Here is a 57,671-nt window from a genome sequence, read left to right on the forward strand (position 1 = left end):
TTAAGGGAGACATCAATCCCCCCATGTAAGCAAGTAAATTATGGTAAAGAGTAAGCATAGCAAGCAAAAGAAACTCTGAGAGGGACGAAGGTGATAATACACCACACGCTCGATAAGAACTTTTGCTGAGTGGATTAAGCCATAGAGGTTCGGGGTAGCTCCCCATAAAGAAACCGAATATACGTGCACTTGCATACCTTTACTCGTTTCCTTGCAATACTAGGGGAGTCCATATACGTCCCTCACTCTTGAGGATGACGGAGTGAGGTGTTGGAGTTTGTCCTTTAGTTATTCTTGAGTGTGAACGAGCTGCAGCTCACTATTCACCTTCTCGTTCCCGAGACTGGCGAAGGAGAGAAGAGGTAATCTCTGGCTTGAATCGCTGGTTTATTTCTTCGATGGTGAAGTGCAGGCTCTCTTTAGAGCCATCATTCCTTAGACTGACGAGGAGGGAGTTGGTAATCTCAGACTTGAATGGCTGGTTTATTTCTTCGATGGTGAAGTGCAGGATCTCTTTAGAGCCATCATTCCTAGACTGACGAAGGAGGGAGTTGGTAATCTCAGACTTGAATGGCTGATTCATTTCTTCGACGGTGAAGTACAGGAGTTCTTTATATCCGTCATTCCCTAGACTAACGAAGGAAGGAGTAGGGAATCTCTTTCAACCAACCGCTATCTGCTTGTAACAAAAAAGGATTGACGCAAACGCCAACCCTTTCAATAGTTTTAACCGAATCTCGAATCTACTTATAGATACACAACATGTTCAAGTAGCTGTCAGTTAAAGTCGACAACTCTTCATTGGTATCGACACGTTTCGCTTGGATAAATAGCGAGTAGCAGATGCCGTGGAACAGATTCGCAAGATGCTTAGGAGCGTGATCGTCACAAACTTCGCCGCGCTCAATCGCTTTACTAAACATGTTTTGTACCAACATTTGGTTAGTGCGGTTTGTCGTTACGAACAGTGGCCATACTTCGTCACGCGTCGATGCGCTCCATTCGAACCATACGTTCAACCAGTGGCTGTCTTGAGCTACTAGTGTCACCATTTCAGTCGCAATATTATGTAGGTTTTGTTTTGCATGAATATCTAGATCGATATTGTCTGAAAGGAAGTTTGAGAATTGACGGACAACATGATTAAGCACTTCATCAACCAGATCTTCACGAGTAGGGAAGTAGTTAAATACTGTTGCTACTGATACCTGAGCGATATCTGCAATGTCAGCGTGACCACCACGGCCAATGCCGCGACGAGAGAATACTTCAAGCGCGATTTCCATCAGCTGAAGTTTTCTTTTTAAAGGTGAAAGCCTAGTTCTAGGTCTCTTAGAGATTGAGTCCATTTTATTTTCCTTGCCAACGATTTTTTATATTAATGATTTTATTATTATTTAAGCAAAGATGAGTGTAATGGTGCATATGCGAATGGTCAATCCTTTGAGCTTATTTAATAGACAGTTACATCAAACTTGATACATAAAGCGTGATCCACATTGATGTGAAAGGAGGCGACTATCAGACAAAGCACAAGTGCACATTTCATTGATAATCTGACAGTTAATTGGAACCATAAGGTGGTGTGGGTATTTGAGCAGTGCTAGACTTACGCACAAATTGAGCGGCACCAATGGCAAAACTGTCTACACTTGTCGCAATCACCAAACAAAATGAGAGCAGTATGAAGCATACAGTTGAAGTCATGATCTCTGAGCAAGAAGTTCAGGATCGAGTAAACGAACTAGGCAAACAGATCACGGAACACTACCAAGGCAGTGAAGATCTGGTTTTAGTTGGCTTATTACGTGGATCGTTTGTCTTTATGGCGGATCTTGCTCGTGCTATTGATTTAACTCACCAAGTTGATTTCATGACCGCGTCTAGCTACGGCAACAGCATGGAAAGCTCACGTGATGTTCGTATTTTGAAAGACCTAGATGACGACATCCAAGGTAAAGACGTTCTGCTTGTTGAAGATATTATCGATACTGGTAACACACTGACTAAGGTAAAAGAGATCCTGAGCTTACGTGGTCCTAAATCTATCGAGATCTGTACGCTACTAGACAAGCCTTCACGACGTGAAGTTGAAGTGGACACTAAGTGGATTGGTTTTGAGATCCCAGATGAGTTCGTTGTTGGTGTTGGTATCGACTACGCTCAAAAATACCGTCACCTGCCATACATTGGCAAAGTTGTACCGCAAGAGTAATCACTACACTTGCCGACACAAGACATTAAAAAGCCCGCTTGATGCGGGCTTTTTGTATTTTGATAGAGATAATTAGCCTTGTTGGCTAAGAAGAGGCGTCGTTAAGATTTTGTTTAATGCCTCAATGTGGCTGCTCTCTAATGTGTCGATACTTGAGCAACGTACGCCAAGGTCTTGTAACTTGCCATCACCAATGCCATATACCACACCGTGGATCTCGACCTCTTGGCCGCGTTCCCATGCACTTTGCATAATGGTTGAGTTACCTAGGTTGTAAACCTGCTCTGCGACGTTAATCTCACAAAGCTTGTCACCCCACTGTTCACGTGGAAGCGCTTCGATCTCTTTACGATATTTTAGGTAGTTATCGCGAATGTGCAGTAACCAGTTGTTGATAAGGCCTAGTTTCGGATTATCAATTGCCGCATTAACACCGCCACAACCGTAGTGACCACAGACAATAATGTGTTTCACTTTAAGCACATCCACTGCGTACTGAACAACAGATAGACAGTTTAGGTCTGTATGAACCACTTGGTTGGCCACGTTTCGGTGAACAAACAGTTCTCCAGAATATAAGCCAGTAAGGCGCTCGGCTGGAACTCGGCTATCTGAACAACCTATCCATAGAAAACCTGGGCTTTGACCCTCTTCAAGCGTTGTAAAATACTCAGGTCTTTCAGAGCGAATTTCTTCAGACCATTTGGAATTGTTCTCAAAAAGCTGTTTTATTTCTGGCATCTTGCTTCTTACATCCCTCAATTAAGATGCTTCACTATACACAATGTTACAAATTCAATCTCGTAAAAACTGCGTCAAAATGTACTCATCTGACGTGTTCTAGTACGGAAAATCATAAACTTAGCTCACTATCAATGATCCGGTTATAAGACATGAATAATGTGATTGAATTAACACTTTCTGAACACTTGATACATTTGTTAAAGTGATAAGGTTTGTCATTTCATCATCAGGAAGGTGTGTTTTGTTTGGAAGTCGTTTTACGGATATCAATCTCAAAGGGGATATGTTTGGCGGTGTGACTACAGCCATCATCTCGTTACCTTTAGCATTGGCATTTGGTGTTGCTTCTGGCGCGGGAGCTGAAGCTGGCTTGTGGGGCGCCATTATGGTTGGCCTGTTTGCAGCATTGTTTGGCGGTTCGAGTAGTTTGATTTCTGAACCTACCGGCCCGATGACGGTTATCATGACTGCCGTAATGACGAGTATGGTTGCTAAATATCCTGAAACGGGTATGGCAATGACTTTTACTGTCGTGATGATGGCCGGTGCATTCCAAATATTACTTGGCACGTTAAAGCTTGGAAAATACGTTACTTTGATGCCATATAGCGTGATCTCCGGATTTATGTCGGGTATTGGCGTTATTCTGATTATCTTGCAGTTGTCCCCATTGTTAGGACATGCAGCCCCATCTGGTGGTGTAATGGGCACGCTCTCTGCTTTGCCTGATACGCTAGCAAACTTAAAAGTGAGTGAGCTATTTCTAGGTGCGCTGACACTCGGTATTCTGTTTGGCTTCTCGGCTAAGTATCGTAAATATGTACCGGCGCAACTGGTCGCGTTAGTGGCCGTCACTCTGTTGTCCGTTATCTTCTTCGATACTGATTCTATTCGTCGTATTGGTGAAATCCCAGCAGGTTTACCTTCTCTTGTTGTCCCAACTATCAGTGCTGAACAATTCACGACTATGGTTATCGATGCCTTGGTACTTGGTACATTAGGTTGTATTGATACGCTTTTGACCGCTGTTATTGGGGACTCATTGACTCGTAAAGAGCATGACTCTGATAAAGAGCTGCGTGGTCAAGGTATTGCAAATATGCTTTCGGGCTTGTTTGGTGCGTTGCCAGGTGCGGGTGCGACCATGGGTACCGTGACCAACATTCAGGTCGGCGCTCGCTCTCCACTGTCTGGTGTGATTCGAGCATTAGTATTGGCGTTAGTGGTTTTGGTCGCTGGTGGATTAACCGAGCCGATTCCTATGGCTGTGCTGGCGGGTATTGCGATGTATGTAGGCTTCAACATTCTCGATTGGAGTTTCATTCAGCGTGCGCACAAGGTCAGTTATGCGGGCATGGGCGTCATGTATGGTGTAATGCTGCTAACCGTATTTGTTGACTTGATCATCGCGGTTGGATTGGGTGTATTTATCTCGAACATTTTGATTATTGAAAGATTGAGCCGTGAGCAAGCCAGACAAGTTAAGGCGATCAGTGATGGTGATGATGAAGACGATATCCCATTGACCGACAGCGAACGTCAGTTACTGGATAATGCCAACGGCAAGGTTTTGTTCTTCTATCTATCAGGGCCGATGATCTTCAGTGTCTCAAAGGCGATTTCACGTCAGCACTCAAGTATTTCTGATTATGAAGCAATGATTTTAGACCTAACCGATGTACCTATGATTGATGTTACGGTTGGTCTTGCGCTAGAGAATGCAATCAAAGATGCGCTAGACGCTCAATGTGAGGTGTACTTGTTGTGTCCGAATGAGAACACTCGTCAACAGTTGGAGAAGTTCCACGTAATTGATTTAGTACCGGAATCGAACACATATCGCTTCAGATATGAAGCCTTGACGGCCGCAACAAGCTACGTTGATAGAGACAAGCACCAATTTGAATCGGTTTAATACTCTTATTAATTCACTGTGACTGAACAATAGTTATCAATGTTGGTCATGAATTTCTAATAACGGAAAATACCGCTAAGTTAATGTCTTAGCGGTATTTTTTTTCTGTGATATTCGATATAGGGCTCTATGCAGCCTTAGTTCTTTTAAGTTTTATAACGAAACCGTTAATCGATATTTGTATTCATCGTCATTCAACGATAGACTTGTTTGCAAAATGGCCGCGTACATTATCTTGAGCTAGTTCAACTGGTTCATTTCAGGTTTCGTTCTCTTCACCCTGTCCGGCTAACCACACTATTTATAGCAAATGGCAATCATCTCTATGTATGCATTAGAAATTGAGCAATTAAGAAAAAATTATGCGGGTGGCTTCGAGGCACTTAAAGGCATTAGTTTACAGGTAGCAAAAGGTGACTTTTACGCGCTTCTTGGTCCAAATGGTGCGGGCAAGTCCACCACCATTGGCGTTATCTCTTCGTTAGTAAATAAAACCTCTGGCAAGGTTAAGGTATTCGGCTACGACATTGATACCGATCTGGAGCTGGCAAAGCAAAACCTAGGCTTAGTTCCTCAAGAGTTTAACTTCAACCCGTTTGAAACGGTTGAGCAGATCGTTTTGCAGCAAGCTGGTTACTACGGTGTGCCTAAAGCTCTGGCAAAAGAGCGAGCGAAAAAGTACCTATCTCAACTTGATTTATGGGAAAAACGTAGCGAACGTGCGCGTAACTTGTCTGGTGGTATGAAGCGTCGTTTGATGATCGCGCGTGCATTGATGCATGAGCCACAGCTGCTGATTCTTGATGAGCCAACTGCAGGTGTCGATATTGAACTGCGCCGCTCGATGTGGGAATTCCTCAAAGAGATCAACGAGAAGCAGGGCATTACCATTATCTTGACCACGCACTACCTAGAAGAAGCGGAAATGTTGTGTCGCAACATCGGCATCATTAATCGTGGTGAGTTGATTGAGAACACCACCATGAAAGCGCTACTAGGTAAGTTGAGCGCCGAGACCTTTATTTTAGATCTTGAAGAGGGCGCGACTGAACCTAAGCTAGAAGGCGTGAATAACCAAGTCTTGGTGAATGGTTCTTTAGAGATCGAAATTGATAAGAACCTAGGTTTGAACACCATCTTTGCTCAGTTGAGTGAGCAGAATGTGAAAGTCCTCTCGATGCGTAACAAAGCTAACCGTCTAGAAGAACTGTTTGTAAGTATCGTGCGTGAGGGGAGTAAATAATATGTACAGCCTATATTGGACTGCTTTTCGCAGCTTGCTGACCAAAGAGATCAACCGTTTTACTCGTATTTGGGTGCAAACGCTGGTTCCACCTGCAATTACTATGACGCTCTACTTCATCATCTTCGGTAACCTGATTGGTGCGCGAATCGGTGAAATGAACGGCTTTAGCTACATGGAATACATAGTGCCGGGTCTGATCATGATGTCGGTAATCACTAACTCGTACTCGAATGTGGCTTCATCATTCTTTAGTGCTAAATTCCAAAAGAACATTGAAGAACTGCTGGTTGCGCCGGTGCCGAACTATGTGATTATTGCTGGTTTCGTGATGGGTGGCGTGGTGCGCGGCCTATTGGTCGGGACTATCGTGACCTTTGTTTCTCTGTTCTTCGTTGACCTTCAGGTTGATCACTGGGGCGTGATTATTGCGACCGTTTTCCTTACGTCGGTGGTATTTGCGTTAGGTGGCCTTATCAACGCGGTATTTGCACGCACGTTTGATGATATCTCAATTATCCCAACCTTCATTCTGACGCCGCTTACCTATCTTGGTGGTGTATTCTACTCGATTAGCCTGTTGCCTGAGTTTTGGCAGGGAGTGTCGAAGTTGAACCCTATCGTCTACATGGTGAATGCGTTTAGATATGGCTTCTTGGGTGTGTCTGACGTGGGTATTGTGACGTCGTTTGGCGTACTAGGTGTGTTTATCGTTGTGCTGTATGGTATTGCACATTACCTAGTGACTAAGGGCATAGGCTTACGCAGCTAACTCCGACGTCCCTGAATTGCAGATAAAGAAAAAGGTCGATATTACATCGACCTTTTTTATGTTCTGCGTTTGTGCTTTTGCTTTGCATTAAGAGCTTGTTTACGCAAAGAGAAGAAAGAGATTACTCAGCGGTTTCTTCTTTCACTTCTTCTTTGGTTTCCGTTACCAAGTCGAGAACTTGGTTGTCGATAAGACGCGTCTTACCTAGGAAAGCCGACATAAGAATCACAGCTTGAGTGGATTCTGAAGTGATGGCTTGCAGAGTCTTAGCATCACAGATGAAGATTTCATCTGGCTGTAGATCTGCTGCACGAAGCTGATCTGTCGCATCTTCAATCACTGATGCGTAGTCATCACGTCCACCGCGAATTGCACTGCTGATCCAACGCATAGTGCGTGCTAGAACCGGTGCACGTTGGCGCTCATCAATAGTGAGATTGCTATTGCGAGAGCTCATCGCTAAACCGTCCATTTCACGAACCGTCGCAACGCCTACAATTTCAATGTCTAACGCTAAGTCAGTTGTCATTTGGCGAATTACAGCAAGTTGCTGGAAGTCTTTCTCGCCGAAGCATGCAAAATCTGGCTGAACGATGTTAAACAGCTTAGTGACAATCGTCGCAACGCCACGGAAGTGACCCGGACGAGACGCACCTTCCAACATGTGAGATAACCCTGGTACTTCAACAAACGTCTGTTTGTCTAGACCATCTGGGTACATCACTTCTGGCGTTGGGGTAAATACCAGTTCAACGCCTTCGCCAGTTAGTTTGCTTAAATCAGCCTCTAACGTGCGAGGGTAGTTGTTCAGGTCATCAGCACGATCAAACTGCATCGGGTTAACAAAGATGCTTACCACGACGATGTCTGCCAGTTCACGAGCCTTCTTTACCAGAGTAAGGTGGCCTTCATGCAGGTTTCCCATAGTCGGTACAAAAGCAACCGTACGTCCATCACGCTTAAACTGTTTAATCTGCTCACGAAGAGCCGCTATTTCAGCAAAAGTTTGCATACTTACTCCTAAGCGATTGTATGAGCATCATCAGGGAAGCGTGCGCTCTCTACTTCTTCTTTGTATAGAGCCACTGCTTTGCGCATGTCACCTGTTTCTGCTAGGAAATTCTTAGAGAATTTCGGCATGTAGTTCGCAGAAATACCGAACATGTCATGCATAACCAAGATCTGACCATCGGTAACATTACCTGCACCAATACCAATAACTGGCACGTGACAAGCTTCTGTAATTCGTTTTGCCAATGAAGCTGGTACACATTCAAGTAGAACGATTTGAGCACCTGCGTTTTGTAGCGCTAGTGCGTCAGCAACCATTTTATCAGCTTGGTCGTCATCGCGACCTTGAACCTTGTAACCACCAAAGATGTTCACAGATTGTGGCGTTAAGCCTAAGTGTGCACATACCGGTACTGCGCGTTCTGTTAGCATCTTCACAGTATCAACCAACCAGCTTCCGCCTTCGATTTTTACCATGTTCGCGCCAGCACGCATCAAGGTAGCTGCGCTCTCACAAGCTTGCTCTGGAGTCGCGTAGCTCATGAAAGGCATATCAGCCATTAGAAGACAGTTAGGGCTACCAGCACGCACAGAGCGAGTGTGGTAAGCAATGTCTTCAACGCTTACTGGTAATGTGTCGTTATGGCCTTGTAGAACCATACCCAGTGAATCACCGACAAGCAGAACAGGCATCTCTTGGCTTTCGAATAGTTGAGCAAAGCTCGCATCGTAAGCTGTTGACGTCGCGAATTTACGGCCTTCACGTTTACACTTGATCAGGTCGTTAATGGTTACTTTTTTCATTGGTTTTCCTTAATGTGCCTGGCTATTGCTGCCAAACATTGAGCCCGTTTTTATCTACAATTTTCAATAGTTCTGTCAGCTCAGTCCCATCAGGGAGTTGTAAACTTGGTGCGATTTCAGCAAGCGGGTAGAGTACAAACTCTCGTTCTTTCATTCCGTAATGAGGAACGGTTAAGCGCTCTGAATCGATCACCTCATTGCCGTACAACACGATGTCGAGATCCAAGGTTCTTGGTCCCCAGCGTTCGTCTTTACGGACACGCCCTTGCTCTAACTCGATTTTTTGAGTGCAATCAAGCAGTTCAATAGGCGTTAATTCGGTTTTAATCGCGACTACCGCATTGATGTAGTCCGGTTGATTTTGCGGCCCCATTGGAGTGCTACTATATAGCTGAGAGGTCGCAATAAACGTTGATCGCGGTAGGCTTTTTAGCGTTTCGATAGCCAAATTTGCTTGGCTAACTGGGTCGGCAAGGTTGCTGCCGACCGCAATATAAGCAGTTATCATTCGGCTTGCTTACTCTTTTTGTTTCGGTAAGTCTTACGGCGACGATGACCTGACTTTGATGGTGCTGCTACGTCGTTAGCCATTGCTTGACGCATGTTGCGACCAGCTGTCTGATAACGCTCCCACCATTTAGCTAACTCTTTTGTCTCGCCACCTTCAATCTCGCCACGCATCTCTAAGAAGTCGTAACCAGCGCGGAACTTGTTGAGCTCCATTAGGCGAACGGCACGTTTACCGTTGCGGCGAGGTAGTCGCAGTTGCAGTTGCCAAACTTCACGAATGGTTGCTGTGTGGCGACGAGGGATAGCAATGGATTTTACTTGCTGATCAAGAATGATGTTACTTGCTTCCATGATCGCGTCGTAGTGTGCCATGCCTTGCTCGGCGACAAGCTTGTCTGCCAGCTTATTCATTGGGTACCAAAGAATCGCGGCAAACATGAATGCAGGGTTTACTCGTTTACCATCTTCGATACGAAGGTCGGTAGAGTCGAGCACCAAATCAAGCATTTGCTCAGTCGGTGAGTCGTAATCTTCAGTGAAGTACTCAGCTACCGCTGGGAACATCTGCTGGAATAGGTTGTATTCACGCATCAGATGGTAGGTCTCTAAGCCGTAGCCTGATTGAAGCAGTTTTAGAGATTCTTCGTAAAGACGTGCTGCTGGGATGTCTTTTAGAAGGTGCGCCAGGCCTTCAATTGGGTCGGCGGTGTCTTCTTCAATATCAAAATCCAGCTTCGCCGAGAAACGCATTGCACGCAGCATGCGTACAGGGTCTTCACGGTAGCGTGTCTCTGGGTCGCCAATTAGGCGGATAAGCTTATCTTCTAAATCTTCTACACCACCTGCGTAATCGTGGATGCTGTAGTCTGCAATGTTGTAGTACATCGCATTGATCGTGAAATCGCGACGCTCTGCATCTTCATCAACACTGCCGTACACGTTGTCGCGTAATAGCATGCCTTCTTTCGATTGTGCAGATACGTTTTTAGATGGCTCTTGATGGTGACCTCGGAAAGTTGCCACCTCAATGATGTCACGACCAAACATGATGTGTGCCAAGCGGAAACGACGGCCAATTAGGCGGCAGTTTCGGAAGAGGTTCTTGATCTGCTCTGGCGTAGCGTTGGTCGCAATATCGAAATCTTTTGGCTGAGAGCCAAGTAAGATATCACGGACACCACCACCGACTAAAAATGCGTCAAAACCCGCACCATTCAGGCGATATAGTACTTTTAGTGCGTTATCGCTGATCTGCTTACGTGAAATATTGTGCTCTTGGCGAGTATAAATATTCAGTGCTAGTTCGTGGAATCCGCGTTGTTCGCTTGGGGTATTGTCGTTTGTATTCATTAGTTTAGAACAAAGTAGGTATCGCCAACTTTGTTTTTCTCTTAGTCCAAAGTGGTAGTGCAGAGTTTAATTGCGGCTAATAATAGCTTAGCGCGAGCCATTTGAGAACATCGTCTGCTTAACCACAGTGGTTGGTTATGGCATTTTTGTGTGTCGTTTGTACTATTTGCCGTTTGTTTTGAGCTAATTGCAGTGTTGTTTTTGTAAACTATCAGGTAATTGAGCAACGTTCCATTGCTGGCAGCCCCATGCCAAAATCTCATCGATTGAAGCTTCACAAACGGCCTTAGGAACCTCAAAGCCTAAGAACTGCATGGCATTGAGCAGTGTTGGTTTGGGGTTATCGAGGTCAATAGCGGTGGCGTGGTTCTGCTTTGATAGTTTATTGCCAGACGCGTCGGTCGCTAACGGCAAGTGCAAGTAGCTCACTGTATTTTGTTTCAGTGTCTTATAAAGACTGATTTGGCGGCCCGTAGGTTCGATGAGATCAGCGCCTCTCACCACTTCCGTTACGCCTTGCTCGATATCATCAAGTACCACGGCCAAGTTATAAGCAAACAAGCCATCGCGGCGTTTGATGATGAAATCCTCTTCAGCCAATGCTTTAGGGATTTGAATGGTGCCATGGCGAACATCGTCGAATGACTCGACGGGGAAATCCATACATAAACGCACGGCTTGCTCGCCCGTATCAATTAACCCCGCCTGTCGACAATGGCCATTATAGAAACCACCCAAGGCTTTTATCTGTTTGCGCGTGCATTGGCAGTAGTAGGCTTGGTTGTCAGCCACCCATTGATCAATTTGCGCTTGGTATAGGTCGTGACGTTGGCTCTGATAAACGACTTTTCCATCCCAAAATAGGTGGTAAGCCTCAAGCGTCTTAAGAATCAGGTCTGCAGCGCCAGCCATCTCTCTTGGCGGATCTAGGTCTTCCATACGGACTAACCATTGTCCCTGATGAGATTTTGCTTGGAAGTAGCTGCCAAGAGCAGCAACCAGTGAGCCAAAATGAAGAGGACCTGACGGTGATGGTGCAAAGCGCCCGATATAATTCATATGTGAACAACCTAATCTAGAGGGTACCGCAGTAGCCGATTCTTAAGACGTTTAATGTGTTTATTGCATGCAGTGAGTATTGTTGCTGCTTAGTACTCGTTTTAACACTGCTCATTGCTATCTAAGGCATCTCGCTTAGGCAGCAAACAAAAAAGGGAGCCAAAGCTCCCTTTCTTTACATCCGCAAGTATTAACCTTGCATTTGTTTCTCTTTGATCTCTGCAAGTGTTTTACAGTCAATACAAAGGTCAGCAGTTGGACGAGCTTCAAGGCGACGAATGCCAATCTCGATACCGCAAGAATCACAGAAGCCGAAATCATCTTCTTCGATCTTGTCTAGTGTCTTCTCAATTTTCTTGATTAGACGACGCTCACGGTCACGGTTACGTAGCTCTAGGCTGAATTCTTCTTCTTGAGAAGCACGGTCAACTGGGTCTGGGAAATTCGCTGCTTCGTCCTGCATGTGGTGCACAGTACGATCAACTTCTTCCCTGAGCTGGTTGCGCCAAGCTGCTAAAATTTTTGTAAAATGTTCCGTTTGCTCAGGTGACATGTATTCTTCACCTGGCTTTTCTTGGTACGGTTCAACACCTGCGATGGCTAGGATGCCTAGCGCTTTTTTCTTAGATTCTGGCATACAGCATCTCCTATTTACACCTAGTCAACTGCAAAGCAGCTAATTTTAAGGCGGGTATCTATAGCAGAAAGAACGAATGGTGGCAAATACTCTTATTCAAACTTGCAATCAATGTGATTTGTTCAACATCTTTGTTCAGTTATTGATAAATTCAACAGATTGTTTTAGTTGTATTTGAGTACTGCTGAGCTCTGCTTTGTAGCAAAGCACTTCAACTCCAGCGTCTTGTGCTTGTTTTAGTAATAACGAATATTTGGCGTCTATATGGTGTGCCGCAGACACTTTTTCAATACCTGAATGTAAAACAGTGAATAAAAGTACGGCTCTATTTCCAGATACGACCATTTCTGTGAGTTCACGCAGATGTTTTTGGCCTCTGGTTGTCACCGCATCAGGGAAAAAACCTTGCCCCTCAGTTGAGGTATCTTGTTCATCGAGTAAGGTGACGCTTTTTACTTCGATATAGCAAGGCGGCTTTTCGTTATCTTCAAGCAGAATGTCAATTCGACTATTCTCGCTACCATACTTCACTTCGGTTCGTAACGCGTTATAACCTAAGAGTTCAACTATAGTCTTATTTTCAATTGCTTCCACTGCTAGCTGGTTTGCTCGCGCAGTATTTACACAAATCCGGTGACCTTTGTCCGTTTCTGAGATCTCCCAGCTGTTTGGGTACTTTCTTTTTGCATTATCGGAGGTTGAATACCACACAGTGTTACCCGGAGTCGCGCATCCTGTCATCGCTCCAGTGTTGGCACAGTGAATAGTACGCTCGCTGCCGTCGGGAAGTTTGATGTCAGTGAGGAAACGTTTGTAGCGTTTGATAAGAGTCGCTGACTCTAATGGTGGATTGAACTGCATATTACTTATTTAGACGGGTAGGTTTTTATGTACAATGTTGCCAACATTACACCACAAGGTTCTCCCATTGCCACAACTGCCCATAGAAGCTGTGATGCCAGATCTGCTCGCTGGCGTAGAAACACACACTCAACTAATTCTTAAAGCGGCTCCCGGTGCGGGTAAGTCAACATTCTTCCCTTTACAGTTAGTTAAGACCAAAGCCGTTCAAGGCAAAATTATCATGCTTGAACCAAGGCGGTTGGCTGCAAGAAATATTGCGGCTTACTTGGCGAGTCAATTGGGAGAGAAGGTGGGGGAGAGCATCGGTTTTAGAGTTCGTGGCGAATCTAAAACCAGCAGCGCAACTCGCTTAGAGATCGTTACCGAAGGTATCATGACCAGAATGATCCAAACTGACCCTGAACTGACTGGGGTCGATATGGTGATCTTCGATGAATTCCATGAGCGCAGCATTCATGCAGATACGGCACTGGCGTTTAGCTTGGAGATCCAAGAAGCGCTGCGTGATGATCTGAAAGTGATAGTGATGTCGGCCACCTTAGATCAGCAAGCTCTGCAATCCTTGTTGCCAGAGGCTAAGTATGTTGAGTCGCAAGGTCGCACTTTTCCGGTTGAATTCCGTTACCAGCCTCTGGATACTAATGATTACTTGGCGCCTAAAATGGCTAACGTGATTCGTTCTCTGATGGAGAAGGAGTCGGGGTCACTATTGGCGTTCCTACCAGGAGTGTCTGCAATAAAGCAGGTAGAAGCTCAATTAGAGAACTTAGTCAGTGACATTGATGTGTGCCCTCTGTACGGGCAGCTTAAATTTTCTCAGCAACAGAAGGCGATTGCACCATCGGAGAAAGGACGCCGCAAAGTGGTATTGGCTACCAATATCGCTGAAACCTCTTTGACTATCGAAGGTATTCGATTAGTGGTGGACTCAGGGCTTGAAAGAGTCGCTAAGTTTGATTTGAAAACTGGTATCACTAAGCTCGAGCAAGTCAAAATCTCACAATCTTCCGCTGAGCAGCGCGCGGGTCGTGCTGGGCGAATTGAAGAAGGGCTGTGTGTTCGTTTGTACAGCGAAACGCAGTTAATGCAGCAACCGGCTGTACCTGAACCGGAAATTCTCCATTCAGACCTCTCTTCGCTGGTGGCAGAGTTGACCCAGTGGGGCGCTGCAAATGCGGATGAACTGCAATGGCTTGATATTCCGCCACGTGCCTCTATAGAGCAAGCTAGACAATTGTTGCAAAGCCTTGAGCTATTAGATACCCATGGTCAGTTTACTTCGTTAGGTAAGCAAGCGCAGCGATTAGGTATTGAGCCGCGTATCGCCAGTATGCTGATCAAAGCGCAGCAGGGCAGCCAAGCCATGTTGAATGTTGCTATTGTTGCCGCTGCGTTGTTGGAAGAGCCAGAGCGCAATGTCTCGGATATTCAGCATTCGCTACATAGGCTAAAGCAGAGAAAGCACACGAAAAATAGCGTTGTGATGCAGCGAGCGAAAAACCTCGCTAGCAAACTGAATCATCACTTAGATTTGTCACAACTTGACGAATCATTGCTACCATTGGTGCTTTGTTTTGCATTCCCAGACCGAATTGCTCAAGCAAGAAGTGCCAATAGTAATGCTTTTCTGTTAGCGAACGGTCACGGTGCAGAGGTGCGTGATGATGATCCATTGGCAAACAATGATTATATCGTGGTGATTGATTTGATGCGTAGCACCGGGCGTGCTAGTCAGATCTTCTTAGCGACCCCCGTTGATATTACACAGTTAGAAGACGCGTTTCCTAAGCTTTTTGTTTGTTCCGATTATGCCGACTGGGATGAAAAACGTGGCAAATTAGTTGCCGAGCAGCGAGTTGCTTTGGGTAAGCTTGTTATCAGCACTAAGGCTTTACCTGAGCCGGACGCAAGTCAGATTAGCCAAGCGCTGTTGAATTACATCGCTCGATGTGGGCTGGACCTTTTACATTGGACGCCAGCGGCGAAGCAACTTGTTGAACGCGTGCGTTGCGCTCAGCTTTGGATGCCAGAACATGATTGGCCTGCGATGGATGACGCGAGCCTAGTAGAACATCTTGATACTTGGTTATCGCCGTATTTGAACGGCGTTAAATCTGCGAAAGGGCTGGCAAACGTTTCGATTGAGCAGGCACTGTCGGCGTATCTCGGTTGGCCTCTGAATCAAGAGATTGACCAGTGGCTGCCAACACATTATGTGATGCCGACAGGCAGTAAAAAAGCGATCCGATACCAGTATCAATCTGAACCCGTGATCTCGGTTCGAATGCAAGAGGTCTTTGGTGAACAAGACTCACCATTGATAGCCCAAGGGCGTAAAAAGGTTGTGCTTGAATTACTTTCTCCTGCACAGCGCCCATTACAAATTACTCAGGATTTAGCTGGCTTTTGGGCTGGCGTGTACAAAGAAGTGCAAAAAGAGATGAAAGGTCGTTACCCAAAACACCCTTGGCCTGATGACCCTGCTAACCATGTTGCAACCACTAAAACCAAACGACAGTTGAACCGATGATGACCAAAATGTTAACGCCAAAAAAGGCACCACCTAAAAAAGCGCCAGCAAAGAAGTCACCAGCGACCAAAGCGAAACCAAGAAAGCCGAGAGCGACGGCCAAGAAAGGCAAATCAAAAGCGAAAAAGGCGGGTAACAGAGGTTGGTTAAAGATCCTGTGGGGCATCGCGTGGAAAGCGGGCCTAGCACTGGCTGCATTGCTATTGTTTGTTGGTATCTATCTTGACTCTGTGGTGAAGCAGCGCTTTGAAGGCCAGCTGTTTGATTTACCAACGGTTGTTTATGCGCGTGTGTTGGATTTATCTCCAGGTACTCAGGTCAGCCTTGTTCAGGTGAAGAATGAATTGGATGTGCTGAATTATCGTAAGGTGAGCTCCCCTCGTCATCCTGGTGAATATTCATCTTCATCAACTAAAATTGAGATGATTCGTCGTCCGTTCGAGTTTGTCGACGGGCCGGAAGCTGATCGTCACGTGATGCTGCACTTCAATGGTAATGAGTTAACTCGTATTCAGTCGCTAGAGAAGAAAGGCGACATGGGGTATTTGCGTGTCGAACCTAAGATGTTGGGCATGCTTGAGAAAAGTAACGATGAACAACGTCTGTTCTTAAAACGTAACCAATTTCCAGAGGTGATGGTTGATGCCTTGCTCGCGACGGAAGATAGAAACTTCTATCAGCACGATGGTGTTTCACCTTTAGCGATTGCTCGTGCGATGGTGGTTAACGTCAAGGCTGGGCGCACTGTACAAGGTGGTAGTACGCTGACACAGCAGCTCGCGAAAAACCTGTTCCTATCTAGTGAACGTACGCTTTGGCGTAAGATTCGTGAGGCTTATATCGCGCTTATCTTGGATCATCGTTACAGCAAAGACCGTATTTTAGAGGCTTACTTAAACGAGGTTTATCTTGGTCAAAATGGCGGTGAAGCGATTCACGGCTTTGGTTTGGCTTCGCGCTTGTACTTCGGCCAACCGATTCAAGAACTGCGTATTGATCAGTTAGCCTTGCTGGTGGGCATGGTGAAAGGACCATCGTATTACAACCCGGTTCGCTACCCTGAGCGCGCTAAAACTCGACGCGATCTGGTTCTGCGCTTGTTGATGCAACAAGATATTTTGACCCCAAGACAATATGAAGAAGCAGCAAGCCGTGATTTGGATATCCAAGACAATCCGCGCATTGCCAGCCGTCAGCCTGCTTATTTCCAACAGGTCAATATCGAGCTGAAAAAGTATGTTGGTGATAGGTTCCAAGCTAAGAAAGGGATACGTGTCTTCACCTCTTTGGATCCGGTTTCGCAAGACAAGCTAGAGAAGTCGATTGCTCGCAAGGTGCCTGAACTATCGAAAACGGCAGGTGATAAATTAGAGGCTGCAGCGATCGCGGTAGATAGAAACACTGGTGAAATCCGTGCAATGGTCGGTGGTAAGCGTACTGGCTATGACGGCTTTAACCGTGCCTTGAATGCAAGCCGTCCTATCGGTTCTTTGGTGAAACCGGCGGTTTATTTAACCGCACTTGAGCAGCCAGAAAAGTACACGCTTGCGACGACTTTGATGGATACACCACTCAGCTTGAAAGGCCGTAAGGGCAGCGTATGGAGCCCGAGAAACTTCGACCGTAAGTTCCGCGGAGAAGTGCCTTTATATGTGGCACTGTCTAAGTCTTATAACGTACCAACTGTGCGTCTAGGGATGCAGTTAGGCATTGATAAGGTCTCCGATACCATAGGTACACTGGGTGTCGATAAAAATGAAATTCGTCCAGTACCATCGATGTTTTTGGGGGCGTTCTCTCTGACACCATTCCAAGTGTCTCAGATGTTCCAGACGATCACTAACTCTGGCCGTATCGCACCTTTGTCTGCGCTCCGCTCAGTGGTTGATAGTGACGGTGAGGTTTTATACCAATCAATCCCTCGAGTATCGCAGCGCGTTGATCAGCAAGCCGCTTGGCTAACCACTTACGCAATGAAACGTGGTGTATCGGAAGGGACGGGGCGATTCCTACAGAACCAGTTTGCATGGGCAGGGCTGGCCGGTAAAACAGGTACCAGTAATGACAGCCGCGATAGTTGGTTTGTGGGTGTTGATGGGCGCGAAGTAACAACCATCTGGCTTGGACGTGATGACAATAAACCGACAAAGCTTACTGGTTCTAGTGGTGCATTGCGTGTCTACGCTGATTACTTGAAGCAGAGAACGCCTGAGCAGCTACTACTGCCATGGCCAACCGGAATCGCAACCGCGAGCTTCACTCGTACGTCTGACGGTGCGTTGGAGTTTGACTGTGATGGCGCAGTTAAATTGCCGGTTTGGGATGAAAATGGAAACATTAAAAAGAGCTGTGAAAGTCAACCAAAACAGTGGCTAAAGAAGCTTTTTCAATGGTAAAGTCATAACAGAAAATAATGACAAGGACAGTTTAAATAATGATTTCTCGTTGGTTAGTGAGCAGCTTAGGTATGGTCGGTACTGTGATCAGTTTTCAACTGTTCGCAGCGACTGCGGCACAGGTTGATTCATCCGAGCATGTGGAACTTGAACAAGCTCATAAGAGGCCAACGGTTGCTGTTGTTTTAGCGGGCGGCGGTGCAAAAGGTGCTGCCCATATTGGCGTACTTAAAGCGCTCGAAGAGATGCAAATCCCGGTTGATTGCATTACCGGTACCAGTATGGGGTCATACGTTGGTGGTCTTTATGCGACAGGGATGAGCGCCGACGAGATTGAAAGCTTTATCTATACGGTGGATTGGAATCGCGGTTACCGTGATCGTGTAAACCGTAGCGATCGTCGTGTACGAGATAAAGAGTATGAAGACCGCTACCAACTGAATACCGATCTTGGTTTAGGTTGGGGAGAAATCAAAGCCAGAAAAGGCGTGGTACAAGGTCAGAATATGCTGCGTATTCTGCGTGAAACCACAGGTAACCTGTCACCACTCGACTCTTTCGATCATCTTGCTATCCCTTATCGCTCAGTGGCAACCGACATAATTGAACTTGAAGAAGTCGTGATTGACCATGGTCACCTTGTCGATGCCATGATGGCAAGTATGTCGGTACCTGGTGCTCTTCCGCCTTATGAAGTTGATGGGCGAATGCTAGTTGACGGTGGCGTAACCAACAATATGCCTGTTGATGTCGCAAGAGCGATGGGCGCAGATATCATCATTGCGGTTGATATCAGTACCAACTACAAAGGCAAAGAAGATTTTACGACCTTTTTAGCCGCAGCCGACCAGCTCTCCAATTATCTTGTCCAGCGTAGTACTCAGGAACAAGCTGAAACACTTACAGACAATGATGTATTACTCCAACCTGATGTTGGAGAAATGGAAACCACTGAATTCGATAAAATGCCATCAGCTTACGAAGCCGGTTACGAGTCTGCTAAGGAGCACTCTGCTGAACTTTCTAAGTTGTCACTCTCGAATGCTGATTACCAACACTATATCGAAGACAAACAAAAAGCTCGCAGGCAGCTGAAGCATGGTGATAAAACCGTGGTAGATAAAGTGGTCATTAATAACAATACCCATTACTCAGATAAGCTGCTCGAAAACCGTTTGAACCTTCATTCAGGCAAGGTTCTCAAAACCAGCGAAATCGAGGCAAAGGTGCAAGACCTTTATGCGTTGGATCGCTTTGAGTTGGTGACTTATGAATTCGAAAACGTTGATGGTGAAGATCAACTTACGGTGAATGTGGATGAAAAGTCTTGGGGGCCTAATTACCTCAACTTTCGATTCTTCCTTGAAGACGATTTCTCTACCGAGAGTCAATATTCACTCGGTGTTTCAGCGAACTTCACCGACATCAACTCGCATGGTGCTGAGTTGAGAACCAATATTGAAATGGGTACGGATAAGCGAATTGAAGCGGAACTTTACTCACCGTTCTTCTCAAGCCAGAAGTTATTTACCTCTGCTTCGATTGTTTACAGTAAAGAGAATCGAAACCTACCCGCAGGAATTGATGAGATTGAGGAGCCTACGTTAGACGTAACTCAAGATTATGTTCCGATGTCATACAGCGAATACATAGGTGAATTGGCGTTAGGTTATCAACCTACTTTGTGGCAAGAACTTAAGTTTGGTGTTCGCTATACCGATGGTGATGTAGAAGTGGCCTCGTTACCTTCACTGGGTGGTGGTAGTTACAATCGCGTAGGCGGTTTCATCAGTTATCGACTGGATACCTTAGACAACTTCAGTTTGCCAACCGAAGGTTACTTCGTTGATTTAGAGTACCTTGTCTCTCATGATGACTTTGAGAATAACAGTTCGATTGGAGATGAGGAGTTGGCCTCTGGAAGTGATACAGTCTATGAGTTTTCCGCCAATCTAATGGCTGCAAAAAGCTATGAAAAGCATACTTTAGTCGGAAAAGTCGATTACGGTATTGTTGAGAGCAAGAACTCAGTTTTTCCTATCGATCCGAAAGAGCTAGGCGGCTTCTTGAACCTATCTGGTATCCCGAGAAACAGCTTGATCGGTCAGAACTTAGCGTACACCAGTCTGATCTATCGCTATAAGTGGTTTGATAATGACTTCGGTCTCTTTGAGTCGCCGTTCTATATAGGCGCATCCATCGAACATGGTGGCGTTTGGTCGAACAATGAATTGAAGCTTAATGAAGCGCCGATGTACACCGCGGGCTCGGTTTTCGCGGGTGTTGATTCCCCAATTGGGCCAATCATCTTGGCTTATGGACGCACGGAAGATAACTTCGATTCGGTTTACTTGATTGTTGGTACGTCTTACAAATAATCATGCGTAGAGTCGTCATTTTAGTGCGTAAATAGGCAAAAATAGTGGGACTTTCGTCTTAACTTGCTATGTTGGTCAAAATGATAAGATTTTAATTTAACGTTAAATTTGCTATTCTACCGCCCACAGTTTGGCCTCTATGACGCCGCTCATCAATACAAATTGAATGACAAAAATGGCAATGGAGAGCCAAGTTTCCAAGGATGTTCACTTCTTTATTTTACTAACAATTATGAAGGTGAGAAGTGAACCGCAATGAGAGGAAAAAAGTCGTGCTTGAAGCCTACCGTAAACACGTCGAAGAACGTGCTGCCGAAGGAGTTGTTCCAAAACCACTAGATGCTGAGCAGGTAGCTGGCCTAGTTGAACTTCTGAAGAACCCACCTCAAGGTGAAGAAGAAACCATTCTTGACCTACTAGAAAACCGCATTCCACCAGGCGTAGATGAAGCTGCTTATGTAAAAGCGGGCTTCCTAACGGCTATCACTAAAGGTGAAGTAGCATCTCCACTAGTAAGCAAAGCAAAAGCTGCAGAATTGCTTGGTACTATGCAAGGTGGTTACAACATCGAATCTCTAGTATCTCTACTTGATGATGCTGAGATTGCTCCAATCGCTGTGAAAGCACTGTCTCACACTCTACTGATGTTTGATGCGTTCTACGACGTAGAAGAGAAAGCTAAAGCTGGTAACGAATCAGCGCAACAAGTCCTTCAATCTTGGGCTGATGCAGAATGGTTCACAGCGAAAGATAAAGTCGCTGAAAAGATCACTGTAAAAGTATTCAAAGTCACTGGTGAAACGAACACCGATGACCTATCTCCAGCACCTGATGCATGGTCTCGTCCAGATATTCCAGTACACGCAAAAGCGATGCTGAAGATGGAACGTGATGGCATCAACCCAGATCAACCAGGTACGGTTGGCCCAATCGCTCAAATCGAAGAACTGCAAAAAGACGGCATTCAGCTTGCTTACGTAGGTGATGTTGTTGGTACAGGTTCTTCTCGTAAGTCTGCGACGAACTCAGTACTTTGGTTCATGGGTGAAGATATCCCGTTCGTACCAAACAAGCGCACTGGCGGTGTTTGTCTTGGTGGTAAAATTGCTCCAATCTTCTACAACACGATGGAAGATTCAGGCGCACTTCCGATTGAATTAGACGTTCAAAACATGAACATGGGCGATGTTATCGATATTTTCCCATATGAAGGTGTTGTACGTAAAAACGGTGAAGAGATCTCTAGCTTCGAACTAAGCAAAGTATTGCTGGATGAAGTTCGTGCTGGTGGTCGTATCCCACTTATCATCGGTCGTGGTTTAACAGGTCGTGCTCGTGCTTCTCTTGGTCTAGAAGAAACAGACCTATTTGCTAAGCCTGTTGATCCATCTGCATCTGATAAAGGCTATACATTAGCTCAGAAGATGGTTGGTAAAGCATGTGGTGTTGAAGGCGTTCGCGCGGGTCAATACTGTGAGCCTAAGATGACGACAGTAGGTTCTCAAGATACTACTGGTCCTATGACGCGTGATGAGCTTAAAGACCTTGCTTGTCTTGGCTTCTCTGCTGACCTAGTGATGCAGTCTTTCTGTCACACATCGGCATACCCGAAACCAGTTGATGTTAATACGCACCATACGCTACCTGATTTCATCATGAACCGTGCCGGTGTTTCACTACGTCCTGGTGATGGTGTTATCCACTCATGGCTAAACCGTATGCTTCTTCCTGATACTGTAGGTACAGGTGGTGACTCGCATACTCGTTTCCCTCTAGGGATCTCATTCCCTGCGGGTTCTGGTCTGGTAGCATTCGCGGCAGCAACAGGTGTTATGCCTCTTGATATGCCTGAATCTATCTTGGTTCGCTTTAAAGGTGAAATGCAGCCAGGTATCACGCTACGTGACCTAGTACATGCAATCCCTCTATACGGCATCAAGCAAGGTCTACTAACCGTAGAGAAAGCAGGTAAGATCAACGAATTCTCTGGTCGAGTGCTAGAAATCGAAGGTGTCGAGCACCTATCTGTTGAGCAAGCGTTCGAACTTTCTGACGCTTCAGCTGAACGTTCAGCGGCAGGTTGTACAGTTAAGCTGTCTCAAGAGTCTATCGAAGAGTACCTGAACTCAAACATCGTTATGCTTAAGTGGATGATCGCTGAAGGCTACGGTGATGTACGTACTATCGAACGTCGTATTACGGCAATGGAAGAGTGGCTAGCGAACCCTGAGTTGCTGTCTGCCGATTCAGATGCTGAATACGCTCACGTTATCGAAATCGACCTTGCTGACATCGATCAGCCAATCCTATGTGCACCAAACGATCCAGATGATGCTCGTCTTCTTTCTGATGTTCAAGGCACAGAGATCCAAGAAGTGTTCATCGGTTCTTGTATGACCAACATTGGTCACTTCCGTGCTGCAGGTAAGATGCTTGAAGAGTTCAACGGCTCGCTAAGCACTCGTCTATGGGTGGCTCCGCCAACTAAGATGGATAAAGACCAGCTAACAGAAGAAGGCTACTACGGTATCTTCGGTCGTGCCGGGGTTCGTATCGAAACTCCGGGTTGTTCTCTATGTATGGGTAACCAAGCACGTGTTGCAGACCAGTCGACAGTAATGTCTACGTCTACTCGTAACTTCCCGAACCGTTTGGGTACAGGTGCTAACGTTTACCTAGCATCTGCTGAACTTTCTGCGGTTGGTGCGATTCTTGGTCGTATTCCAACTAAAGAAGAGTACCTAGAGTACGCGGATAAGATCAATGCAACGGCTGCAGATACATACCGTTACCTGAACTTCCATAAAATGGGTCAGTACACGGAAAAAGCCGATACAGTTATTTTCCAAGAACCAGCATAATCGCTGATTGACTAAGTAACTAATTAAACGCCTTCTATTCGTAGAAGGCGTTTTTTTATGTCTGAATACTGGGCTACGAGTGACTCGATCTATTGATCACTTCACTATATACTCTCGCCTCATTTTTAACCCTGTCTGCAGTTACTGCGTGGAGCCACTATGGAATTCGAATTTACAAGAAACACTCTGATGGGTGAGTACTACGTGAAATGCAGCATGGGACATGAAATCGTTGGCCGCTGGTTACAAGAAGAGATCGGTAAAGATAAGCAGAAATTAGATCATGTGATGGCGCTTATCGAGCAATCACGACAGGATCTGAGCAACGAAGTGACGTTACTTGGTAAAGAGATCAGTCTAGCGATCAATGAGGATGAAGTAACGATTCAAGAAAACGTGTTAGGTCATGAGCAAGAAATGGAAGAGGGCAGTGAGTTCGACTTTTACAACTGCGAGAGCCAAGCAAGCTGTGGAATTGACGACTTCGAGTTGCTAATCGAGCGCTGGGTTGAGTTTCTAGGGTACTAGCCGTTGTTATAACAGTGCTTAAGACTCCGTTGCCCAAAACTGGAGCAATAATAGAGTTACGCATTAAGATAGTGAAAAGGTCGCACCAAATTGGTGCGGCCTTTTTTTTATTAGTGCTTAATTATCTTCATCTTATTAAAAATCAACAAGTTAACTTTTTGGCACACAACTTGGATTGTAATAAGAGAATTAACGGAATTAGTGAAGAATTTAAGGAACGAATATGAAACTAATAAATGCCATTGTTAAGCCATTCAAATTAGATGACGTACGTGAAGCGCTGTCTGATGTGGGTATTGAAGGTATGACGGTCTCTGAAGTGAAAGGCTTTGGTCGTCAGAAAGGACACACTGAATTATACCGTGGTGCGGAATACCAAGTCGACTTCCTTCCAAAGGTGAAGCTAGAGATTGCTACTCAAGCTGAAAACGTTGACCGAGTTGTTGAAGCGATCAGCCAAGCAGCACACACAGGCAAAATCGGTGACGGTAAGATTTTTGTGTATGACCTAAGCCAAGCTGTACGAATCCGTACTGGTGAAATGGATGCAGAAGCACTTTAAAGAATTACAAGGACTGGAGACTTTAATATGGAACTTACAACAACAGTAACGGAACTACGTTACGCACTAGACACTTTTTTCTTCCTCATTTCAGGTGCGTTGGTAATGTGGATGGCAGCAGGCTTCGCAATGTTAGAAGCTGGCCTAGTTCGTTCAAAGAACACCACAGAGATTTTAACTAAGAATATCTGCTTGTACGCGATTGCATGTACTGCGTTCTTAGTCGTTGGTTACAACATTATGTATGTCGATAACGGCGAAGGCGGTTGGTTACCATCATTCGGTACTCTGATTGGTACTCAAGGTGAAGGCGCAGACCACTCTTTAGAATCAGACTTCTTCTTCCAGGTAGTATTCGTTGCAACCGCAATGTCTGTGGTATCAGGTGCAGTAGCTGAACGTATGAAGCTTTGGTCATTCCTAATCTTCTCTGTAGTACTAACTGCATTTATTTACCCAATGGAAGGTTACTGGACTTGGGGTGGTGGTTTCCTATCAGAAGCAGGCTTCAGTGATTTTGCAGGCTCAGGTATCGTACACATGGCGGGTGCAGCAGCAGCGTTAGCGGGTGTTCTATTACTTGGTGCTCGTAAAGGTAAATACGGTAAAAATGGTGAAATCTACCCAATTCCTGGTTCAAACATGCCACTTGCTACATTAGGTACGTTCATCCTTTGGTTTGGTTGGTTCGGTTTCAACGGCGGCTCTCAACTGATGGTTTCAGATTTTGAGAACGCAACAGCAGTGGGTCAAATCTTCCTTAACACCAACGCAGCAGCAGCAGCGGGTGCAATCGCAGCACTACTAGTATGTAAGACAACCTGGGGTAAAGCGGACCTAACCATGATTCTTAACGGTGCGTTGGCTGGCCTAGTAGCAATCACTGCAGACCCTCTATCACCATCACCTCTATTTGCAGTAGCAATTGGTTCGGTATCTGGCGCATTGGTTGTATTCAGCATCATCGCTCTAGATAAAGCTAAGATTGATGATCCAGTAGGTGCAATCTCAGTGCACGGTGTGTGTGGTTTCTTCGGTCTAATGGCTGTGCCACTAAGCAATGCAGACGCTACATTCGGTGCTCAACTATTCGGTGCAGCAGTAATCTTTGCTTGGGTATTCGGTGCGAGCCTGGCGGTATGGGCTGTACTTAAAGCAACAATCGGTATCCGTGTAAGTGAAGACGAAGAGCTAGAAGGTATGGACATGCACGATTGTGGTGTTGGTGCTTACCCAGAGTTTGTATCAGTAAAATAATCAATAGCATTTGTCTAACCTGAACGGGTTAGGCAGGACAAAGAAAACCCCATAGCCATTGGTTGTGGGGTTTTGTTATTAATGGTCGAGTAGTTTTGATTGATTTAGATAAACCGAGCTAGCCGGCAACTCTTCGCAAGAATAAGCGGTCACTTTGAAATAGATTGTTACAAAAGTGCGAGGCTGATGGCGCAGAGCGAACAATTTTTTTGTCGGATATCATTGTAATTGTGTTATTGATGAATATAATAACGCAACTGATATAGATTATCATTTCGATATAAAGGATTTTACCATGAAAAAACTGCTAACTCTTTCAGCTCTTGCGTGCAGCACTATCGCACCAGCAGCAATGGCTGCAGAAGAAGTAAACGTATACTCTTACCGCCAACCTTTCCTTGTTGAGCCAATGTTCGATGAGTTCACAAAGGAGACGGGTATTGAGGTAAATGTTAAGTTTGCTAAGAAAGGTTTGGCAGAAAAGCTAGCTCAAGAGGGTGAATACAGCCCTGCAGACGTGGTATTAACAGTTGATATCAGCCGTCTATCTGAGCTAACTGAAAAAGGCTTAGTTCAAGCGGTAAACAGCGACGTTCTAGAAAAGAACATCCCGGCTCAATACCAAGATACAGACAACGAGTGGTTTGCTCTAACAACACGTACTCGTAGCGTTTACTCTTCACGTGACCGCGTTGGCCGTCTAGGTGAAGACTTCACTTACGCTGATCTAGCGAAGCCTGAATTCAAAGGTAAAATCTGTACTCGTAGCGGTAAGCACCCATACAACGTTTCTCTAGTATCTTCTATGATTGCTCACAAAGGTGAAGCGGAAACTAAAGAGTGGTTAGAAGGCGTAAAAGCAAACCTAGCTCGTAAGCCTCAAGGTAACGACCGTGCACAAGTTAAAGCTATCAAAGAAGGTCTATGTGACGTTTCTCTTGGTAACAGCTACTACCTAGGTAAGATGGTTAACGATAAAGAGCAAAAAGCTTGGGCTGACGCTGTTTACATTAACTTCCCTAACCAAGAGACGACAGGCACTCACGTAAACATCTCTGGTATGGCAATGGCTAAGTACTCTCCAAACAAAGAGAACGCAGTTAAGCTAATGGAATTCCTATCTGGTAACACAGCACAAGGTATGTACGCAGAAGTAAACTACGAATACCCAGTTAAAGCTGATGTTAAACCTTCTGAGCTAGTAGCTTCTTGGGGAGAATTCAAAGCAGATACTATCTCTCTAGACCAAATTGCAGATCACCACGAAGCTGCAATCAAGCTTCTAGACGAAGTTAAATTCGACCTGTAATTATTAATATAGGCTTCGGCCAATATTAGATTTAACAACCTCAAGTTGCCGTTTTGGGTACTTGAGGTTGTTTTGTTTTTAGTTAAGTCACTTTTTGAAACAAAGCTCTCGTTTGATCTTGAGAGTTATTAGCACAGCTCCTTGAAGTCATTACCGTATATGGGTATAAATAACCCCCACCACTAAAAGGGCATGAGATGTATTTGCAACTGCATTTGTGTTTCATTAAGCCTCGTTGTAATTAGGCGATGAAAGAAAAGAATTATTTATGGAACACCAGTAGTGGTTTGATAGCTTTACTACTGGTTTTTCCTATCTTAGCGATATTCACCACCGCTGTGGGTGAAACAAATGAGCTGTTTTCTCATTTGATGTCCACAGTGATGCCGACTTACGCTTATAACACTGTCGTTTTAGTGATAGGAACCATGTTCTTGTCGCTGCTATTTGGTATCCCCTCAGCTTGGATCATGGCGATGTGTCGCTTGCCGGGTGAGAAAGTGTTGCAGTGGGCATTAGTTTTGCCACTCGCAATGCCAGCTTATATTGTTGGATACATCTTTACCGATTGGTTTGACTTCGCCGGGCCTGTGCAGATTCTGCTTCGCGACCTAACTGGCTGGGGGCCTGGGGAGTATTGGTTCCCGGACATTAGAACCTTGTCTGGCGCAATTATTGTTCTGTCACTTGTTCTATACCCTTATGTATACCTGTTGTGCCGTGCTGCATTCATGGAGCAGAACGTCTCTCTACTCCAATCCGCTAGATTATTGAAATGCTCACCTTGGGAAAGCTTCCGCCGCATCTCTTTGCCGCTTGTGCGCCCATCAATGGCTGTCGGTTTATCACTTGTTGCCATGGAAACTATCGGTGACTTCGGCACGGTCAGCTACTTTGCGGTGAACACCTTAACAACGGCGGTTTATGATACCTGGTTAGGCTACTCAAGCTTGACCGCGGCGGCGAAAATATCGGCAATCATGTTGGTTGTCGTGATTCTATTGTTAAGCTCGGAGCGATACAGTCGCCGTAAACAGAAGCTATTTCAAAATCAATTCAGTAGTAGTGAAGATTTTCGTTATGACCTGTCTGGTTGGAAAAAATGGCTAGCAATGTTTTGGTGTTGGGGGCTAGTCTGCGTCGCATTTTTGTTCCCGCTTGGTCAGTTAATTATTTATGCTTATAAATACTTCGGTCAAAGCTGGACTCCAGAATTTAGAGAATACGCGGTTAACAGCTTATATGTTTCTATTGTGGCTGCGATCATCGGTGTGATCATTGCTCTCATTGTGAACTTTAATCAGCGAGTAAGCCCAGGCAAGAGAAGTCAGGCATACACGCGTCTTGCTTCTATGGGTTATGCCGTACCTGGCACCGTGTTGGCAATTGGTGTGATGGTGCCGGTTTTGTTCATGGACCACTTAATTAATGATATTGCGAAAGTGATGGAGTGGGGACGTCCGGGGCTGATCTTCTCTGGCTCTATGTTCGCGCTTATTTTTGCGATGGTAGTGCGTTTTTCTGCGGTTGCTATCGGCAGTGTGGAAAGTAGCCTAAGTAAAGTGTCGCCGTCTTTGGATATGGCTTCAAAGACCATGGGTTGTAACACCAACCAGATGTTACGCCGAGTGCATTTGCCTCTGATTAAGCGTGGTGCTTTGATTGCAGGACTATTGGTGTTTCTCGAATCGATGAAAGAGTTGAATGCAGCGCTATTGCTGCGTCCGTTTAACTTTGAAACTCTAGCTACCTATGTTTATAACTATGCCTCAGACGAGCATCTAGAGCTGGCTGCGATGCCTGCTGTGTTACTTGTACTGGTGGGTCTAATCCCATTGATCATCGTCAACCGTTCTTTGGAGCAAAAAAACTAATGAGCTGTGCATTATCTATTAAAGATCTGACTTGTAAGTATGAGTCTCAAACGGTTCTCGAGTCACTTTCTCTTGAAGTTGAACATGGCGAGATCGTATGCCTACTTGGCGCTAGTGGCTGTGGTAAAACAACCTTACTAAAGGCGATTGCTGGATTACTTCCGTTGAGCCATGGGGTAATGAATCTTAACTGTCAGACTATTGATGATGGTAAGAATTGGCTACCACCAGAGCAACGTAACATCGGCATGATCTTCCAAGATTATGCATTGTTTCCGCACCTTACCGTAAATCAGAACGTGGCATTTGGACTGCGTGATATGTCTGAGCAAGACAAGAAAGCAAAAGTGAAAGAGATGCTAGAGCTGGTTCACCTTGATCAATATGGTGAGCGCTATCCTCATCAGTTGTCTGGTGGACAACAGCAACGTGTCGCTATTGCTCGCTCTTTGGCTTACAAGCCTGATTTATTGCTACTTGATGAACCGTTCTCGAACATTGATACCCAAGTTCGTCATGAGTTGATTTCTCAAATCCGCAAGATCTTTAAGAAGCAGGGCGTAACCGCTATTTTTGTTACTCACAGTCGTGAAGAAGCGTTTGCCTTTGCGGATAAAATGGCCGTAATGAACCATGGTGTGATTGAACAATATGGCTCAGCATCTGAGTTGTACTTCCACCCATCAAGCAAGTTTGTGGCTGATTTCTTAGGTGGTGGTAGTTACTTAAATGCTCAGCGTATCTCAGATAATGAATTCGAAACCAGCTTGGGCTTAGTGGAAGCAAAAGCGCAAACGGAGATTGATGTTGGCTCTGAGTGTGCGCTGTTACTACGACCTCAGCACATTGTCGCGAGCCATGATACAGACAGTAACTTGTCAGTATTGGAGCAGCAATTCATGGGTGACCATTGTCGCTATGTGATTGAAGCCAATGGGCAAAAGCTACTGGCGACTTCGTCGGAAGCGTTAGAAGTTGGTATGCCAGTGACCGTGAAAGTAGACACTAAAGGCGTACTGGCTTTTTAGGTGGTTTAGTGGCTCAGCTATAAAAAGGCCCAGTACTTTCACCAAAGTACTGGGCAAGAGTTCTTCACCTATAGGCTTTAACAAGGCAGTGGTTTGTTAAGTCCCATACAAAACTGCTGCACTCTATAAGCCCTATAGAGAGAGGAAGTCTTTCACTTTTTGAAGAACACGTTCTGCAGTCTCTTTATCTTCCATTTCAGCGAAGATTCGTAGTAAAGGCTCTGTTCCAGAGAAACGAGCAATAACCCAGCCGCCATTCTTAAAGTACACCTTGGCACCATCTTCATAGCTGACTTTTTCAATCTCATACTCAAACTCAGGCAGTTGCTTCTCTACGTAGATCTTGGTGTAGAGCGCTTCTTTTTCTGAAGGTTTGAATTTGCAGTCACCTTCAGCGGTGTAGGCATAGCCATATTTCGAGTAGATCTCATCAAGTAATTCAGACAATTTCTTGCCCGTTACACTGATCATCTCAACCAGTAGGCTAGATGCGAAGACACCATCTTTACCTTTGATGTGGCCGCGAATGGTTAAACCACCTGAACTTTCACCACCAATCAGAGAGTCGTCGGCTTCCATTTGCGAGCTGATATGCTTAAAGCCTACTGGAACCTCAAAGCTCTTCTCACCATGATCGGCCGCCACTTTATCGAGTAGATGAGTGGTTGCGATATTGCGAACTACCGATCCTTTCCAGCCTTTGTATTCCAACAAGTAGTAGTAAAGCAGCAGTAGCACTTCGTTTGGGTGAATGAAGCTACCTTTCTCATCGATAATACCTAAGCGGTCAGCATCGCCATCGGTACCAATACCGATGTCATACCCTTCAGCTGCAACTAAGTGCTTCAAGCGATAGAGCGTAGCTGCGCTTGGTGATGGCATTAATCCACCAAAATCTGGGTTTTTACCATCGTTGATCACGTCGACATCACAACGGCCATTGATCAGAACCGTTTGTAGGGCGTTCTTCGCTACACCAAACATTGGGTCAATCAGTACGCGCAGATTCGCTTTCTTGATTGACTCGATATCGATGAAGTTAATGATCGAATCAACAAAGTCGTTCATTGGGTTGATGATCTCGATCTCTTTGTCATTCAACGCTTGTTCGAAGTCGACGCGGATAACGTCTTCGTTGGTTAGAGTTGCGATTTGCTGTTCTATCTTCTCTGTGATGATCTCGTCAGCATCGCGACCACCTTCAATAAACACCTTGATTCCGTTGTAATCCGCTGGGTTGTGAGAAGCGGTAATACATGCCGAGTAGGTGCAGCCCATCTCTTTCGCTTGGAACATGACGATAGGGGTTGGAACAAACTTATCGATGAAGCTGACTTTGATGTTGTTAGCGGCTAAAACTTCAGCAAACCAACATGCAGCTTTATCGGAAAGGAAGCGACGGTCGTAACCGATCACAAATCCATTTTTGGCTGCATCTTCATTGTTGATGATGTTTGCCAGCGCTTGTGCGACAAGGCGAACGTTCTCTCTGGTGAACTCTTCACCAATGAAAGCGCGCCAGCCACCTGTACCAAATTTAATCATTAGAAAATCCTTTTAGTCTCTTTGCCTCAAACCCAATAGGCTTGAGGCAAGAGTGGTTGGTTAAGTTGCGTGACTAGCCTAGAACAACGACAACATCGTTCACGCTGCCTTCTGCTTGAACTGGGATTGCGCCTTCTACTGACTCACCGTTGATAGTGATAGAGGCAACCCCTTTGCTTACTGCATTCGGGTTCTGTACTGTGATGTTGTATGTCGCACCACGCCATTGACGAGTCACTTCAAACTCTGGCCAATCTGTTGGGATACAAGGATCTACGGTTAAGCCTTCAAAGCCTGTGCGAACACCAAGAATGAAGTTGGTTACCGCAAAGTATGCCCAACCAGAAGTACCGGTTAACCATGGGTGGTTTGCACGACCGTGGTCTTGGTGGTCTTTACCCATGATGAACTGCACGTACGAGTACGGTTCTGCGTAACGTGTTTCAATCATGTCGTTTTGGTTGTATGGGTTAAGTGCATCGTAGAATTTCATCGCACGGTCACCACGGCCAAGTTTCGCTTCTGCTACCCAAGCCCATGGGTTCGGGTGAGAGAAGATAGCGCCATTCTCTTTTACGCCTTGGTAAACGCGAGTGACGAAGCCGATATCATCGTTTGGTGTCGCGAACGATGGAGAGTTTAGGTGCAAGCCGTATTCAGAGAATAGGTTCTCGTCGACTGCATCCATCGCTTTCTCACCGCGCTCCTGAGAAACCGCACCAGATAGAACTGCTAGTGTATTTGACTCAAGGTGTACACGACCTTCAGCTTGTTGAGCGGTACCGATCTTGTCGCCATTTTTGGTTAGACCACGAATGTACCAACCGCCTTCATCATCCCAAAGGTGTGTTTCACACGCTTCACGAACGTTCGCTGCCATTTCTGTGTATTTCGCAACATCAGCGTCGTTATTGCGGAACTTAGCTAAGTCTAAGAATTCTTGTAGCGCCCAGAAGTGTAGGAATGACACCATTGACGATTCACCGCCACCAAGGTTCAAACAGTCATTCCAGTCAGCACGTAGGCCTTTACAGATCCCCGTTTGACCAACGTATTCTGCAGAGAAGTTCAGTGCCGCTTTCATGTGTTCGTAAATTGTTGCTTCACCACCGTCTGCGTAAGGAATCACTTCGTCAAAGAACTCGTGCTCGCCAGTTTCCATTACGTATTTGATGATGGTCGGAACGATCCATAGGTGATCATCAGAACATGTGTCTTCAATGCCGTGGATCTTGTCGTCATCTGACGGTGTTGGAACAACCGTTGGTGATTTTGATGGCTCAACGTCGGCTTTCTCTGGATCGAACCAGTCTGGATCGAACAAGTGTAGACCGTAGCCCGCTTTCACTTGGCCGCGAAGCAGGTCGATAATACGCTTCTTGGTCATTTGTGGGTTGGCATGAGGTACTGAAATAGCATCTTGCGCCGTATCACGGTAACCCAGACCAGTACGACCACCAACTTCGATGAATGAAGCAAAGCGTGACCAAACCACACAGGTTTCGGCTTGGTATAGTGTCCAGGTGTTGATCATGGTGTCTAAGCCTTCGTTTGGAGACTTAACTTGGAACTTGTTGCAACGCTCGTCCCAGTGATCCTTGATGCCTTGGAACGCTGCATCTACGTTTGCAGTGTCTTGGTACTTTTCACGTAGGCGCTCACCGTTGCCTTTGCCGATACCTAGTAAGTAAGCAAAGCGAACTTCTTCACCTGGTTGAATGGTAAATTGCTTATGCAGAGAACCACAGTGGTTGTAACAGGTTTGAGCGCTGTTCGAACACTTACCGTTTTCAACCGCAATTGGGTTAGCTTCATCGCGGTACATGCCAAGGAAGTTGTCACGTTGACCGTCGTAGCTGTCTGGTGAGAAGGTTGACGCTAAGTAGTAGAAGCCTTCAAAGTCGTTAGTGTTGTAGTACAGATCGTATTCCAACACACCTTCTTGGTAAGACGTGCCCGCAGAGTACAGAGACATCTGGTGGTTTTGGTTGTCTGATTGGATGTGGCTGAACGAGAACTCTACAAATGAGAATGTGCTGATAGTACGTGGTTTATCAGTGTTGTTCTTTAGCACAACGTCCCAAACTTCTGCATCTTCACCTTTAGGTACGAATAGCGTTTTGGTTGCGGTAATGCCGCTGTATTCACATTTGAACTTTGAGTATGACAGGCCGTGACGAACCTCGTAGTTCGCTTCATCTAGGCTCTTTGCCACTGGCTGCCAAGAGATAGACCAGTAATCACCAGTCTCATCATCACGCAGGTAAACATAGTGTCCTGGACGGTCAAAGGTGCCGTTTGGACGGAATTTAGTAACACGGTTGTATTCCGGAGAATTGTAGAACGAGTAACCGCCCGCATTGTGCGAAATTACAGTACAAAACTTTTCAGTACCTAGGTAGTTGGTCCAAGGTGCTGGTACATCAGGGCGAGTGATGACGTATTCGCGATTGTCGTTATCGAAATAGCCGTATTTCATTGTCATTTCCTTTTTAACAAACTGCATCTATGCAGCTAATTTTTAAATAGTGATGCTGAGTTTTGTTGGACTGAGCACCTTAATTTGAGTCAGCTATCACTCGGTATGAGCATGCTGTGGTTTTGTTTTATTCAGCTTTCCAAGGGTTGCGGTAATCAACATTGAGTCTGTCGAGTAGCGGCAAGTGAACTTTTAGGCGAGACAGGTAATCAAGCCAGTTTCGGTTGTTTTTGTGTGTCCAACATCCTTCAGCTAAAGCGCTAATTCTTGGGAATACCATGTAATCCATACGCTTTTGGTTGGTGACGATCTCACACCATAGAGCACACTGAATTCCGCGGATCCGCTTACGAATTGGGTCGGTGTCGGATATCTCAGCAAGCGCTTCGTAGGTATAAGCTTGTTCTAATGGGATAACGGCAGCCCAATCTACGCCCGGCTCTTCCGGGGAATAATCTTGGGTCATGTCGAGATAAGTAAATTGTGCGGGTTGCAGAACCACATCAAAGCCTTGGCGAGCACAGTTCACGGCGGCTTCTTCACTGAGCCACGAGTAGATGATGGTCTCTTTGCTCACCTTGTCGCCGTGTTGTGCCTCTTCCCAGCCCACCATGCGTTTGCCTAGCTGCTTAAGTTTGTTCTCGGCATAGCGGAACAGGTGGCCTTGTAGATCTTTGCTGTCTTGGTATTGATGTTCTTTCATCAGTGCTTGAGCAGCAGAGCTGTTGGTCCACACTCCAGGTGGCACTTCGTCTGCACCCATGTGAATCAATTCACTCGGGAAGAGTTCAGCGACTTCTTCAATAACGATATCTAAGAACTGATAAGTCCCCGATAAACCTGGGTTTAGTACATTGTCGTTGTAGTGCTGAATGCTTTTATATTGAGTGGTGTCCGCTTGCTCTACCAACATATCAGGCAGTGATTTGATCGCGGCGCGGCAGTGTCCTGGGATATCGATCTCTGGGATCACCGTGATGCTACGTTGCTCTGCGTATTCAATAACTTCGCGAATCTGTTGCTGTGTGTAGAAGCCGCCGTAGTTTTCCGCAATATGGGTATATTGCGGCTCCAATGCATAGTCAGGGCCTCGCCAAGCACCGATTTCAGTGAGTTGAGGTAGTCGCTTAATCTCGATTCTCCAACCTTCATCATCGGTTAGGTGCCAATGAAAAACGTTGAATTTGTAGTGCGCCAGTTGGTTGATTAAACGCTTCACTTGCTCCACAGAGTGGAAGTGACGTGCGCAGTCCAACATCATGCCTCGGTATTTGAAACGAGGTTGATCGGCGATTTTGCAACATGGCACAGAGAAGTGTTCAGCATCTTGTTGTTGAACCAATTGGATTAAGCTAGCGACGGCATGCGTAAAGCCTGATTGGCTGCCGGATTCTACGACCACTTGCTGAGTTGTGATCGTTAGCTTGTGCTCGGCTTCATCTAAAGTCGGATTACTACGCAGTAGAATGTCACCGTTTTCTTCTGGTGATAGTTCTGTTGAAACCGCTAGCTCAAACGTCGTCAGTAATTCTTGTTGTAGCCAAGCACTGGCTTTCTCTGCAAGGTGAGACTGAACTTCAACTTTGCACTCTTTGTTCAGTGCGAAGCCGCCTTGTTTCAACTCGAATTGATTCGGTTGGGGGATCAGTGCTACCTGTGCCGCATCCACTTCTGGGATTTGGCTGCGTTCACGATATGGTGAAGCCAGCACTATTGGTGATATTGCTACTGGTAGTACCGAGGTTTCGCCTTGATGATGTGTTTGGATAAAGGCGTCATTGAGACCATCAGAATAGAAACGGAATGGAGCGCTTTGAATACTGAATTCAAGGTAGTAATGGTTGTTCGCCTTTAACACGTTGGCACTTGGCTGGTAAGAACAAAAGCTTCCTACTTGAGTTAATTCACCTTGCGACAGACTCTCTGGAAGGATGAATCGGTCAAATGCAAAATGGAGTGACCAATCAGTTACGTCAAGATCACTTAAGTTGTGTACCGTAAGGCCAAATCGGCAGTTGTTTTTTTGTTCAGAAAGAACAGCTAAGTCGATGCGATAATTCATATAACTTCCCTGCTAAGCCTGTTGATACAAGTTGTGTTGTGGTTTTCCGGCAAACATCAATGCGCCTTCGATAGCATCAAATTGAGGTTCAACGATCCATTGTTGTACTGGTGGTGATAACCAGTTGAGAATGCGCTCTGCGATACTGCCCATCAGGCATACCTTGTCCGCGCCTTTGCGATGCAGTGCTAGTACAAACATTTCGATATCAGCGGCGGTTTGCTTGAGCATCTCGATAGCGAGCTCATCGCCTTCGTTAGCTAGTTGAAAAATTACTGGCGAGAATTGACCATAGTCTTTTGGAATAGCGCCTTTTGACCATTCGACGATGGCATCAACATCATTGCCAAAGTGGTTCATCACGTGTTGAGTCAGTGCTGTCTTGTTGCGAATGCCATCTTCTGCCAGCAGAACTTGTTGAATCAAGCGAAGACCCATCACCGCGCCGCCACCTTGGTCGGAAATTGGAAACTCACGGCCACCAACGACATGTTGCTCGCCATCTTGTAGGTAGATGCCGCATGAACCTGTTCCACCTATCATAATGGCGCCGTTTTGGCCATTGTGAGCTCCAATGCAAGCACCGTAAGCGTCGGTGTTGAGCGTCATACTGGCGAAAGGGTGTGGCTGAGCCATGAAGTTGAACCATGCTGACTTTTGCTCAGCACCAGCCAGTGCAAGGCCGACATGCATATTTGAAAAATGACTTGATTCGAGTTGCCCTTGTTGTGCTGCTTGAGTAATCGCATCAATAATTGAGCTCATCGCAACATCAACACCTAAAAGGATGTTAGCGCTGCCGCTTTTCGCTTCACCAATGAGTGTGCCTTGGTCATCGCGAATACGAGCACGACAAGACGTGCCGCCACCATCAATACCTACGTAGTAAAGCGTCATGATTATTGCTCCTTACGCTGTGCTAGGAAATTGAATTGCGCAGCGGTTGCCAATAGGAACCAAACACCGTGAGGGATCCATTGTTCGCCCCAGCGCCAGTTTTGAAGCATGTCATCTTTTTGTGCTGGTGGATTAAACGCAATGTCTTGATCATCTTCAAAGCCAGCGGTAATGCCGTTACAGATACCGCCTTTGGCATTGAAAAAGCCAAGCTGAGGTAAGTAGTCAGGGTTGTTATGACCGTGACCATCAAGCATGCACATGTGGTAAGGGTTAAGGCCCAAGATCCAGTTGAGGCTGTTCTGTGAAAGTTGGATTAAACGTTCTTGCAAGCCGTGATCTTTAATATGTGGTTGAACGAGGTAAGCCATGGTTGCAATGGAACCAAGACGTGCGTTTTCACCTTGCCACCAGTAGCCGGTTTCGTTCTTCTGAGCTACGAAGAAAGCATCGCGCTTATCACCATCAACATTTTTTACATACTGTCTTGGGTAGCCAAATGGGTTAGTGACTTTATCGGTGATGTTGATTTCGAACTGACATGCTTGTTCAACAACAATGCGAGCTTGTTCTTTGAGCTCCGTATCGGTTTCATTGTTGATGTACTCACACAAAGCAATTACTGGAAGGCCAGCTTCAGCTGCATGAAAGTATGGACGAGAGCCATCAGAGTTTGCTGACCAGAAGTGCTCAAATGAATCATCTGACTGTTGGCGAGAGATTAAACGAGTCGCCCAAGTTCTTGCTTCTGAAAGGTATTGTTCGTCTTGTGTTACTCGGTAAAGCTCATTGGCCGCGAGTAGGGCGCAATACTCATCGATGATGTTCTCTTCACCATCGTTTAGGTACTGTAAGTTGTATTCTTTTAGGTGCCAGTAACCTTTGGTCGCGGTATCAAGATAGGTTTGGCTTGAGTAGCTACCCGATATGTCTAGTTCAGACGCTGCGGCAAGTGCTGCAATAGCCACACCAGCACCTTGTCGGTAGCCGGCTTGCAAATCTGTTGATTTATGGCCTTCTTGAGTGGAGTACGCGCAGATGTCGCGTTGGTTGATATCTTTGCTCCACTTATCGAATACTGTCATGTAGAAGTATCCAGCCGCGTCTTGCATACGTACTAAGAAATCGGCACCGAATAGCGCTTCTTCCATTAGTCGTGTCATAGAGAATTTAGGGAAGTCTGGGTTGTTGCTGGTTAAGCGCACGCTTTTAAGCATGTTCCAAACTACCATTGGAATCTGTTGTGGGTTTAGGTAATTGCCATACGACAAGTGGCTAAAATACTTGCTTACATCGCCTGATGCGTCGTACCAACCACCATGAACATCAACGTATCGGTCGGTGCCAAGAATTTGGGCTTGACGATCTTTCTTATCAAAAATGCCGCCACAACGTTGTGACTTAAAGTAGTGAAGCACATCAGAAAAAGTGTGGCTCATTAGTAGGTTGTTACCAATCTCGAACACTTCAGAGCGAAGGCTGTCAAAGCGCAGGTAGTAACGTCCGCTCTCAGTGAATGCGCTGAAATCGATCGTGAAGAATTGCCCTTGATGCCAGTTTGCTACGCGACCCTGTTTTACAACGTCGAAGTTACCCACGGTAATGTGGTTGTCGGCACACACGAGCAATGCAGTGGTACTGGATAAACGCGCTTTCTTTGTCTGCAGAATAGCTTGCTTAGGAGCCGAAGATTCGTAGCCAATATGGTTGGTCAATAACAGCATCAATATTCTCCAAAGGTCCTAGTTTCTTGTGGCTAGGTACCTGAATTGTTTTGGATATAAGTAGTTAGGGTCCGCAGACCCTAACTCAGTCTTAATGTTTAGCTTTCGTGTAGGTAGCAACGAACGAAGTGGTTCTCTGCTAATTGAGTCACGCCAGGAAGTTGCTCTTTACACTTGTCCATCGCGTGAGTACAACGGCCAGCGAATGGACAGCCTACAGATGCTGGCGTCCAAAGCGGAATTTCACCTTTGTTGCCGGCCAGTTGGTCATGGATTGATTTCTTTGGATCTGGAACCGCTGAAACCAATAGTTGGGTGTAAGGGTGCTGAGGGTTAGCAATTACGTCATCGGTATCCCCCCACTCAACCATGTGACCCACATACATTACTGACAGGTCTTCAGCGATGTAACGCGCAGTGGCGATATCGTGGGTGATGTAAAGCAGAGACATTTGTTTCTCAAACTTCATTTCTTCCATCAAGTTCAGAACACCAGCACGAATCGAAACGTCGAGCATTGACGTCGGTTCATCGGCAAGAACGACTTCTGCACCTACCGCGATGTTACGTGCAAGGTTGACACGCTGACGTTGGCCACCAGACAGCTGGTGTGGATATTTTTTCGCTGTCTCTTTTGGTGGGATTAGGCCTACTTGCTCTAAAAGATCGTATACACGCTCTTCTAGCTCTCTCTTGTTGCCAGAAGTCACCTTCTTGTGGATCAACAGTGGTCGAGCAATATGGTGGAAGATGTTATGGGTTGGATTCAGAGAACCAAACGGGTCTTGCCATACCATTTGCACACCTTCACGGTAATGCATCAGATCTTTACGGCTTGAGATATCTTGAATATCACGGCCTTTGTACTCAATGGTACCGCCTGAAGGCGCGTACATTTTTGCGATCATTTTTGCTGTGGTTGATTTGCCTGAACCAGACTCACCAACGACGGCTAGGCCGCGGCTTTTGTACATTTTGAATGACACGTCGTTAATCGCACGCATCATTGGGGTTTGAATGGTGGTACTGCTTATTGGGAAGTCTTTTACAACGTTCTTACCTTCTACCAATAATTGACCGAAATCTTTGCTCATAATTGTCTCCAGAATCCTTATTCGCTTCGCTTGCTTTTTGGCGGTCGGAGCCGCCTTGTTCGTTATTCACGCTGAATCAGCGTGCAAGCTATAGCTTCCTTTGTACTATTGGGTCACCGTACAGGTGGCAGTTCGACAAGTGTCCCGGCTCGATAGAGCGCAGCTTGGTTGGCACCTTAGTACAGGTTTCATGTACACGGTCACAGCGAGCTTGGAAGCGACATCCTTCAGGAATCTCTAATAAGTTCAGAGGGTTGCCTGGAATGCCGGTTAGTTTTGTCTTTGGCCCTGTTAGTGGAGGGAAAGAACTACCCAGCCCTTTGGTGTAAGGGTGGTAAGGGTTTTCTAGAATATCTTGTGAGTTAGCGACCTCGATAAGCTCACCCGAGTACATGATGCCGATGCGGTCAGAGAACTCGACCATTAACGATAAGTCATGGGTGATAAACAGAATCGAGAAACCAAACTCTTCTTTTAGTGCATAGATCTTTTGTAGGATTTCGCGTTGTACAACCACATCGAGTGCTGTTGTTGGCTCATCCATGATGATCAGCTTTGGATTCAGTGCTAACGCGATAGCAATCACTAGACGTTGACGCATACCACCAGAGAATTGGTGAGGGTAATCACTCAAACGGCTCGGGTGAATGTCTACGATTTCCAGTAAGCCTTCAGCGCGCTTTTTAGCTTGCTCACGAGTCATGTTCGTGTGACGCATGATTACGTCACAGAACTGCTCTTCCATTGGTAATACTGGGTTGAGTGCGTTCATCGCACTCTGGAATACCATCGACATCTCACTCCAACGGAACGCTTGCATACGGTCATCACTGTATTCAAGAATGTTTTCACCATTGAAGATAACCTCACCACCACTGATGTAAGCTGGCGGCTTATGAAGACGCATTAGTGAGAAAGCAACGGTTGATTTACCACAACCCGATTCACCGGCTAGACCAAATACCTCACCAGGCGCGATATCGAAGCTAACGTTGTTACACGCACGCACATCGCCTGACTCTGTTATGTAATCCACGCATAAGTTGCGGATAGAAATTAGTGGTTCAGACATGATTATTTATCTCCGCTCCAAAGTGCATTTTGTGGTGGTAGTTCTGGTTCGCGTTCTTGTTTATCTTGAGCTGCAAGCTTCTTCCAACGCTTCATACCTTTGTGAGAACGCAGTTGCGGGTTAGCAATCTCATCGACAGCGAAGTTAAGCAGAGCAAGGCCTGTAACTAGCATTGTCAGTGCAATACAAGGAGCTAACAGTTCCCACCAAGCGCCAATCAGCATTGATGAAGAGGTTTGAACGTTGTAAAGCATGATGCCCCAGCTGATTGTGTTCGGGTCACCAAGACCTAGGAACGAGATTGTTGCTTCCATCATGATTGCGTACATTACTGAACCGATGAAACTTGCACCTACGATGGAGATAAGGTTTGGCAGAATCTCAACGAAGATGATGCGAATTGGAGACTCACCAAGTACTTCTGCTGCTTTAACAAACTCTTTTTCACGCAGTGCTAGAGTTTGGGAGCGAACAACACGGGCGCCCCAAGCCCAGGACATAAAGCCGATAACCAAGGTTATTGTGAGTGGCCCTGCCTCACCGATGAAAGCTGCTACCACGAACAGTAATGGGTATTGGGGGATAACCAGCATGATGTTCATCGCAGCGGTTAGTACGTCATCGACACGACCACCGAAGTAACCTGCCGAAACACCGATAATTGTTGCTAGTAAACATACTGTTAGACCTGCACCGAAGCCTACTGCCAGTGATACGCGTGCGCCGTATACCACTTGTGACCAAACATCACGGCCCATACGAGTCGTACCTAATACGTGGTCCGCTTTTTTAGACATAATCAGTGTGCGACGGTCGTCTGCAAGGTTTTGTGCCACCCAGCCGTTCGGGTTAGTTTGTGCCGATTTAACAACAAAGCCAGGGTACTCGTGTGGGTTACCTGTGCGCTTGTCTGGTGCATGTTTGGTGATCAATGGAGCTGCAAGAGCGCCAAGAACAAAGATGCTTAGGATGATGACGCCTGTTAGGGCCATCGGGTTACGCCAAATGAGTTTTAGAAAGTCTTTCATGATTATTTACCACCCTTACGAAGACGAGGGTCAAGAACTACGTAAAGCATGTCTGCCACCAAGTTAAAGAACAGCATGAATAGCGTCATGATAAGTAGCTGACCTTGCAGTACTTGGTAGTCTCGAGCGTTGATTGCGTTGAAAAGTACGCTGCCAAGACCTGGGTAGTTGAAGATGATTTCGATAATTAGCTGACCACCGATTGCCATACCTAGCGACATAGAAAGTGCGGTCACGCTCGGTAGCATTGCGTTACGTGCTGCGTAGTTGAATACCACTCGGTTTTCGCTCAGGCCTTTGCCTTTCGCCATAGTGATGTAGTCTTCAGCAAGTAGGTTGATCATGTTGTTACGCATGTTGACTAGGAAGCCACCAATTTGAACAACTGAAGCACAGAAAAGTGGTAAGAAAGCGTGGTAAGCAACATCTTTGATGAATGCCCAGCTTGTCCAATCAGGCACAGTACCAGCGGTGTAAGCGTAACCCGTTGGGAACCACTTCAAGCCGATTGCAAAGGTAAATAGTGCAATCATCGCGATAACGACTTGAGGAACGGCTTGTAGAATCAGCATTCCTGGCGTTACAAAAGCATCGTATTTGCTGCCACGTTTCCACGCCGCGAAAATACCTAGGATAGAACCGATAGAGAAAGAAAGAATTACAGCGGTACCTGCTAAGAAAAGCGACCAGCCGAATGCCCCACCCAACAATGAATTTACAGAAAGAGGGTAGAATTGAATTGATGTACCAAGCTCCCAGCTAAGGATGTTCTTCATGTACGCTGCGTATTGAACTAGTAAGCCGCCATCAACGAAACCTAATAGCTCTTTCATTGCAGCAATACGTTCTGGAGTAACTTGCACAGAAGCGTTCGCAAACATCATGGTAACTGGATCACCAGGCATTGCTCTTGGAATAATAAAGTTTAACGTCGCTGCAACTAATAGCGCGACAAAATAAAATGACAAACGTCTTAAAAAATAACCCATAACTCACACCTTACTCACCCAGATTGTTTCCCTGTTTCTGGATTCAGGTCGCTCCTAGCGAAATTTGGAACGAAAAATCCCCTGACGACGAGCGCCATACTTTCAATTGAGAGTCTGGGGATTTTTATAAGCGGCGTAAGAGATTACGCCGCAAGGATTGAACGAATACTTATTTGACTGGTTTTAGGTCCAGTACATGAAGTAAACGCTCTGGAATACCAGCCCAAATTTGTGGGCGGCCTTTTGGATTTTCTTCGTTCCACCAACCAGTGAAGCGAGTTGTGTTGTATTGGTACATGTAAGCACCAGACATCACAGGGATTGTCACTTGGTCTGCAGCGATGATTTGCTGGATACCGTGTGCAATGTCTAGCTGTTCGTTCTTGTCAGCTGTTTTGTAGAAGCTGTTTAGAAGACCATCTAGTTTGTCGTTTTTGTAGAAGTGCATGGCAAAACGAGGCATACCGTCACCAGATTGTAGTGATGAGTTGTAAGCACTGTTCCAGTACGTGTATGGATCCGCACCGTGGAAGTAGTTTGTGTATGCTACGTCGTATGTACCCTCCAGCATTGCTTGGTTGTATACAGAGAAGTCTGGCGTACGAGCTTTTGCTTTGATGCCCACTTCGTTTAGCTGCTCTACCGCTAGTTGAACTGTGTTGTTGAAGTCAGTCCAGCCGTTTGGCGACTGGATCATTAGTTCGAAAGACTTACCAGATGGAGTATCAACAAAACCATCGTTGTTTACATCTTGGAAGCCTGCGTCAGCAAGAAGCTTCTTCGCGCCTTCAGCGTTGTAAGTATTAAAGCCTTTGTACTTGTTGTGAGTCTTTTCATCAGACCAAGCTTCGAATGCGTAGCCAAGGCCGGATGCGAAGTCGTTCACTGTACCGCCACCGTAGAATGCGATGTCGATGATAGTTTGACGGTCAAGCGCCATGGAGAAGGCACGACGAAATTCAACGTTGCTTAACGCTTCATGCTTTGCAGCATCTGGATGCTTGAAGTTTACAACGAAAGCTTGTGTACCTGCTGGCGGGTACCAGTAGTGATGTTTAGGGCTGGCTGCCGCGTATGTACGGTCGATATCTGGAACGAAAGAAGACGTCCAGTCCATTTCACTGTTTACGATTTTACCTAGGAATTGGTCGTTATTCGCAATTTGTGGAACACGCAGACAGTCAACATCTAGGTTGTCTGCATCCCAGTAATTAGGGTTTGCACACTGGATATATAGTTGCGCAGTAAATGTATCAATTTCTGTAAATGGACCAGAACCTACCGGATTTTCATTGGTAAACGTTGATGGATCTTTAACGTCTTTCCAGATGTGCTTTGGTACTACAGGTACTTTAGCAATCTCGTAAGGCGCATTCGAGTTGGCTTCTGCTAGTGTGAATTTAACTTGATAGTCGTTAAGTTTTTCTACGGAAGTTACCCAAGAGTTGATACCAGATTGGTCAAGTTCTGGTCTCTCTTTTACAAGGTTGAAAGAAAAAACAACATCATCAGCAGAAAAAGTTTCTCCATCAGACCACTTAACAGCCTTACGAATGTCGAAAACAACACTCGTCAGATCATCTGACATTTTGAAGTTTTCAGCGAGACGGAACACTGGAGTGTTACCGTGCATTTCGTTAAATACAACTAATGGTTCGTAGAGGAAATCCCAAGTTGTATGTAAATGAGTTGCGCCTAAATACGGGTTAAAGTTACGTACAAAGGTAGTGAACTCCTTAGGGTGAATAGTCAGTTCGCTGCGTTCTGCAGCTGTTGCTACTGATGCAAAACCTGTTGTAGCAGTTGCAATAATTGCTGTTGCTAGGGCTGTTTTTTTTATATTGGCAAGCATAGCTGTTCCTTACTATTTGCTTTCATTTCACTAATGGATTGAATGTTATCTATCGCTAATTGGTTAGTAGATACACACTCTGGTTAAAGGCCTACCTCTTCTTCTTCGTTGCTCCAGATTCATCGCTGTTTCTGAGAAGTGGTAAGAGTGGCCTGTAGGCCTTTGGCAGGAGTAAGAAAACACCTTATCGATGAATTAATCAAACTCGTTTCCCGTCAAAAACGTTAAAAATAGATAACCTCACGTCATTAACGTCAAAATAGGGCGCTCTGGTGGTTTTTCGTCCGTAATTGTTAAGGTGATGTGACTCGCAACTAGTTAGTTGTTGAACATTGCGTGTGAGTGGTTACTTACATTTTGTGTTTTTAAATATGGTGGTTGTTTCTAATTTAATCTAATTGTAGATCTTGGTCACTTACTAATTTCACGTTAAATTTTCCGAGAAAATTAAATCTGCCGTTCTGTTGTGACTCGCTTCTCAAACTGCAACAAATAGTCAGGTTACGGTTAGAATCGGTGGAGAATAGAGCGAAAATCGGTAGCTGATGCCGATACTCATTACGTCGAAATAGCATGATATTTCTCTTGTTTAAAGCTGTAAAAGAAGTGGGAGTGAACGGCTCTAATTGTGCTTTTTACGACTATTATACGTACAAAAAAGCCCACGTAAGGTGGGCTAATAGAGTGATGTTAGTTCAGGGTTAACTGGTCAGTAACTTCTGTAGTTTGTCTCTGAGCATCTCAATGTGCGTTCTCTCTGGTGTCTGTTCTTTACAGTGTTCGAGAATGAACTCGATAGAGCTTAGTACTGTTCGCCAGCGAGGTGTTTTAGGCAGCGTTTCTACACGTAGGTATTTGTCTAACGTTCGCGTTTGTAGTGTGCTTCTGTCTAGATAAACGCGCCATAAGCCACTCTTCTCTGCGAACGCAAACTTGGTTTCTCCGGTAACCGATTCCCAGTATAGGATGGCGTTGCTCATCGCGTCGACTAAGACTTCACGCATTAACTCTTGCTTGTTTTTACCTTCTCCTGTGGCTTTATCTGCTAAGCGTGTAAACTCTCCGCCTAGTTCTTTCAGCTGCTGAAGCTTGTCCTTATCACCTTCAAAGGCATAGCTAGAAAGCGCTTCAACAGCCGTCTCAAGGTTATTGATACGGTTTGAGTTAACGCCACCGCCAACATTGAATATGTACATGGTGTCTAGCCCTGAGCCTTCAGGTAACTTGAGGATGTCACTCGGTATGCGCTGACGAGTGTCATCTATATAGATGTCGATATCGCCACAGTAGTGTGCTTGTTCCACTCTCAGGTATTTAGGCGCGATGATTTCGTCGGCCATTGAGCGCTTAAGTTGCTCTTGTCCGCGCCTAAAGAGTTTAGCTGCCGCTTCGTTGGCAAAGCGAATACGTTGGTCATCACGAATGCAGATGATGGCCTCTGGTGCAGATTCTAGCTGCTCGAGTAAACGTCCTTGAGTTTCTAGCAAGTTAGCTTCAACCATCGCTCTGTGCTTGAGCTCTAGTTGTAGTTGGTCGTTCTCAAGGCGTCTCTGCTCAGCTTTACTTGCTGATAGATGTGCTGTGATTCGAGCTGATAGCTCTTGTTTGTTGAATGGCTTAGACAAATAGTCATTAGCGCCAGCTTCGAAGCCGCGTACACGGTCTTCTGCTTGGTTGAGCGCGGTCAGCATTATGATCGGTAGTTGCGCATGGTCATATTGCTTACGCAGTGTTTCACACACTTGATAGCCGCTCATGCCCGGCATCATGATATCGAGGAGCAATAGTTCTGGCTTCTCTTTTTCAATCAACTCGATGGTTTCAGGGCCATCGCAGGCTGTACGTACTCGATAGCCTTCTAGTTTCAAGAAGCTGTCTAGTACACGAAGGTTAACGGGTTCATCATCCGCGATAACCAGCAGTGGACCATCAGGGTTCTCATTGATGACGCTGTTTTCTTGCTGTGTGTTATCAATCAAGTCAGGCGCTTTGAAGTGTGAGTAGCTACCTGATTCGTTGTAGTTTTTAAGTTCTTCTTCTGTCGCCAGAGGCAGAGTAAAACTGAACGTAGTACCTAGCATTGGCTGGCTACTTACGTATAGCGAACCACCCATTAATTCAATTAACTGGCGACTGATCGATAAGCCAAGGCCTGCACCTTGGCGATAGTTACTGGCGTCTTGGCCTGCTTGAATCAGGGGTTCGAAGATATGTTCAAGATACTCTGCTGGTATGCCTTGACCAGTATCGACCACTTGCACACGAATGTTGTCGTCGATTACGCTCGCAGAGATAACGATTTTACCTTCTGATGTGTACTTGATGGCATTGCCGACCAAGTTATACATCACCTGCTCAAGGCGCTGAGGATCGGACGATACTAGCCCTAAATCACTCGGCACTTGGTTAATAATACGAATCGGTTTATTGCCCAACAGGTGATGAGATAGCTCAAGCACCAAGCTGGTGGCAGCAGACAGATCAACCGCAGATTTCTTAATGTCCAAGCTACCGTAACGCATCTTGTGATAATCAAGCAGATCATCAACCAAGGTTGCTAGTCGCTGACCACTGTTGATGATGATATCCAACTGGTATTTCTGGTTCGCCGGAATAGGGCCATTCGCACCCGATGTCAATGCTTCAGCAATACCAACCATACCATGCAGTGGTGTTCTCAATTCGTGTGAGGTGGTTGCTAAGAATTCATCTTTGAGTTTGTTGGCGAGCTGCAACTCATCATTTTGTTTCTGAATGGTCTTAAGGTTGTCCTCAAGTTCATCATTTTGATTTTTGATCAGCTGCATCTTGTCACGAATTGAACGTTGCATTCGCTCAAAGCTGACAGCCAAGCGACCGATTTCGTCTTTGCGCTCTGTATTGATCATGGTTTCATCAAGGTCACCGGCAGAGACTTTCTCGGCTGCCCATGTCAGTTTAAGCAGCGGGGAGGTGATGAAGTTTGATAAATAGTGCGATGCAACCACCACTAGAATGATGGCGGTGAGCATGACGATAACGAAGATCTTTTCTAGCTGGTGAATACGTGCGAAGGCTTCTTTTTCTGGAAGCTCAACGACCAAAGCCCAAGTGGCGTACTTAAGCTCAATAGGTGTATAGGCCGCAATGATGGCTTGATTCTGGGTGTTATCGAATGTGCCAACAGCGGTTTCGCCTGCTAGTGCTTTGTCCACTACATCTAGGCTTAGATTTATAGATTTTTTCGAATGAGCGAGGCTACGAGGTAAGTGGTCACTACCAACGAGCAAAGTTTGAATGTTTGAGCTCTTGTTTAGATCGGCAATCAGCTTAGTGATGCCGTTGATTGGCAGCCTAAACATCGCGTAACTGTGTAAGTAACCTTGCTGCACGATAGGTGCGCCTAACCATGCCGTCTGTTTACCGTTCTCGTCCTTAAAGTCAGAGACAATAACTGGTGTGTAATCTTCATTTGACTTGCGTCGGTCTGTGACGTCTTTAGCCAGGCGCTTGAAAGTAACACCTAGGTTTGAGTCCTTGTACTTACCAGTCAGCAAGTTAGTGCCGTAATCGTCATTTTTGAAGACGGAGTAAGCAACGTTACCGTTGATATCAACCAATAAAATATCGTCAAAATCGGAGCGCTTAAGCAACTCTAGATAGGCGTTATGATAGCGCTTATGCAGTAGGCGATAACGTTCACTACCAATATAGCTGCTCGATTCTGGAAGAATGGATGTTTTGATCTGATCACCAGAACCTTGGATATAACGTTGCTGAGCATTGTTGCGAGCTTCGTCAATATCCAAGCCTAGGCGTTGGAAGGCATTGATTAAGCCATAGAAGCGTCCGCCACTGGCATTGGCTAGTTCTGAGCGAACAAAGCCCATCACTTGGGATTCTTGAGCCTGTAGGTAGTCGACAATCTGTTGTTGCTTAGTATCACGAACAGAAACAAGGTGCGAAGTACTTTGTTCCTGAAGATCCTGACTGTGCGATTGGAGGAAAAATATCGCGATAAGTGTCACTGGAGTAATACTAAGGACAAGAAATGCCAGCATTAGGGTGTTTTGAAGGCGCTTAAACTTCTGCTTACGATAAAATCTAAACATAAATTGGGTACTACTTTCCTTTGATGTACTGCTAAAAGGGGCGAAAACAAGTACAGAGAATAGAATTAATGGTTTCCAATTTAACGAAATTAACGAGTTTTTTTACTTTGACAAGTAAGTGGTATTTAAAGCGTGTGCAAAAGCTCACTTTTATAGACTTTTGACAAAAATATGAACAGACAGCGCAGATAATGACCCTGCGCTGTGCTAGATAGGCTACTTGTTTGCGTGGTAGATCGCGAATTTGGTGGTCTTATTTAGAGTCGCGCATTTTCCAAATGCTTGCTCAATAATTGGGATGTATTTTAAGAAGCTGTTGGCAACAATGATCAGCTCACCAGAACGGTTTAAATACTGTGGAGCCTGCGCCAGAAGGGTTTCTGTTGCACTGTAGCTCGTATCCAAGCCCGAGTGGAATGGTGGGTTGCTGATAATGAATTGATAGTCTTGCGCTGTATCAGAGTAGACATCAGAAGCGAAAACTTTGCCCGTTAAGCCGTTCGCTTCCAAAGTTGCTTGGCTAGACGCTACTGCAAACGCACTGATGTCGCACATCTCAAGTTCAATATCAGGATTGCGAGAGGCCATTACTGCACCGAGTACACCGGCACCGCAACCGAAGTCCAACACTTTGCCCTTCAACGTTGGTAATGTATCTAGCAGAAGCTGGCTACCGACATCAAATTCACCATGGCTAAATACACCTGGCAGGCTTTTTACGGTAAGTGACTGCTCACCAATGTTCACCGTGTAAGTTTTAAACCAGTCTTGCAGGTTAAAAGCGGCTGGTTGCTCAAAGCATTGACCCCAGTAGAAAGAGCAACGACGCGCTGAATCGTATTTTACGACCTTACCGTAAGCGGCAAACATCTTCTCAATGCTTTTCACGCCAGAGCGGTTCTCACCAACCACAACAATCTCAGTATCTTTGCCTAGTTTGGCAAACAGCATCGCCAGCAAAAACTCAGCTTCAGCTTTTGCTTTTGGCCAGTACAGCATCACTAAGTCAGCTTTGGTCTCTTCGGTAAACTCAGCACCGTAAAAACGTTGAATAGCGCTGTAGCCTTCAAGCTGACGGTAGTAGCTGTAGTTTGAAGTAAATACAGAAACAGACTCACAGTGTTTTGCTAACTCAACAGGAAATAAGTCTTCAGCCTCACCGGCAACTAAAACATGTTTGCCTTCAAAGTAGGCAAGTTGGCGCTCAGCAATCTGGCTTGGGGCAATATAAGCTGACATAGGACACTCTATTGAATTGTTAGCAAAAAATGAGGGCGGATTTTCGCATAATCCGCCCAAAGCTTGAAGTGTTTAATACTCGTTCGGCAAGTAAGTGATTGAAGAGCGGTTTAACTCTTGTCTTGCTGATTTAAAAAGTCCTTAAACTCTTCATCGTAGATGTTAAATAGAACAATGGTAATCGCAAAAATCAGCGGGCCGTAGATAAGACCAATCAGTCCGAATAGTTGGATACCACCCAGTAGCGAGAAGAAAATCATCAGGGTGTTCATACCCGCACTGCCTTGCATTAACAGTGGTCGTAGTAGGTTATCTATCGAACCAACAATTGCCACGCAGTAAACCGTTAGGAAGATAGCCCAAGTCGTGTCACCGGTTAAGAACAAGTAAGCCGCCGCTGGGATCCAGATTAGCGCAGTACCGACCACCGGGATGAAAGAGGCAAAGCCCATCATGGTGCCCCAGAACAGTCCTGGGAAGCCAGCAATCCACATACCGAAACCACCAGCTATACCTTGTGCGATTGCAGTTAGGAATGATCCCATCACTGCTGACTTCGATACTTGCTCAATCTCAGCGAGAAGTTTGTCTTCTTGGCTGCGAGACAGAGGAAGAATGTGGCGAACCACACTGATGATTTTGTCATGGTCTCTAAGTAGGAAGAACAGAACGAACAGCATCAAGAAGAAGTCCATCAAGAAGTTGGTCGCATCACCAAGGATCTTCGCACTAATGCCGACAAGCTTAGAGCCAAAGCTTGTCGCGAACTCACCAACTTTCTGTGCGATAGCTTTCGGTTCAATGTTATCGAAAGGCAGGTAGTTATTAATTAAAGATAGCGCTTTAACCACGATAGGGTGCTCAAACAGGGTTTGAATACCGCCATGGGTTACCCATTGATAGGTGTTTTGAGAAAATAGAGAGCCTTGTTGCACGATCGCTGCAAACACCGCCAATAGAGGGATAACGATAATAAAAGTTAGAATCACACACGAAAGCAATGAGACTAGGTTTGCTTTATTTGGGATCTTCTTTTCAAGCCACTCATGGATAGGAAACATCAACAGTGAAATGATGAAGGCCATCACGATTGAATTAACGTATGGTTCTATAAGTAAGTAACAAGCATAAGCTGCAACGAGCAGCGCAATGATGATTACCCAGTGACTGGAATTGATTTTAATTTTTTCTGACACGGTAATGGTCTCTATATTTGCGTTCTGAGTTTATAATGGCTGCAAAACAGAGAGTTAGCAATGAGGAGTTTTGATTATGGGATGCTGTAATAAAGATAAGAAATGCCAAGATGAAGAGCAGCAAACGAAAAAAGAGCTCCCTTGGTTCAGAATGTTCCTTGGTACGCTGATGCTGTTGGTTTTCCTGTTCTGGGAACGTTAAGCGCTTTGCCGACATTGGATGACGGATGTGAAAGGGAGGTTCCCTTAAAAAAGCTGAGTGCCATCCATTAAAAAGGGCTGCGTTAATGCAGCCCTAAATTCAATCAGTTAGCGGCTTATCAGCGCTTATGATTATTTACTTTCTGCAGCAATAATCGCAAGAGAGCGGTCAGCGGCTTCTAGTGTCGCATCAATCTCTTTTGAACCGTGAGCAAGCGATGTGAAGCTCGCTTCGAATGCTGAAGGCGCAAGGTACACACCGTGATCTAGCATCAGGTGGAAGAAGCGCTTGAAGCGTTCTACATCACACTTAGTTACATCTTCGTAGCAAGTTACTGTTTCTTGCTCAGTGAAGAAGAAGCCAAACATGCCACCAACTTGGTGTACTAGCATTGGGATGCCGTGCTTGTCAGCAAGTTGCTTGAAGCCATTCGCTAGCTGCTTAGTTTTTGATGCTAGACGCTTCTCGTTGCCTTCTTCACGTAGAAGGTTCAGACATGCATAGCCTGCAGCCATTGCTACTGGGTTACCAGAAAGAGTACCCGCTTGGTAAACTGGGCCTGTTGGTGCGATGTATTGCATCACGTCTTTACGACCACCAAAAGCACCGACTGGCATACCGCCACCGATAACTTTACCAAGACACGTTAGGTCTGGCTTGATGTTGTAGTAAGCCTGCGCACAGCCTTCAGCCACACGGAAACCTGTCATCACTTCATCAAAGATCAGTAGCGCGCCTTCTTGGTCACAGATCTCACGTAGACCTTCGTGGAAGCCTTCTACTGGTGGGATACAGTTCATGTTGCCCGCTACAGGTTCAACGATGATACAAGCGATCTCACCTTTGTTTGCTTCAAACAGCTCACGTACAGAGTCTAGGTTGTTGAATGTCGCCGTTAGTGTGTGCTTAGCGAAGTCTGCTGGTACGCCTGGAGAGCTTGGCTGACCTAGAGTCAAAGCGCCAGAACCTGCTTTTACAAGTAGGCTGTCTGCGTGGCCATGGTAGCAGCCTTCAAACTTAAGAATTTTGTCACGACCAGTAAAGCCACGAGCAAGGCGAATCGCGCTCATGGTTGCTTCAGTACCTGAGCTAACCATACGTAGCTGTTCCATTGAAGGAACCATCTCAGACACAAGCTCAGCCATTTTGATTTCAGTTTCAGTTGGAGCACCGAAGCTAAGACCACGTTGAGCCGCTTCAATTACTGCATCACGGATAACCGCGTGGTTGTGACCAAGGATCATTGGACCCCAAGAGCCAACGTAATCGATATATGCTTTACCATCAGCATCAAAAATAAGTGGGCCATCAGCGCGTTCAACGAAGATTGGAGAACCACCTACGCCATTGAATGCACGAACTGGAGAGTTTACGCCACCAGGAATAGTTTGCTGTGCTTTTTCGTACAGCTCTGCTGATTTGGTCATTGATATATCCTCTTTTGACTGTCGGACCAATTGGCAGGCATTGTACCTATCCATAATCCAACTAGGAATGGTTTCGCTGATATAATCGCCCGAATCTGATTGTTTTGTGTGGTTGCACATTCATTTTGTTTTTATTTGATGAGTTTTTAGCAGGAAAAACGGCGATCAGGTGGTGAATACTTGAACGTTTCAGTCAGGTATTGGATAATCAGCAGAATATAAGAAAACACTCAACAACTATGGTCTCGAATTAGATTTGTATCATGTTGTTTTTGACACAGGTAAGAGAGGTTGTCGTGAGCGAAGCAAATATCCCATTGTCTTTTTCTGATGCAGCAGCTACCCGCGTACAAACGCTGATTGCTGAAGAAGAAAACCCAGAACTAAAACTGCGTGTATACATTACAGGTGGTGGTTGTAGTGGTTTCCAATACGGCTTCACATTCGATGAAAAAGTAAATGATGGCGACACTACGATTGTAAATAGCGGTGTAACACTGGTTGTTGACCCAATGAGCCTACAATACCTAATGGGTGGCGTGGTTGACTACACAGAAGGCCTAGAGGGTGCACGTTTCTTCGTAAACAACCCTAATGCCACAACAACATGTGGTTGTGGCGCATCATTTAGCGTATAGCAATAAAGAAAAAGCTTTCTCTGAAAGCTATATTCGAAACACCGTAAACGCCGGACTTATGTTCGGCGTTTTTGTTTTTTATCCCCTTCATTTTTACTTCCTTTAGTACACGGCATATTTTTTTAAACTGTCGATAACGTCCTCAACTTTATTTCTCCTGTCCTGTTAATATTACTTATTTGTATCAGTACATCTCTTGTGACGCTGTTGCGTCAATTAATGCACCTAATGCGCCAGAAAAGGATTTGCTATGCCCACTCTATTTTCTAACTCGCCACTTTTTCAGAAACTTAAGCAGCCGTGGTTGGTCTCTCTGACTTTAGTCATACTGCTTTCTCTCTGGCTTGGCTTAGGAGTGGGGCAAGCTGAAGAGTCGCCTGAGAAAAAAGCGACTGAGATTCCATTGGCAAAGGTTTCTTACCAAACATTTACCTCATCACCCACCTTTAAGACCATTGATTTATACGGTCGAACAGCGCCAGATCGACATGCGCGATTAGGCGCAGAGGTTGCAGGCAAGGTCGTCAGGCTCAACGTTGCTAAGGGTGATACTGTAAAAGCAGGACAAGCCATTGCTCAGATCGATAAAGGCGACTTGGAAATACAGTTAGAGCGGGCATCGGCTCTGTATCGCCTCAAACAGAAAGAATTTAAAGCGGCGCAGTCACTGAAGAAAAGAGGGCTACAAGGGGAAATTGCTTACACTACCGCTGAGGCATCTTTAACTGAAGCGAAAGCCATGATGCGTAATGCGGAGTTGGCATTAAAGAATACTGTTATTACCTCACCTTTCTCGGGTGTGGTTCAAGACTTGATGGTCGAGCTTGGTGATTTCGTTGGCGTTGGCGACCCCGTTGCTGGTGTGATTGACCTTGACCCTCTGGTGATTAAAGCGGATGTCAGTGAGCGTCATATTCAGCACCTGTTAGCCAATCAAGATGCATTGGTTCGTCTACTTGGCAGAGAGGAAGTAGAAGGGCGATTACGTTATGTGTCTCGAATCTCTTCAGCTTCTACTAATACCTTCCCAATCGAAATTGAAATCGATAACTCTGATGGCTTACTGCCCGCAGGTGTCAGTGCTGAAGTAAAACTCAATCTAGAAACAAGAGATGCTATCAAGGTGACACCTGCGATGTTGGCTTTGGATGAGGCGGGTAACCTTGGGGTTAAAACTCTGGTGTCAGTTGATGATGCGCCAAGCGTTAAGTTTGTCGGCATACAGCTAGTGAAGGCTGAGCAAGATGGAGTTTGGCTCACGGGCTTAGGTCAACAGGTCGATATTATTACCGTCGGACAAGGCTTTGTACGTGATGGTGATTCGGTGATTGCGGTTGAGCAAGGTGCTGAACTCTCAAATACAGTGGCTGAGTAGGAGATAACTGATGTATTCAATTATTGATGCAGCCTTGTCTCGTGCTCGCACCATGCTTTCTCTGTTGGCGCTTATTTTGGTTGCAGGTGTTATTACCTATATCACGATACCTAAGGAGTCGAGCCCCGATATTACCATCCCGATTATCTATGTTTCAGTTGGGCATCAAGGGATCTCACCAACCGATGCTGAGCGTCTGTTAGTTCGACCTATAGAACAAGAGCTTAGATCCATTGAAGGCGTAAAAGAGATGAATTCAACCGCCGCAGAAGGCCATGCTTCTGTGGTGTTGGAGTTTAATGTCGGAGTTGACCTTACCAAAGCGATGGCCGATGTGCGTGACGCCGTTGATCTTGCTAAGCCAAAACTGCCAGAAGACAGCGATGAGCCGACGGTTAATGAGGTCACGCTCGCCTCTGAGCAACCTGTTCTGTCTGTGGTGTTATTCGGTACTGTTCCTGAACGCACCATAGTGCAAATTGCTCGAGAGCTTGGAGATAAATTAGAGAGCTATCGCCAAATATTAGAGGTCGATATTGCCGGTGACAGAGAAGATATCGTTGAAATTATTGTTGATCCTCTATTGATGGAGAGCTACAGCCTAGATCAAGCTGATATCTACAATCTGATCGCATTGAATAATCGAGTGGTTGCTGCGGGTTTTGTTGATACGGGCTATGGTCGTTTCTCGGTCAAAGTCCCTTCGGTGTTTAACTCCTTAAAGGATGTGCTTGAGTTACCTATCAAAGTGGATGGCAAACAGGTCGTTACTTTTGGTGATGTAGCTACAGTTCGTCGAGCGTTTCGAGATCCGGAGAGCTTTGCGCGTTTAGATGGGAAATCTGCGGTGGTCTTGGATATCAAGAAGCGAGCGGGTGAGAACATCATTGAAACCGTAGACCTGGTGAAAGCGGTAATGGCTGGGGCTCAGCAGCAAGCTGAGTGGCCAAACAATCTGTTGGTTAAATACACTTGGGATGAATCGAAAGATGTGAAGATTATGCTCAATGATCTTCAAAACAACATCTTATCCGCCATCATTCTAGTGGTGATCGTAATCATCGCGATTCTTGGCGTGCGTACTGCTTTGTTAGTCGGCATCTCAATTCCTGGCTCATTCCTCACTGGGTTATTGGTTCTCTCAGTATTTGGGTTAACCGTTAACATTGTAGTGCTGTTCTCTTTGATTATGGCGGTGGGGATGTTGGTCGACGGCGCGATTGTGGTGACTGAATTTGCCGACAGGAGAATGCAAGAGGGAGAAGGACGTAAAGATGCCTATCGAGATGCCGCTAAGCGGATGGCGTGGCCGATTACAGCGTCAACGGCCACCACTTTAGCAGCGTTTGCTCCGTTGCTGTTCTGGCCGGATGTGACGGGCGAATTCATGAAGTATCTCCCGTTAACTCTGATCGCGACTTTAACAGCTTCATTGATTATGGCACTGCTGTTCGTGCCTGTATTAGGTGGCTTGATTGGTAAGCCTCAATACGTATCCCCTCAGAACCAAGCTCGAATGGTCGCCCTGCATAATGGTGATTTTACTCAAGCGACTGGCTTCACCAAGGCGTATTACCACACACTTTCTTTAGCGATTAAGCATCCATTTAAAATTCTGTTTAGTGCGATACTACTCGCGGTTGCAGTCGGCTTTACTTACTCAAAAGCAGGCTTAGGAGCCGAGTTTTTCCCTGAGGTTGATCCGCCATTCTTTAACGTTAAAGTGCGCTCACATGGTGATCTTTCGATTCAAGAAAAAGATGACATCATGCGTGATCTTGAGCAAGTGATGCTGAATCATGAAGAGTTCGACAGCGTTTATACGCGTACCGGTGGTGACGACCAGATTGGTTTGATCTCGATTACGCCTGTCGACTGGCAATATCGCCGTAGCGTGAAAGCGATCATTGAAGAATTAAAGCAAAAAACCGATCAATACGCTGGTGTCGAGATCGAATACAAGTTCCCCGATGCAGGGCCTCCGGTTGAAAATGACTTGGTGATCGAGCTCTCAGCTAAAACACCGGAGCAGCTTAATCTGGCAGCAAAAATCGTAAGAAGCTGGGCGGATGGTAATCAAACACTGACCAATATCAGCGATACAGCAAGTAAAGATGGTATCGATTGGAAAGTGGATATCCGCCGTGCTGATGCCGCGCGTTTTGCCGCTGATGCTACCGTGGTGGGGAATACAGTTCAATTCGTTACCAACGGTCTCAAGATTGGGGATTACCTGCCTGATGACTCAGCAGAAGAAGTCGATATCTTGGTGCGTTATCCGAATGATAAAAGGGATATCGGACGCTTCGACCAGCTCAGAGTCAAAACGCCAGCAGGCCTGGTTCCGATAACCAATTTTGCTCAGATCGTTCCAGACCACAAGCAAGACACTATCAAACGCCTTGATGGTAAGCGAGTCGTCAACATCATGGCAGATATGGAAGAAGGGTATAACCTTGCTTTAGAACTGCCAAAGATCGAGCAGGCGTTAAGTGAGCTAGGGCTTCCAGATAGCGTAGATTTTCGTATTCGTGGTCAAAATGAAGAACAGGAGAACTCGTCAGCCTTTTTGCAAAGTGCATTCTTAGTAGCACTAGCGGTGATGGCTTTGATTCTTATCACTCAGTTCAACAGCTTCTATCAAGCCTTCTTAATTCTAAGTGCAGTCTTGTTCTCTACGGTTGGCGTATTCGTTGGTCTACTGATCTTCCAACGCCCGTTTGGCATTGTGATGTCGGGGATTGGGGTAATAGCGCTCGCCGGCATAGTCGTGAACAACAACATCGTGTTGATTGATACTTATAATCAGCTCATCAAAAGAGGCATGGACAAGCGAGATGCGATTCTAAGAACCGGTGTTCAGCGTTTAAGGCCAGTAATGCTCACGACGGTTACGACTATCTTAGGTTTAATG

42 protein-coding genes (1 of these 42 running past the window's edge) are annotated in these 57,671 nt (G+C 45.7%); 18 read left to right on the top strand and 24 right to left on the bottom strand.

Going from position 1 to position 57,671, the window contains the following annotated elements; genetic code table 11:
* Positions 1–319: 319 nt before the first annotated feature.
* Positions 320–583 carry a hypothetical protein gene (locus tag JC606_RS00845; RefSeq protein ID WP_198777606.1) on the bottom strand — a complete coding sequence of 88 codons (264 nt, stop codon included), beginning with the start codon at positions 581–583 and terminating at the stop codon, positions 320–322.
* A gap of 160 nt (positions 584–743) precedes the next feature.
* The gene (locus tag JC606_RS00850) at positions 744–1,349 is read right to left on the bottom strand and encodes a LuxR/HapR/OpaR family quorum-sensing transcriptional regulator (protein WP_198777607.1); all 606 of its coding nucleotides are present in this window, start codon (positions 1,347–1,349) and stop codon (positions 744–746) included.
* A 335-nt stretch (positions 1,350–1,684) separates the two neighbouring features.
* Here JC606_RS00850 and hpt point away from each other — a divergent pair, with 335 nt between their 5' ends.
* Positions 1,685–2,215: a hypoxanthine phosphoribosyltransferase gene (gene hpt, locus JC606_RS00855; RefSeq protein ID WP_061032638.1), complete on the top strand. Its 531-nt coding sequence runs from the start codon at positions 1,685–1,687 to the stop codon at positions 2,213–2,215.
* Positions 2,216–2,287: 72 nt separating this feature from the next.
* Here the strand turns inward: hpt and can are convergent, their stop codons facing one another.
* Positions 2,288–2,956: a carbonate dehydratase gene (gene can, locus JC606_RS00860; RefSeq protein ID WP_004738177.1), complete on the bottom strand. Its 669-nt coding sequence runs from the start codon at positions 2,954–2,956 to the stop codon at positions 2,288–2,290.
* A gap of 286 nt (positions 2,957–3,242) precedes the next feature.
* On the opposite strand from can, the gene JC606_RS00865 reads away from it, so the two are divergent.
* The 3 genes from JC606_RS00865 to JC606_RS00875 all read left to right on the top strand — a co-directional run bounded on the left by JC606_RS00865 (position 3,243) and on the right by JC606_RS00875 (position 6,889).
* Positions 3,243–4,874 carry a SulP family inorganic anion transporter gene (locus tag JC606_RS00865; protein ID WP_198777646.1) on the top strand — a complete coding sequence of 544 codons (1,632 nt, stop codon included), beginning with the start codon at positions 3,243–3,245 and terminating at the stop codon, positions 4,872–4,874.
* Positions 4,875–5,199: 325 nt separating this feature from the next.
* Positions 5,200–6,117, top strand: a complete 918-nt coding sequence (locus JC606_RS00870; RefSeq protein ID WP_137407239.1) for an ABC transporter ATP-binding protein — start codon at positions 5,200–5,202, stop codon at positions 6,115–6,117.
* Position 6,118: 1 nt separating this feature from the next.
* Positions 6,119–6,889: an ABC transporter permease gene (locus JC606_RS00875; protein WP_004738182.1), complete on the top strand. Its 771-nt coding sequence runs from the start codon at positions 6,119–6,121 to the stop codon at positions 6,887–6,889.
* Positions 6,890–7,010: 121 nt separating this feature from the next.
* Here JC606_RS00875 and panC read toward each other — a convergent pair whose 3' ends face one another.
* From panC to sfsA, 7 genes are all read right to left on the bottom strand, one after another.
* A complete protein-coding gene (gene panC, locus JC606_RS00880; protein WP_004738183.1) occupies positions 7,011–7,901 on the bottom strand; it encodes a pantoate--beta-alanine ligase in 891 nt (296 codons plus the stop codon).
* An 8-nt stretch (positions 7,902–7,909) separates the two neighbouring features.
* Positions 7,910–8,704, bottom strand: a complete 795-nt coding sequence (panB, locus tag JC606_RS00885; RefSeq protein ID WP_004738184.1) for a 3-methyl-2-oxobutanoate hydroxymethyltransferase — start codon at positions 8,702–8,704, stop codon at positions 7,910–7,912.
* Between the two features lie 22 nt (positions 8,705–8,726).
* A complete protein-coding gene (gene folK / locus JC606_RS00890) occupies positions 8,727–9,212 on the bottom strand; it encodes a 2-amino-4-hydroxy-6-hydroxymethyldihydropteridine diphosphokinase (RefSeq protein WP_008222704.1) in 486 nt (161 codons plus the stop codon).
* Positions 9,209–10,564, bottom strand: coding sequence for a polynucleotide adenylyltransferase PcnB (pcnB, locus tag JC606_RS00895; protein WP_008222702.1), 1,356 nt, complete (start codon positions 10,562–10,564; stop codon positions 9,209–9,211). The genes folK and pcnB overlap by 4 nt, the downstream gene beginning before the upstream one ends.
* A gap of 183 nt (positions 10,565–10,747) precedes the next feature.
* Positions 10,748–11,623 (bottom strand): tRNA glutamyl-Q(34) synthetase GluQRS, encoded by an 876-nt coding sequence (gene gluQRS, locus JC606_RS00900; protein ID WP_102426162.1) that lies wholly within the window; start codon positions 11,621–11,623, stop codon positions 10,748–10,750.
* Positions 11,624–11,813: 190 nt separating this feature from the next.
* Entirely contained in the window at positions 11,814–12,260 is a 447-nt protein-coding gene (gene dksA / locus JC606_RS00905; RefSeq protein ID WP_004738189.1) for an RNA polymerase-binding protein DksA, read from the bottom strand.
* Between the two features lie 135 nt (positions 12,261–12,395).
* On the bottom strand, positions 12,396–13,121 hold the full coding sequence (sfsA, locus tag JC606_RS00910; protein ID WP_198777608.1) for a DNA/RNA nuclease SfsA: 726 nt from the start codon (positions 13,119–13,121) through the stop codon (positions 12,396–12,398).
* A gap of 94 nt (positions 13,122–13,215) precedes the next feature.
* Here sfsA and hrpB point away from each other — a divergent pair, with 94 nt between their 5' ends.
* The 10 genes from hrpB (at position 13,216) to JC606_RS00960 (ending at position 29,847) form a co-directional block, all read left to right on the top strand.
* Entirely contained in the window at positions 13,216–15,654 is a 2,439-nt protein-coding gene (hrpB, locus tag JC606_RS00915; RefSeq protein WP_233090025.1) for an ATP-dependent helicase HrpB, read from the top strand.
* The gene (gene mrcB / locus JC606_RS00920; RefSeq protein ID WP_198777610.1) at positions 15,651–18,050 is read left to right on the top strand and encodes a penicillin-binding protein 1B; all 2,400 of its coding nucleotides are present in this window, start codon (positions 15,651–15,653) and stop codon (positions 18,048–18,050) included. The genes hrpB and mrcB overlap by 4 nt, the downstream gene beginning before the upstream one ends.
* 38 nt (positions 18,051–18,088) lie before the next feature.
* Positions 18,089–20,428 (top strand): patatin-like phospholipase family protein, encoded by a 2,340-nt coding sequence (locus tag JC606_RS00925; RefSeq protein WP_198777611.1) that lies wholly within the window; start codon positions 18,089–18,091, stop codon positions 20,426–20,428.
* Positions 20,429–20,700: 272 nt separating this feature from the next.
* Positions 20,701–23,289, top strand: a complete 2,589-nt coding sequence (gene acnB / locus JC606_RS00930) for a bifunctional aconitate hydratase 2/2-methylisocitrate dehydratase (RefSeq protein ID WP_198777612.1) — start codon at positions 20,701–20,703, stop codon at positions 23,287–23,289.
* A gap of 159 nt (positions 23,290–23,448) precedes the next feature.
* On the top strand, positions 23,449–23,817 hold the full coding sequence (locus JC606_RS00935) for a YacL family protein (protein WP_061032487.1): 369 nt from the start codon (positions 23,449–23,451) through the stop codon (positions 23,815–23,817).
* 223 nt (positions 23,818–24,040) lie between these two features.
* On the top strand, positions 24,041–24,379 hold the full coding sequence (gene glnK, locus JC606_RS00940) for a P-II family nitrogen regulator (RefSeq protein ID WP_004738200.1): 339 nt from the start codon (positions 24,041–24,043) through the stop codon (positions 24,377–24,379).
* 27 nt (positions 24,380–24,406) lie between these two features.
* Complete coding sequence (locus JC606_RS00945; protein ID WP_076655082.1) at positions 24,407–25,636, top strand: ammonium transporter; 1,230 nt, start codon at positions 24,407–24,409, stop codon at positions 25,634–25,636.
* Between the two features lie 295 nt (positions 25,637–25,931).
* Positions 25,932–26,945, top strand: coding sequence for a Fe(3+) ABC transporter substrate-binding protein (locus JC606_RS00950; RefSeq protein WP_102426158.1), 1,014 nt, complete (start codon positions 25,932–25,934; stop codon positions 26,943–26,945).
* Positions 26,946–27,193: 248 nt separating this feature from the next.
* Positions 27,194–28,819, top strand: coding sequence for an ABC transporter permease (locus JC606_RS00955; RefSeq protein ID WP_198777613.1), 1,626 nt, complete (start codon positions 27,194–27,196; stop codon positions 28,817–28,819).
* Positions 28,819–29,847 (top strand): ABC transporter ATP-binding protein, encoded by a 1,029-nt coding sequence (locus JC606_RS00960; protein ID WP_061032490.1) that lies wholly within the window; start codon positions 28,819–28,821, stop codon positions 29,845–29,847. Before JC606_RS00955 ends, JC606_RS00960 begins: the two co-directional genes overlap by 1 nt.
* 132 nt (positions 29,848–29,979) lie before the next feature.
* On the opposite strand, the gene JC606_RS00965 is transcribed toward JC606_RS00960, so the two are convergent.
* The 13 genes from JC606_RS00965 to JC606_RS01025 all read right to left on the bottom strand — a co-directional run bounded on the left by JC606_RS00965 (position 29,980) and on the right by JC606_RS01025 (position 51,115).
* Positions 29,980–31,392 (bottom strand): phosphoglucomutase/phosphomannomutase family protein, encoded by a 1,413-nt coding sequence (locus tag JC606_RS00965; RefSeq protein ID WP_061032491.1) that lies wholly within the window; start codon positions 31,390–31,392, stop codon positions 29,980–29,982.
* A gap of 73 nt (positions 31,393–31,465) precedes the next feature.
* Positions 31,466–33,871, bottom strand: a complete 2,406-nt coding sequence (locus JC606_RS00970; protein ID WP_198777614.1) for a GH36-type glycosyl hydrolase domain-containing protein — start codon at positions 33,869–33,871, stop codon at positions 31,466–31,468.
* 127 nt (positions 33,872–33,998) lie between these two features.
* Positions 33,999–35,933 (bottom strand): beta-N-acetylhexosaminidase, encoded by a 1,935-nt coding sequence (locus tag JC606_RS00975; RefSeq protein ID WP_198777615.1) that lies wholly within the window; start codon positions 35,931–35,933, stop codon positions 33,999–34,001.
* A gap of 12 nt (positions 35,934–35,945) precedes the next feature.
* Positions 35,946–36,830 (bottom strand): N-acetylglucosamine kinase, encoded by an 885-nt coding sequence (locus JC606_RS00980; RefSeq protein ID WP_137407252.1) that lies wholly within the window; start codon positions 36,828–36,830, stop codon positions 35,946–35,948.
* A gap of 2 nt (positions 36,831–36,832) precedes the next feature.
* Positions 36,833–38,554, bottom strand: a complete 1,722-nt coding sequence (locus JC606_RS00985; protein WP_198777616.1) for a glycoside hydrolase family 9 protein — start codon at positions 38,552–38,554, stop codon at positions 36,833–36,835.
* A 98-nt stretch (positions 38,555–38,652) separates the two neighbouring features.
* Positions 38,653–39,648, bottom strand: coding sequence for an ABC transporter ATP-binding protein (locus JC606_RS00990; protein WP_008222184.1), 996 nt, complete (start codon positions 39,646–39,648; stop codon positions 38,653–38,655).
* Positions 39,649–39,736: 88 nt separating this feature from the next.
* The gene (locus JC606_RS00995; protein ID WP_008222182.1) at positions 39,737–40,720 is read right to left on the bottom strand and encodes an ABC transporter ATP-binding protein; all 984 of its coding nucleotides are present in this window, start codon (positions 40,718–40,720) and stop codon (positions 39,737–39,739) included.
* 2 nt (positions 40,721–40,722) lie between these two features.
* Positions 40,723–41,748 carry an ABC transporter permease gene (locus tag JC606_RS01000; RefSeq protein WP_105025504.1) on the bottom strand — a complete coding sequence of 342 codons (1,026 nt, stop codon included), beginning with the start codon at positions 41,746–41,748 and terminating at the stop codon, positions 40,723–40,725.
* 2 nt (positions 41,749–41,750) lie between these two features.
* Positions 41,751–42,737, bottom strand: coding sequence for an ABC transporter permease (locus JC606_RS01005; protein ID WP_004738220.1), 987 nt, complete (start codon positions 42,735–42,737; stop codon positions 41,751–41,753).
* A 169-nt stretch (positions 42,738–42,906) separates the two neighbouring features.
* A complete protein-coding gene (locus JC606_RS01010; RefSeq protein ID WP_198777617.1) occupies positions 42,907–44,589 on the bottom strand; it encodes an ABC transporter substrate-binding protein in 1,683 nt (560 codons plus the stop codon).
* A 701-nt stretch (positions 44,590–45,290) separates the two neighbouring features.
* Positions 45,291–48,680: a response regulator gene (locus JC606_RS01015; RefSeq protein WP_198777618.1), complete on the bottom strand. Its 3,390-nt coding sequence runs from the start codon at positions 48,678–48,680 to the stop codon at positions 45,291–45,293.
* Positions 48,681–48,896: 216 nt separating this feature from the next.
* Positions 48,897–49,919 (bottom strand): 16S rRNA (guanine(1207)-N(2))-methyltransferase RsmC, encoded by a 1,023-nt coding sequence (gene rsmC, locus JC606_RS01020; RefSeq protein WP_137407256.1) that lies wholly within the window; start codon positions 49,917–49,919, stop codon positions 48,897–48,899.
* A gap of 110 nt (positions 49,920–50,029) precedes the next feature.
* Positions 50,030–51,115: an AI-2E family transporter gene (locus tag JC606_RS01025; protein WP_198777619.1), complete on the bottom strand. Its 1,086-nt coding sequence runs from the start codon at positions 51,113–51,115 to the stop codon at positions 50,030–50,032.
* A 76-nt stretch (positions 51,116–51,191) separates the two neighbouring features.
* Here JC606_RS01025 and JC606_RS23520 point away from each other — a divergent pair, with 76 nt between their 5' ends.
* Positions 51,192–51,317, top strand: a complete 126-nt coding sequence (locus JC606_RS23520) for a hypothetical protein (protein WP_019824360.1) — start codon at positions 51,192–51,194, stop codon at positions 51,315–51,317.
* 131 nt (positions 51,318–51,448) lie between these two features.
* Here JC606_RS23520 and hemL read toward each other — a convergent pair whose 3' ends face one another.
* Positions 51,449–52,744: a glutamate-1-semialdehyde 2,1-aminomutase gene (gene hemL / locus JC606_RS01030; RefSeq protein ID WP_102425339.1), complete on the bottom strand. Its 1,296-nt coding sequence runs from the start codon at positions 52,742–52,744 to the stop codon at positions 51,449–51,451.
* Positions 52,745–53,040: 296 nt separating this feature from the next.
* Here hemL and erpA point away from each other — a divergent pair, with 296 nt between their 5' ends.
* The 3 genes from erpA to JC606_RS01045 all read left to right on the top strand — a co-directional run.
* Positions 53,041–53,382 (top strand): iron-sulfur cluster insertion protein ErpA, encoded by a 342-nt coding sequence (gene erpA / locus JC606_RS01035; protein WP_004738231.1) that lies wholly within the window; start codon positions 53,041–53,043, stop codon positions 53,380–53,382.
* Between the two features lie 250 nt (positions 53,383–53,632).
* Positions 53,633–54,757, top strand: coding sequence for an efflux RND transporter periplasmic adaptor subunit (locus JC606_RS01040; protein ID WP_198777620.1), 1,125 nt, complete (start codon positions 53,633–53,635; stop codon positions 54,755–54,757).
* 10 nt (positions 54,758–54,767) lie between these two features.
* A protein-coding gene (locus JC606_RS01045; protein ID WP_198777621.1) for an efflux RND transporter permease subunit crosses the window boundary here: on the top strand, positions 54,768–57,671 show its 5' portion. Its footprint extends 189 nt past the window's final position; only the first 2,904 of its 3,093 coding nucleotides appear in the window; its start codon is at positions 54,768–54,770; the stop codon falls past the right edge of the window.

The sequence above is a fragment of the Vibrio sp. IB15 genome, from assembly GCF_016406055.1.
Taxonomy (GTDB): Bacteria; Pseudomonadota; Gammaproteobacteria; order Enterobacterales; family Vibrionaceae; genus Vibrio; species Vibrio chagasii.

What these genes read in the sequence shown, in the direction of transcription:
- gluQRS (WP_102426162.1), bottom strand. Translation starts at nt 11,623, where the DNA reads ATGAATTATATCGGGCGCTTTGCACCATCACCGTCAGGTCCTCTTCAT.
- JC606_RS23520 (WP_019824360.1), top strand. Translation starts at nt 51,192, where the DNA reads ATGGGATGCTGTAATAAAGATAAGAAATGCCAAGATGAAGAGCAGCAA.
- panB (WP_004738184.1), bottom strand. Translation starts at nt 8,704, where the DNA reads ATGAAAAAAGTAACCATTAACGACCTGATCAAGTGTAAACGTGAAGGC.
- JC606_RS00845 (WP_198777606.1), bottom strand. Translation starts at nt 583, where the DNA reads ATGAATCAGCCATTCAAGTCTGAGATTACCAACTCCCTCCTTCGTCAG.
- hpt (WP_061032638.1), top strand. Translation starts at nt 1,685, where the DNA reads ATGAAGCATACAGTTGAAGTCATGATCTCTGAGCAAGAAGTTCAGGAT.
- JC606_RS01000 (WP_105025504.1), bottom strand. Translation starts at nt 41,748, where the DNA reads ATGAAAGACTTTCTAAAACTCATTTGGCGTAACCCGATGGCCCTAACA.
- JC606_RS01015 (WP_198777618.1), bottom strand. Translation starts at nt 48,680, where the DNA reads ATGTTTAGATTTTATCGTAAGCAGAAGTTTAAGCGCCTTCAAAACACC.
- JC606_RS00945 (WP_076655082.1), top strand. Translation starts at nt 24,407, where the DNA reads ATGGAACTTACAACAACAGTAACGGAACTACGTTACGCACTAGACACT.
- JC606_RS00935 (WP_061032487.1), top strand. Translation starts at nt 23,449, where the DNA reads ATGGAATTCGAATTTACAAGAAACACTCTGATGGGTGAGTACTACGTG.
- mrcB (WP_198777610.1), top strand. Translation starts at nt 15,651, where the DNA reads ATGATGACCAAAATGTTAACGCCAAAAAAGGCACCACCTAAAAAAGCG.
- JC606_RS00850 (WP_198777607.1), bottom strand. Translation starts at nt 1,349, where the DNA reads ATGGACTCAATCTCTAAGAGACCTAGAACTAGGCTTTCACCTTTAAAA.
- JC606_RS00950 (WP_102426158.1), top strand. Translation starts at nt 25,932, where the DNA reads ATGAAAAAACTGCTAACTCTTTCAGCTCTTGCGTGCAGCACTATCGCA.
- JC606_RS00975 (WP_198777615.1), bottom strand. Translation starts at nt 35,933, where the DNA reads ATGAATTATCGCATCGACTTAGCTGTTCTTTCTGAACAAAAAAACAAC.
- can (WP_004738177.1), bottom strand. Translation starts at nt 2,956, where the DNA reads ATGCCAGAAATAAAACAGCTTTTTGAGAACAATTCCAAATGGTCTGAA.
- JC606_RS01040 (WP_198777620.1), top strand. Translation starts at nt 53,633, where the DNA reads ATGCCCACTCTATTTTCTAACTCGCCACTTTTTCAGAAACTTAAGCAG.
- JC606_RS01010 (WP_198777617.1), bottom strand. Translation starts at nt 44,589, where the DNA reads ATGCTTGCCAATATAAAAAAAACAGCCCTAGCAACAGCAATTATTGCA.
- dksA (WP_004738189.1), bottom strand. Translation starts at nt 12,260, where the DNA reads ATGCCAGAATCTAAGAAAAAAGCGCTAGGCATCCTAGCCATCGCAGGT.
- hrpB (WP_233090025.1), top strand. Translation starts at nt 13,216, where the DNA reads ATGCCAGATCTGCTCGCTGGCGTAGAAACACACACTCAACTAATTCTT.
- JC606_RS00960 (WP_061032490.1), top strand. Translation starts at nt 28,819, where the DNA reads ATGAGCTGTGCATTATCTATTAAAGATCTGACTTGTAAGTATGAGTCT.
- hemL (WP_102425339.1), bottom strand. Translation starts at nt 52,744, where the DNA reads ATGACCAAATCAGCAGAGCTGTACGAAAAAGCACAGCAAACTATTCCT.
- JC606_RS00870 (WP_137407239.1), top strand. Translation starts at nt 5,200, where the DNA reads ATGTATGCATTAGAAATTGAGCAATTAAGAAAAAATTATGCGGGTGGC.
- JC606_RS00865 (WP_198777646.1), top strand. Translation starts at nt 3,243, where the DNA reads ATGTTTGGCGGTGTGACTACAGCCATCATCTCGTTACCTTTAGCATTG.
- JC606_RS00985 (WP_198777616.1), bottom strand. Translation starts at nt 38,554, where the DNA reads ATGCTGTTATTGACCAACCATATTGGCTACGAATCTTCGGCTCCTAAG.
- JC606_RS01005 (WP_004738220.1), bottom strand. Translation starts at nt 42,737, where the DNA reads ATGGGTTATTTTTTAAGACGTTTGTCATTTTATTTTGTCGCGCTATTA.
- JC606_RS00990 (WP_008222184.1), bottom strand. Translation starts at nt 39,648, where the DNA reads ATGAGCAAAGATTTCGGTCAATTATTGGTAGAAGGTAAGAACGTTGTA.
- sfsA (WP_198777608.1), bottom strand. Translation starts at nt 13,121, where the DNA reads ATGCAGTTCAATCCACCATTAGAGTCAGCGACTCTTATCAAACGCTAC.
- JC606_RS00875 (WP_004738182.1), top strand. Translation starts at nt 6,119, where the DNA reads ATGTACAGCCTATATTGGACTGCTTTTCGCAGCTTGCTGACCAAAGAG.
- JC606_RS00970 (WP_198777614.1), bottom strand. Translation starts at nt 33,871, where the DNA reads ATGAAATACGGCTATTTCGATAACGACAATCGCGAATACGTCATCACT.
- folK (WP_008222704.1), bottom strand. Translation starts at nt 9,212, where the DNA reads ATGATAACTGCTTATATTGCGGTCGGCAGCAACCTTGCCGACCCAGTT.
- panC (WP_004738183.1), bottom strand. Translation starts at nt 7,901, where the DNA reads ATGCAAACTTTTGCTGAAATAGCGGCTCTTCGTGAGCAGATTAAACAG.
- JC606_RS00965 (WP_061032491.1), bottom strand. Translation starts at nt 31,392, where the DNA reads ATGATTAAATTTGGTACAGGTGGCTGGCGCGCTTTCATTGGTGAAGAG.
- JC606_RS00955 (WP_198777613.1), top strand. Translation starts at nt 27,194, where the DNA reads ATGAAAGAAAAGAATTATTTATGGAACACCAGTAGTGGTTTGATAGCT.
- rsmC (WP_137407256.1), bottom strand. Translation starts at nt 49,919, where the DNA reads ATGTCAGCTTATATTGCCCCAAGCCAGATTGCTGAGCGCCAACTTGCC.
- JC606_RS00995 (WP_008222182.1), bottom strand. Translation starts at nt 40,720, where the DNA reads ATGTCTGAACCACTAATTTCTATCCGCAACTTATGCGTGGATTACATA.
- JC606_RS00980 (WP_137407252.1), bottom strand. Translation starts at nt 36,830, where the DNA reads ATGACGCTTTACTACGTAGGTATTGATGGTGGCGGCACGTCTTGTCGT.
- JC606_RS00925 (WP_198777611.1), top strand. Translation starts at nt 18,089, where the DNA reads ATGATTTCTCGTTGGTTAGTGAGCAGCTTAGGTATGGTCGGTACTGTG.
- pcnB (WP_008222702.1), bottom strand. Translation starts at nt 10,564, where the DNA reads ATGAATACAAACGACAATACCCCAAGCGAACAACGCGGATTCCACGAA.
- glnK (WP_004738200.1), top strand. Translation starts at nt 24,041, where the DNA reads ATGAAACTAATAAATGCCATTGTTAAGCCATTCAAATTAGATGACGTA.